This window comes from Caulobacter sp. DWR2-3-1b2, assembly GCF_049896345.1.
GTDB lineage: Bacteria > Pseudomonadota > Alphaproteobacteria > Caulobacterales > Caulobacteraceae > Caulobacter.
The window spans coordinates 1,160,634-1,216,573 of the sequence record NZ_JAFCUC010000001.1 but is presented as its reverse complement, the minus strand read 5'-3'; the positions used below and the strand labels follow the sequence as shown (position 1 = coordinate 1,216,573).

Sequence of the window (55,940 nt, the reverse complement as noted above, 5' to 3'; positions counted from 1 at the left end):
CCCTATCCGCCGCGTCCAAGCCGCGCGCCGGGCGTTGCCCGCGCCTCGCGACACCGACCGCCCCGAAGCGGACGGCGAGGACGTGACGTTCGTGCGTGACGAGGCGCCCGCTCCCCAGCCGCCCCCTCCCAAAAATACCAATAGGGGCCGAGGCGCCTTCGCCACCTTCGCCGCCCACGTGATGGGCCAGAGCGGCCAGAAGCGCGGGCTGCGCGGTGGGCAGGAAGTGCTCGACGCGGCGCGTTCGACCTATCTCGGCACGGAATATTCCGGCCCGGCCGACCGTCGCCCCCGGGCAGGCCTGATCAAGAAGACCGAGATCTAGGACTTTCGCCGAGCCAGTTCGGCTTCCAAAGCCGCGACCCGTTGCTCCAGCGACGCCACCTTTTGGTCCAGCGACAGCCCCGCCGGCGGCGAGGCCGCATGCGCGCCTACGCCCGCCCGGCGCGCCGCCTCGGCCAGCGAAACACCCAGAACCTCGGCGAAGGCGGCGATCTGGGCGGCGGTCAGCTCGCGCTGGTCCTTGTAGGCCAGGGCCAGCTCCTCGCCGCTCATGCCGGCCACGGCGGCCAGCACCGCGCGGGCGAGGCCGCGCTCGGCCAGCCGTTCATCATACCAGGCCTGATCGAAGAAGAGCGCCATGGGCGGAAGCTAGCGCGCCGGAACGGGTTGGCGCCAGTCTTGCTTAACTCGTGGGTAACCGTCTCGCGAGTTTCCCATGCTGCTCACCCTGGCCACCCGCTTCTTCGACATCGCCGTCGTGACGCTGATCTTCACGGCGCTGACCTAGAGCATTTCCCGACCTGACTGCGTCAGGCCGTGAGCTCTAATCTTTTGTTCTGACGCATTTTTCTTCACGCGAACCGGAACCACTTCGCTCGAAAAATGCTCGAGCTCAAATTCGAGGGCACGATTGGGGACATGCCCTTGGCGTGTCCCTACCGGCGGGTGTGTCGCTTGAACACGGGGACACGCCCAAGGGCATGTCCCCGGCCGTGAAACTAATGCGCGTCGCTGAAGTCGACGTCGCGGCGGGCCGAGACGATGGTGACGATGAAGCCGGCCAGCACGTCCAGCAGCACCATCACTGTCAGCAGGAAGAAGACCGAGGTTCCGAAGGCGGGCGCCAGCAGGAACTCGACCAGGCAGAGGATGAACAGCACCATCGACAGCGAGTGGTTGATGATCGCGATCTTGCGGCTGGTCGTCGACTTCAGCAGCTCGACGAACAGCACCACCAAGGATGCCGCCAGCAACAGGTCGCCCAGGCTGACCACCCAGTCGGCCTTGGAGGTCATGTGGATGGTGAACAGCTGCTCGGCCAGGCGGTATTGAGCGGCGTTCGAGCCGAAGCCGCCCGCGAAGGTCAGGACGATCAGGTTGTAGATCAACACCGGCAAGGCCAGCAGCGGAAACGCGGCGAACATGTTTGGCTCTCCCCCAGGATGGCGCGACTTCAAGGTTAACCGGTTTCGGGCGCGCGGTGAAGCTGCGACCGCTTGGAAGGCGAGCGCTAGGCGCGAAGCGCCTAGAGCATCGCGCGGAAAAGTGGCCACCGGTTTTCCGCAAAAGCGATGCGAAAACAGAAGTCTAGAGCAAGCCGTGCGATTCCTATATCGCGCGGCTTGCTCTAGACTTCGTCCACGCCCCGCGGGTTGCGCAGCCGCGTCTGCAGCCACATCACGCCCAGCAGGTCGGACACCGAGGCCTTGAGCCGGCCGAAATTGGTGTATTTCGACACCCCGCTCTCGCGATGGCGATGGTTCACGGGCTGGAAATCGACGCGGTAGCCCTCGCGCAGCATCAGGGCCGGGATGTAGCGGTGGATGTGGTCGAAATAGGGGAGCCGCAGGAAGGCCTCGCGGCGGAAGGCCTTGAGCCCGCAGCCGGTGTCGTTGGCAGTGTCCTTCAGCAGGCGCTTGCGCACCCCGTTGCCGAACTTCGAGGCGAAGCGCTTGGCCGAGCTGTCCTGGCGCTTGACCCGCTCGCCGCCGACCAGGGCCAGGTCGTCCGGCGCCGCCTTCAAGGCTTTCGCGAGACGAGGCGCGTCGGCGGGATCGTTCTGGCCGTCGCCGTCCAGGGTGACGATGATCGGCGCGCGGGCCGCCAGCACGCCGCTGCGCACGGCGCGGCTTTGGCCGGAATTCTTGCGGTGGCTCAGCACCCGCAACTGCGGGATCTCGGTCTTCAGGGCGACCAGCAGCGCGCGGGTGTCGTCGCGGCTGGCGTCGTCAATGAAGATGATCTCGTGGCTTTCTCCCGCGAAGGCCGCCGCGATCTCGCGGGCGAGGGCCGGCGCCGCGCCGCCCTCGTCGAAGACGGGGACGACGATGGAATAGTCGGGCGCTGCGGCGGCGGTCGAGGCGGTCATCGCCCTCTAATACCGCAAAAGTCGCCAGGATAAAGGATCGTGCTATTCCAGAACCATGACACTCGAATCTCGCCTGGATGACTGGAGCCGCGGGTGGCGGGGACCGCTGCTGGCGGCCCTGGTGGCGCTGATCGCCGGCCTGCCTGGCGTCTTCGCCATGCCGCCGCTCGACCGAGACGAATCACGCTTCGCCCAGGCCACCGCCCAGATGCTGGAAACCGACGACCTGGTGGTCATCAGGTTCCAGGACCAGCCGCGCTTCAAGAAGCCGGTGGGCATCCACTGGCTGCAGGCCGCCAGCGTCGCCGCCTTTTCCGCGCCCGAGGACCGGGGCGTCTGGGCCTATCGCCTTCCCTCGCTGCTGGGGGCCATGCTGGCGGCGGCGGCCTGCGCCTGGGGAGCGGCGGCGCTGCTGGGCCCCAAGACCGGCCTGCTGTCGGGCGCGATCCTCGGCGCGACGATCCTGCTGTCGACCGAGGCCTTCATCGCCAAGACCGACGCGGCCCTGTGCGGCTTCACCACCCTGGCCATGGCCGCCGTGGCGCAGATCTACGCCGCCCATCTGAACGGTGAGCGCGTCAACCGCTGGACCAAGCTGGCCTTCTGGATCGGCTTGGCGATGGGCGTTCTGATCAAGGGTCCGGTCGGGTTAATGGTGGTGATGCTGAGCATCGCGGCCCTGTGGGCCTGGGACCGCAAGGCCCCGTGGCTGAAGGACCTCGGCTGGGGCTGGGGAATGATCCTGCTGGCCGCCATCGTCCTGCCCTGGGCGACCATGATCACCATCGCCACCGACGGGGCGTTCTGGTCCACCGCGGTGGCCAGCGACCTGGCGCCCAAGCTGGCGGGCGGTCAGGAGAGCCACGGCGCGCCGTTCGGCAGCTACGCCCTGGCCGCCTTCCTGCTGATGTTCCCCGCCACCCTGCTGCTGCCCTCGGGCGTGGCCCTGGGCTGGACGGGGCGCAAGGAGGCCGGGGTGCGCTTCGCTTTGTGCTGGCTGATCCCGACCTGGCTGGTGTTCGAACTGCTGCCCACCAAGCTCGCCCATTACACCCTGCCCGCTGTACCGGCCCTGGCCATGCTGATGGCGGCGACCTTGCGCGCGCCCTCGGGGGGCATTTCGCGGCTGATCGGCGCGGTGTTGAGCGCGCTCGCTGGCCTGGTCTTCGCGGCGGGGGCGATCTATCTGCAGGCCGAATATGGCGACCGGTCCGACATCGCCTGGACGGCGGTCACCGCCCTGCTGTTCGCCGCCGCCGGGATCGTCGGGGGCGTGTTGCTGATGCGCAAGACCGCCGCCATCGCCCTGTTCACGGCCGGGGCCTTGGGCATTCTGGCCCATGCCGCCCTGGTCGCCGGGCTCGTGCCGCGCCTGGAGCCGCTGCTGCTGGCCCCGCGCCTCGAGGCGGCGCTGGAGAAGGCCGACATGGCCCCGCGCGCCGGCGCGCCCGGCCCGGTGGCTGTCACCGGCTATGCCGAGCCAAGCATGGTCTTTCTGCTGGGCACCACCACCGAACTGACCGACCCGGCCGGCGCCGCCAAGGCCGTGGCCCAGGGCCGTCCGGCCGTGGTCGAGGGCCGGCAGGAGGCCGCTTTCCGCGCAGCCCTGATGGCGCTGGGAGAGGTCGCGCGACCAGCGGGCGTGGTCGAGGGCTTCGACTATTCCGACGGCGACAAGGAGCGCTTGACCCTCTATCGCGGCGCGCCCCAGCCCGAGACCGAGATCGACGGCGGCGTCCCGCTTCCCGAACCGGAGAGCGCCCCATGAGCCGCTTCATTCAGATCGTCGAGGTCGGTCCGCGCGACGGGCTACAGAACGAGAAACTGTCGCTGACCGTCGATGACAAGCTGGCGATGATCCGTCGGCTTGAGGCGGCGGGCGCCAAGCGGATCGAGACGGTGTCCTTCGTCAATCCCAACCGCGTGCCGCAGATGGCCGGCGCGGAGGAGATCATGGCCGCCCTACCGGCCGACCTCGTCCATTCGCGCATCGGCCTGGTGCTGAACATGCGCGGCTGGGAGCGCTGCGTGGCCGCCCAGTGCGACGAGGCCAATGTGGTGGTCTGCGCCACCGACGGCTTCGGCGTCGCCAACCAGGGCGCCACCTGCGCCCAGCAGATGGACGCCCTGGCCGCCATCGTCGAGCGCCAGGCGGTCGAGGGCGGCCCGCCGATCACTGCGACCATCTCGGTGGCCTTCGGCTGCCCGTTCGACGGCGAGGTGCCTGAGGACCAGGTCGTGGCCATCGCCCGCGAGGCCGCGTCCCTGGGCGTGGCCGAGATCGCCATCGCCGACACCATCGGCGTCGCCGACCCCTGGACCGTCCGCGCCCGGATCGAGGCCGTGCGCGCCGCCGCGCCCGACGTGCGCCTGCGGATGCACTTCCACGACACCCGCAATACCGGCCTGGCCAACGCCTATGCCAGCGTCGAAGCCGGGATCGACGTGCTTGACGCCTCGGTCGGCGGCCTGGGCGGCTGCCCCTTCGCGCCCAACGCCACCGGCAATATCGGGACGGAGGATCTGGTCTACATGCTCGAGCGGGCCGGGTTCGAGACCGGGTACGACCTCTCGGCCCTGATCGGGATTGGCCGCGACATCAGCGAGCGCCTGGGCAAGGCCCCGGCGTCTTCGCTTGCGCGGGCGGGCGGATTTCCGAGCTAAGATCCTTCTCCCCTTGCGGGAGAAGGTGGCGGCCGAAGGGCGTCGGATGAGGGGTCTCTCAAACGATGACCAGCCAAACGATGACCAGCGCGACCGGCCTTCCGGCTGATCGCGGCGGACAGGTCTTTCGACCCCTCACCCGACCCCACTCCTTGGGGCCACCCTCTCCCGCAAGGGGAGAGGGAAGACCTCAGATCGGCCGGCCCGTCAGCTTCCAGATCAGCGGGCGCGAGACGCTCATCAGCAGGATGGCCGGGGCCAGGATCACCGCGATGATGTAGCGCTGCACCGTGTCGGCGCGCTTGATGAAGTAGCGCGACAGGCCCACGCCCTTGTGGAACTCGACCTTCATCGGGTGTTCCAGGCTGGTGTGGCCCAGATGGATGACCCTGGCGTTAGGCTGAAAAAGCACCTGGCCGCCGGCCTGGCGGGCGCGCCAGCACAGGTCGATGTCCTCGACGTGCAGGAAATAGCCCTCGTCGAAGCCGCCCAGCAGGTCAAAATCGCCGCGCCGCAGGGCGAAACAGGCGCCGGAGATGGTCGGCATCGGGATCGGCGCGTGCGGCACCGGCTCGTTTTCCCGATGGATCTCGAACTTGCTCAAGCCGGGGAAACGCCCGGTCAGGTGGCTAAAACTCAGCAGGGTGGTCACCGGGGTGACTTCGCCGCGACGTCCGCCGCGCTGCTCGGTGCCGTCGGTGTTCATCACCCGAGCGCCGACCAGGGTGGGCGCCGGCTGGCCCTCGAAGGCGGCGACCAGGGCCTCCACGCAATCGGCCTGCAGGTTGGCGTCGGGATTGAGGAAGATGATGTATTCGCCGCGCGCGGTCTCGGCGCCCATGTTGGCGCCCCGCGCGAAGCCGACATTGCCGTGGCCCTGCTGCAGCACGATGCGCGGTTCGGCCAGGCCCAGCGACCGCAGCATCTCGGCCTCGGACGGGGGCGAGCCGTTGTCGATGATGACGAACTCATCGACCAGCGGCTCCTCCAGAACGTACCGGATGCTGTCGGTCAGGGCCTCCCCCGTCTGGTAGACGACCATGACCACGGAGACACGCGGCCCGATCGGCCGCGCACCCGAGACAAAGGTCGACCGGGAAGCAAGAATGCTGTTCATCAGGCCTTAGCCAACTCCGCTGGGCGGGTCACGGCGGCGCGCTGGCGAGCCAGATCGGGCGGGGTGGCCTCTTCGGTCAGCACCGAGACAGCCTCGGCCAGCGACAGCACCCGCTGCCCCTCGCCGCCCAGGCGACGCAGGGCGACCTCTCCATTCTCAGCTTCCTTACGCCCGACCACAGCAATCACCGGAACCTTGGCGAGGCTGTGCTCGCGAATCTTGTAGTTGATCTTCTCGTTACGAAGATCGACCTCTGCGCGAATGCCCATTGAAGTCAACCGATCAGCGACGCCCTGGGCGTAGTCGTCAGCATCCGACGTAATGGTGGCCACGACAACCTGGACCGGCGCCAGCCACAGCGGCAGGTTGCCGGCGTAGTTTTCCAGCAGAATGCCGATAAAACGCTCAAACGAGCCCAGGATCGCTCGGTGCAGCATGACCGGTCGCTGCTTGGAGCCGTCCTCGGCCACGTATTCGGCGTCGAGCCGCTCCGGCAGCACGAAGTCCAGCTGCAGCGTGCCGCACTGCCAGACCCGGCCGATGGCGTCCTTCAGCGAGAACTCCAGCTTGGGGCCGTAGAAGGCGCCTTCGCCCTCTTGCAGCACCAGGGTTTCACCGGCGGCCTCGGCGGCGGCCGAGAGGGCGGCTTCGGCCTTGTCCCAGACCGCGTCGTCACCTGCGCGAAGCTCCGGGCGCGTCGAAAACTTGGTGTCGGCCAGATGCATGCCGAGGTCGCTATAGACGCTGCGCAACAGTTCGATGAAGCGCGCGCTTTCCTCCGTGACCTGCTCTTCGCGGCAGAAGATGTGGGCGTCGTCCTGGGTGAAGGCCCGCACCCGCATGATGCCGTGCATGGCGCCCGACGGCTCGTAGCGGTGGCAGGCCCCGAACTCGGCCATGCGCAGCGGCAGCTCGCGATAGCTCTTCTGGCCGACATTGAAGATCTGGATGTGGCCCGGGCAGTTCATCGGCTTGACGGCCAAGACCTCGCCCTCGGCGGTTTCGCACATGAACATGGCGTGGCCGAACTTCTCGGCGTGGCCCGAACGCTCCCACAGGCTCTTGTCGAGGATCTGCGGCGTCTTGACCTCGCGATAGCCCGCCGCGTCCAGCCGGCGGCGCATATAGGCCTCCAGCGCCAGGTACAGCGTCCAGCCCTTGGGGTGCCAGAACACCATGCCCTTGCCCTCTTCCTGGATGTGGAAAAGGTCCATGGTGCGGCCCAGCTTGCGGTGGTCGCGCCGCTCGGCTTCCTCGATGCGCAGCAGATAGGCCGCCAGATCGGCGTCGGAGGCCCACGAGGTGCCGTAGATGCGCTGCAGCTGGGCGTTGTTCTGATCGCCGCGCCAATAGGCGCCGGCCAGCTTGGTCAGTTTGAAGGCCTTGCCGACATGCTTGGTCGACGGCAGGTGGGGACCGCGGCACAGGTCTTTCCAGGTGGGGCCCTGGTGATAGACCGTGATCGTGTCGCTGGCCGGCAGGTCGCGGATGATCTGGGCCTTGTAGGTCTCGCCCTTGGACTCGAAGTCGGCGATGGCCACGTCGCGATCGACCTCCTCGCGGCGAATCTTCTCGTCGCGATCGACGATCTGGCGCATGCGGGCCTCGATCGTCGCCAGGTCGTCCAGGCTGAACGGCTCGTCGCGGGCAAAATCGTAGAAGAACCCGTCCTCGATATTGGGGCCGATCGTCACCTGGGTGCCGGGGAACAGCTCCTGCACGGCCTCGGCCATCACGTGGGCGGTGTCATGGCGGATGATCTCAAGCGCCTCGGGCGACTCGCGCGTGATGATCTCAAAGCGGTTTCCGCCGCCCAGCAGATCGGGCGTCAGCGGACGATCCAGGTCCAGCAGCACGCCGTCCAGCTTTATAACGAGAGCCTTCTTCTCCAGCGACTTGGAGATCGAGGCGGCCACGTCGCGGCCCGTCGATCCGTCAGCATATTGGCGGGCCGAGCCGTCGGGGAAAATCAGGTCGATCATTCTTCACATTTCCACTTGCGCGGCTGCGTCGGCGGAGGCGGCGGGTCGAACCCCGAGCCGCCAAACGGATTGCATCGGCAAATCCGTCCCACCGCGAGCCAGGACCCCTTGAAGGGTCCGTGATCCTTGAGCGCCTGGGCCGCGTATTCCGAGCAGGTCGGCAGATACCGGCACTGACGCCCGATGAAGGGCGAGAGCGTCGTCTTGTAGGCCTTCAGGCCCAGGTCGACGGTGCGTTCGTAGAAGGTCATGCCGGCGGTTTCGCGAACGGAGTCGGGTCCTTATCGACTAGCGAAAAGACCCGATCAAGCGGCGCCGGCGCGGCGAGTTCGGGTTTGGTCGGCGGCTGTGGCTGTACGGACAGCCTCGACTGCGGCTTCGAACGCCAAAAGCGTCGAGGCGTGACGGGCGGGATAGTCCTTGACCGGCTCCAGCACGGCGAGCTCCGAAAATCGGCCTGCGGGGGGCGAACCGTTCGACTTCAGCATAGCGCGCAAGGCGTCGCGGGCCAACTCGATCTCGGAAAGATCCGCGCCGACCACCTGGGCGCCCAGGATCGCTGCCGAGGCCTGGCCCAGGGCGCAGGCGGTGACATCCTGGGCGAAGTCGGACACGCGACCGTCTGCCACCGTCACATCGACGATGATTCGGCTGCCGCACAGCTTGGCGGTCTTTTCGCTGCTGGCGTCCGGCGCGGCCAGGCGGCCGGCGCGCGGCATGTTGGCCACCAGGCCCAGGATTCGCGCCGAATAGAGGTCGTCGATCATGACGCTGAGATGGGGGTCTTCTGGCGTTCCGACCAGAGGGCCTCGACATGATCGCGCAAGGCCTCGCCCATGATCGTGAACGCCGCCCGCAGCCGCCTGCGCTCGTCCCGGCTGACGAAGCGGACCAGCGGGCCGATGAACAGCTCGCCGTTGGAGAAGATGGCGTTTTCCTCGCCCTTCTTGTCGATCTCGATATAGCGGATCGCGGTGACGAAGCCCTTCAGCCGCTTGGTGCGCCAGTGGAGCTGCTCGTAGGGCACCCAGTCCTGGACGATCGGCGTCAGGATGTCGGTCCCGCTCTCGGTGACGAACGCCGTGGTCAGGGTCGTGCCGATCCGCATCTCGCCCTCGATGCGCGGATGGACGGGGTTCCAGGCGCCCCAGGTCGCGAAGTCGGAAATCACTTCCCAGACCAGGTCGGCGGGGGCTTGCACCCCGATGCGATGTTCTACGGCGCGTTGCATGGGTCGAAATCCGGCTCTCTGGTCATTCTCATTTTCCGCTCATCCCGGCGAATGCCGGGACCCAGATCCCAGAGCGGGGTGGATGATTGGAGGAGCTCAACGTTTTTGGCGTCAGCCCCAAAGCCATTCCATCTGGGTCCCGGCATTCGCCGGGATGAGCGGTTTATTATGAGTGTAATCTAGTCCCGCACCAGTCCCCCATCCACCACCAGGTTCTGGCCGGTGATCGCGCGGCTCCAGGGCGAGGCGAAGAACAGCACGGCGTCGGCGAACTCGGCGGGCGTGGTCACCCGGCGCAGCGGCGTGCTCTGGGCGATCAGGTCGAAGATCGCCTCGGGCGTGGCGGCGCTGGCGTCGGTGGTGCGCAGCAGGCCGCCCGACAGCATGTTGACGGTGATCCCGCCGGGGCCGAGGTCGGCGGCCGCCGTGCGGGTCAGCGACAGCAGGGCGGCCTTGGCGGCGGTGTAGTCGTGATAGGGCACCACCGGGTTCTGGAACAGGTTGGTGCCGATATTGATCACCCGGCCAAAGCCGGCGTTCTCCATGGCCGGGGCGGTGGCCTGGATGAGGTTCAGCGAGCCGCGCAGCGAGACGTTCAGCTGGCTCTGGAAATCCTCCCACGGGATCGTCTGCAGGGTGTGGCGGCCATCGCCATTGAAGCTGAAGTCGCCCAGGGCATTGTTGATCACCGTGGTGACGTGGCTTCCGAAGTGCTCGGCGGCGTCATTGACCAGGCGGCGAACCGCGTCGCGGTCGCTGACGTCGGCCTGGAGAGCCAAGGCCCCGTCGCCAAGTTCCTCGGCGAGCGCCAGGGCCGCAGCCTCGCTGCGGCGATAGTTGATGACCACCGAGGCGCCCTGATCCGCGAAGGCCCGGGCGATGGCGGCGCCCAGGCCCCGGCCGCCGCCGGAGACCAGGACGATCTGTTCGTCGATGTTCACGCCGATCAGTCCTTCATCCGCCACGTCGCCCCGGCCGGACCGTCCATGACCACCACGCCCAGGGCGTCGATCTCGGCGCGGATGGCGTCGGCGGCGGTCCAGTCCTTGGCGGTGCGGGCGGCGATGCGGCGGGCCAGCAGGTCCTCGACCTTGGCCTTGAGGTCATCGTCGGCGTCGCCCTCGAACCAGGCGTCGGGGTCGGCCTGCAGGAAGCCCAGCATGCCTCCAGCTTGGACTAACGTGTCGCGATGAATGCCGATCAATGTACGCTTGTCAAAATCATGATCGGCCATCAGTACCCCGCGCAGCTCAGAGCTTAGCCCGAACAGCCCTGAGATTGCTCCAGGGGTGTTGAGATCGTCGTAAAGAGACGCGTTGAACCGATCCAGCTTTGGCCGAACTTGCGGGTCTTGCCAGACGTCAGAAAGGTAATCGAAATCACCGATTGCCGCCTTGGCGTCCTGAAGCGTCTTGTACAGCCGGTCCAGGGCCTTGCGGCTCTGCTCGATCAACTCCGGCGTCCAGTCCAGCGGCTGGCGATAGTGGCCCGACAGCAGCGCCCAGCGGATCACCTCGCCCGGGGTGGTCTTCAGCAGTTCGTGCGGGATGATCACATTGCCCAGGCTCTTGGACATCTTCTCGCCGCTCATATCCAGGAAGCCGTTGTGCAGCCAGTAGTTCGCCAACACTGGCAGGTCGTGGGCGCAGCGGCTCTGGGCCAGCTCATTCTCGTGGTGCGGGAAGGCCAGGTCGATGCCGCCGCCATGGATGTCGATGGTCTGGCCCAGGGCCTTGTCGATCATCGCCGAGCATTCGATGTGCCAGCCGGGGCGACCGGGGCCGAAGACGCTGTCCCAGACCGGCTCGTTTTCCTTCGAGGGCTTCCACAGCACGAAGTCGGCCGGGTGGCGCTTGTAGGGCGCGACCTCGACCCGGGCGCCGGCGATCATGTCGTCCATGTTCCGGCCCGAAAGCTGGCCGTAGTCGGGGAAGGCCTGGGTGTCGAACAGCACGTGGTCCTCGGCGGCGTAGGCCGCTCCCTTGGCCACCAGCTGGCCGATCATCTCGAGGATTGCGGCCATGTGCTCGGTGGCCTTGGGCTCAAGCGTCGGCGGCAGGGTCAGCAGGCCGGCGGCGTCGGCGTGGTAGGAGGCCAGGTAGCGGTCGGTGATGACCTTGATATCCACGCCCTCGGCCGTGGCCTTGGCGTTGATCTTGTCGTCCACGTCGGTGACGTTGCGGGCATAGACCACCGCCTCGTCGCCATAGACATGGCGCAGCAGACGGAACAGCACATCGAACACCACGACGGGCCGGAAATTGCCGATATGGGCGTGGTTATAGACCGTGGGCCCGCAGACATACATCGTCACCCGGCTCGGATCGGCGGGGACGAAGTCGCGCTTTTCGCGCGTCATGGTGTCGTGGAGCTTGAGAGTCATGGGAAAGAAGGTCGCCTGACGTAACGGGAGGGTGTTGCCGGAGTTTGTGTGCGTCCCATATAGCTATCTGAGCGTTTTGGAACCACGCCCTTGATGGGCGCCGACACGCCTTCATACGGGTGGCACGCGTAATTCCGGGGCGAAGGGCGCTCCGGCGCAACTCAGCCCGTGGAAAGAAACCTTCCGAACATGGATGCCGTGACCCCCACAAAGACCCTCCTCGAACAGTGCAGCTGCGCTGCGGACGATCTCGCCCGGATAGAGGGGCGCCCCTCCCGCGAACAGGCCATGGCGGCCGTCCGCACCCTGCTGGCCTGGGCCGGCGACAATCCCGACCGCGAAGGCCTGCTTGATACGCCGCAACGCGTGGTCGACGCCTATGGCGAATGGTTCGCCGGCTATCAGGGCGATCCCGCCAAGGCGCTGAGCCGCACCTTCGAGGACGTGCAGGGCTATGACGACATGGTCATGCTGCGCGGCATCGAGGTGCAGAGCCATTGCGAACACCACATGGCCCCGTTCCTGGGCAAGGCCTGGGTGGCCTATATGCCGACTGGCAAGGTCGTGGGCCTGTCCAAGCTGGCCCGGCTGGTCGAGATCTTCGCCAAGCGCCTCCAGACTCAGGAGACCATGACCATGCAGATCACCGACGCCATCGAGGACCACCTGTCGGCCGCTGGCGTGGCCGTGCTGATCGACGCCGAGCACCAGTGCATGAGCACCCGCGGCGTCCACCACCACGACGTCTCGACCATCACCACCCAGTTTCGCGGCGTGTTCAAGACCGACAAGGTGTTGCAGCAGCGGTTCATGGACCTGGTGACGCGGAAATAGGGTTGGGGACATGCACTTGTGCGTGTCCCCATGAAGCCCTGCGTCGGTTGGGGACACGCACAAGTGCATGTCCCCGCATCGGCTCGGGCAGCGGCGCCCGAAGGGGGAATAATGTGGAAAACAGGTCTGGCGGCGGTCGCCGTCGCGATGACGGCGGGCGTGACGATGGCTGAAACTCCAAAAGCCCCCTGGGAGTCCGATATCCTCCCGCCCGCCCTAGCCTGGCATGGGGCCAGCGAGACGCTGATCGCCAAGCCGTCCGACCCGTGGATCACGCCCTCGGAGCTGACCGGCCTGACCGCCTCTCCCAACTATGCCGAGACCCGCGCCTGGCTGGAAAAGCTCGACACGGCCTCGCCGCTGATCCGCATGGAAAGCTTTGGCCAGTCGCCGGAAGGTCGTGACCTGCTGGTGGTGTTCGTCAGCAAGGACGGCGCGGCCTTCGATCCCGAGAAGCCGGTGCTGCTGGTCCAGGCTGGCATCCATCCGGGCGAGATCGACGGCAAGGACGCCGGCATGATGCTGCTGCGCGACATCGCCTTCGGAAGGGGGGCCTTCCCCGCCAAGGACGCCCTGCTCGATAAGGTCAACCTGGTCTTCGTGCCAATTTTCAGCGTCGATGGCCATGAGCGCGCGTCGCCCTACAGCCGTCCCAACCAGCGCGGCCCGGTGGTTCAGGGCTGGCGCCACACCGCCCAGAACCTCAATCTCAACCGCGACTACGGCAAGCTCGACTCGCCGGAGATGCGGGCGATGATCACGCTGATCGGCAAGGTGAAGCCCGATCTCTACATGGACATCCACGTCACCGACGGCGAGGACTACCAGTACGACATCACCTATGGCTGGGCCGGCTACAGGGGCGACTTCGCACGCTCGAAGGCGACCTCGGCCTGGCTCGACAACAGCTTCCTGCCGGCTACGGCGGCGGGTCTGAAGGCGGCGGGCCACATCCCCGGCCAACTGGTCTTCGCGCTCGATGAGCGGGATCCGAAGAAGGGCCTGGGCGCCTCGCCGGCGTCGCTTCGCTATTCCAACGGCTATGGCGACGCCGCCCACATCGCCACTGTGCTGGTCGAGAACCATTCGCTCAAGCCCTACCGCCAGCGGGTGCTGGGGACCTATGTGCTGCTGGAGGAGGCCCTGAAACTGCTGGCCCGCGACGGCGCCGCCTTGCGGGCCGCCGAGCTTGCGGACCGCGCCGCGCGCCCCGCCGTGGTCAAGGCCAATTTCGGGGCCGATTTTGGGGGCGGCGGCAAGCCGCTGCGCATCGAGAGCTTCCTGGGCGTGCAGTTCGAGACCTATGTCTCGCCCGCCTCGGGCCACCAGGAGGTGCGGTGGCTGGGCAAGCCCGATCCCGTACCCTGGTCATTGCCGCTCTACACCAGCCAGCCGGCCCTCGACCTGACCCCGGCCAAGGCCTACTGGATTTCCTCGGCCAAGCCCGAGATCATCGAACGCCTGCGCATCCACGGCGTGGCGATGGAGGCCCTGGCGGCGCCCCGGACGGTGTCGGTGGACATGATCCGCTTCACCGCCCCCAAGCTCGCGACCCGCGCCAATGAGGGCCATGTCGAGCTCACCGCCGGCCCGGTCACCCACGAGACTCGCACCGTCACCTTTCCGACCGGCTCGGTCCGCGTCTCGACCGACCAGCCGCTCGGCGAGATGGTCACCCTGCTGCTTGAGCCGGAAAGCGATGAGAGCTTCTTCGCCTGGGGCATGTTCCCCGAAGTGCTGCAGCGCGTCGAATATATCGAGGGCTACGCCATCGCCCCGCTCGCCGAGAAGATGCTGACCGCCGATCCGGCGCTGAAGGCGCAGTTCGAGGCCAAGCTGGCCGCCGACCCAAAGTTCGCCGCCGATCCCGACGCCCGGCTGGGGTGGTTCTACGCGCGGACGCCCTATTACGACGACCACTACCGGCTCTATCCAGTCGGGCGAGAACTCTAGCCGGGGACACGCCGCAAAGGCATGTCCCCGTCTTGGACGGCCCTCGGTCGCCCGCCCGACGATCCGGCTTGCCAGCTTCGTCGAACGCTGGGCCTTATGCGGCCACGCTAGACCAAGTCTCACGAGTACGCCCGATGGACACCGTCGCTTCCGGTCACGCCGCCGCCCTGTGGGTCGGCCTGCATGTCTTCCTGCTGCTGACCCTGTCGCTGCTGGTCGTGCGGCTGCGCCAGAAACACAAGGTGGCCCTGGGCGACGAGGGCATTCCGGAGCTGGCCCGCGCCATCCGCGCCTTTGGCAACGCCAGCGAATATGTCCCCGTTGGCCTGGCGGCGATCATCACCCTGGCCCTGGTCGGCGCCCCGCCCCTGGCCATCCACGTGGTGGGACTGATGCTGTTCGCCGGCCGGCTGATCCATGCCGTGGGCCTGTCCAACAGTGGCGGCGCCTCGGTTCCGCGCGCCCTGGGCATGATCTGCACCTGGGTGGCCTATATCTTCGCCGCCGTGGCCCTGCTGTTCTACGCCATCGGATGAGCTATCGCGGGCCAGGCGCCAGCGCCCGGCCCGCAGCGCGCCTAGGCCAAGTGCTTGAGCAGCGCCAAGGCGGCCGGCCCCGATGAGGCGGGGTTCTGGCCGGTGATCAGCAGGCCGTCTTCCACCACGTAGGGCGCCCAGTCGTCGCCCTTGGTGTAGAGGCCGCCGTTTTGCTTGAGGCTGTCCTCGACCAGGAACGGCACGATCTTCGTCAATTGCACGGCGTCTTCCTCGGTATTGGTGAAGCCGGTGACGGTCTTGCCCTCGACCAGCGGCTTGCCGTCCGGCGTCTTGACGTCGCGCAGCACGCCTGGGGCGTGGCAGACCAGGGCCACCGGCTTACCGGCCTGAATCGCGGCCTCGATCAAGTCGATCGACACCTTGTCATTGGCCAGGTCCCACAGCGGGCCGTGGCCGCCCGGATAGAACACCGCGTCATGATCGGCGACGACGACCGTCGACAGCTTGACAGTGGCGGCCAGGGCCGCCGTGGCCTCGGCGTCGGCCTTGAACCGGCGGGTGTCGTCGGTCTGGGCGTCGGGCTCGTCGCTCTTGGGGTCGAGCGGCGGCTGGCCGCCCAGCGGCGAGGCCAGGGTCAGCTGGGCCCCGGCGTCCTTGAAGACATAATAGGGGGCGGCCAGTTCCTCGAGCCAGAAGCCCGTCTTCTTGCCGGTGTCGCCCAGCGTGTCGTGCGAGGTCAGGACGATCAGGATCTTCATGGCGTTTATCCGGGGTGCAATCCGCGAGGATCTAGGGTTGGGCGGGTCGGGGCATAATGGTGGGCGCGAGGACAGGGCCGCTCCGCGTCAACCGTCATATAATGCTCGCTCCCGGCCATCGAACCGCCGAGAGGGCAAATAAATCGCCGTCCCGAGCCCGACCGCATGCCGCGCGACGCCAGGTCGCGCTGACCAGGCCGCCAATGCCTTGCCCCCGCCCCGCCGCCTCGTCCATAAGACCCCATGGACGAAAACCTGTTGCAAGACGTGCTCGCCGACGCCCGCAAAGCCGGCGCCGACGCCGCCGAGGCTGTGTTCGCGCAGCGCCAATCCCTTTCCGTCGGCGTTCGCCTGGGCGAACTGGAAGAGGTGGAGCGCGAGGAATCCCGCGACATCGGGCTGCGGGTCTTCATCGGCCAGCAGAGCGCGACGGTGTCGGGCTCCGACATCTCTGCCGAGGGCCGCGCCAAGCTGATCGACCGGGCCGTGGCGATGGCCCGCCTGGCCCCCGAGGATCAATATGCCGCCCTGGCCCCGGCCGAGCGCCTGGCACGCGGGCCGTTCCGCGACCTGGACCTCTACGACCCGACCGAGCCTACGGCCGAGACCCTGGAGACCCAGGCCCGCGAGGCCGAGGCCGCCGCCCGCGCCGTGGCGGGCGTGACCAATTCCGACGGCGGCTCGTCATCCTGGAGCGCCTCGACCTGGCGGCTGGTGACCACCGAGGGCTTTTCCGGCCTGCACCAGGCCAGCGGCTTTGGCGTCAGCGCCTCGGCCATCGCCGGCGAGGGCGCGCTTATGGAGCGCGGCGGCGAAGGCCGCTCGACCCGACACGCCAGTGACCTGCCGACCCCGGAAAGCATCGGGACCAAGGCTGGCGAGTCGGCCGTCGCCAAGCTGAACCCGCGCAAGATCGCCTCGACCACCGCCCCGGTGATCTTCGAGAACCGCCTGGCCATCTCGCTGCTCAGCCCGCTGATCGGCGCGATCTCCGGCCCGTCGATCGCCCGCGGCACATCGTTCCTGAAGGACAGGCTGGGAAAGGCGGTCTTCGCCAAGGGCGTCAATCTGCTCGACGATCCGTTCCGGATGCGCGGCCTGGGCTCGGCCCCGTTCGACGACGAGGGGGTGGCCTGCGAGGCGCGCGCCCTGATCGACGACGGCGTGCTGACCACCTGGATCCTGAACATTGGCTCGGCCAAGCAACTGGGCCTGCAGAGCACCGGCCACGCCTCGCGCGGCCTGGCCGGCCCCTCGGGCGTCTCGACCCATAACCTGACCCTGCAGCCGGGAACCCGCGACATGGCCGGGCTGATGGCCGACGCCGGCACGGGCCTGCTGGTCACCTCGATGTTCGGCCCCTCGCTGAACGGCAATACCGGCGACTGGTCGGTGGGCTGCTCCGGCTTCTGGTTCGAGAACGGGGTCTCGACCGGCCCGGTCACCGAGATCACCGTGGCCGGCAACCTGATCGACATCTATGCCCGCCTGGTCGTCGGTTCCGACCTGGAGCTGCGCGGGGCCAGCAACAGCCCGTCGCTGCTGGTCGACGGCCTGGCGATCGCCGGCAAATGACGGATCTGGATCTGATCCTCGAGGCCGCGCGCGAAGCCGGAGCCCTGGCGGTTTCGGCCCGCGAGAAGGGCCTTAAGGTCTGGTCCAAGGCGGGCGGCTCGCCGGTCACCGACGCCGACCTGGCGGTGGACGCCCTATTGAAGGAGCGCCTGATGACGGCTCGGCCCGGCTACGGCTGGCTGTCGGAGGAAACCGCCGACGATCCGGCCCGCCTGGCGACGACGCGACAGTTCGTGGTCGATCCGATCGACGGCACGGCGGCCTATCTGAAGGGCAAGCCGTGGTTCTCGGTGTCGATCGCTGTCGTGGAGGGCGGTAAGCCCGTGGCCAGCGTCGTCCTGGCTCCGGCCCTGGACGAGACCTACGCCGCCGCCGTCAGCGAAGGGGCCACCCTGAACGGCGCGCCCATCAAGCCTAGCGCCGCCACGCAGCTCGACGGCGCGGCCATGCTGGGCGACGCCAAGATGTTCGCCTATCCCGGCTGGCCCGAGCCCTGGCCGCCCATGCGGATCGAGAGCCGCAACTCGATCGCCTATCGCATCTGCCTGGTGGCCTGCGGCGACTTCGACGCCGCCATCGCCCTGTCGTCCAAGAACGAGTGGGACCTGGCGGCCGGCGACCTGATCTGCGCCGAGGCTGGGGCGGTGCTGGTCGATCATAAGGGCCGCGGCTTCACCTATAACCGCCCCAATCCGCTGCTTCCGAGCGTGGTTTGCGCCAATAAGCCGCTTGCCCCGTTGATCCTGTCTCGCGTCGGGCATATCGACCTGCAACAACGATAACCTCCGCGCAGGACATTCCACCCCATGAGCGACAAGCAGCTTCTTCACCTGGTCATCGGCGGTGAACTGAAAGACGTTTCGGGCGCCGAGTTTCGCGACCTGTCCAAGGTCGAGTTCGTCGGCGCCTATGCCAGCTATGCCGACGCGCACGCCGCCTGGAAGGCCAAGGCCCAGGCGACCGTCGACAACGCCCACGCCCGGTACTTCATCATCCACGCCCACAAGTTGCTGGACCCGAGCCTGGGCTGATAATTCCTCCCCCTGTGGGGAGGCGATCGCGAAGCGATCGGTGGGGGGAGTTTAGGGTCGATCGACCCGAATGCGGCAGAGGTCGTATCACTCTCCCCGCCGCCGGCTTCGCCGACACCTCCCCCACAGGGGGAGGACTTACCTACTCCCGCCGCAAGATCCTCTCCGTGACGATCCCGCCGATCATCCCCGACCGGAAGTCGGCCTTCATCGCCACCGGGTCATATTCCGGGCTCTCCACCCACTGGGTGAAGGTCAGACCCTTCGGCGCTGCGTCCGTCAGATAGCGCTCGAACACATAGTCCAGCACCCCCGTCTTGCCCTGCTTGATGTGCAGGTACTTCAAGGAGAGCTGCTCGCGCGCCTCTTCGATCGGCAGGCCGAGGCGATAGTGGGCATAGAGCACGCTCATGATCCCCGCCCGGTCCGCGCCCGACTTGCAGTGCATCAGGGCCGGATATTCGATACTCTGGAACAGGTCGCGGGCGCCCAGCACCCGCTCCTTGATCGGCACTTCGCGCGAGGTGATGACGAAATCGACCATCTTCAGCCCAAGCTGCTCGCAGGCATATTTTTCGAGCGCGTAGAAGCTGCCGTCGAACCCGCCGCGCAGGTTGATGACGGTCTTGATCCCCTTGGCCTTCCATTCCGCCAGTTGGTGCGGCCAGGGCTGGTTGGTGCGCACCAGCTCGGGGCTGATCCAGTGGTCGTTCTTGAAGCCGAGACGCAGATAGGCGTGGTCGTTCCACAGATAGTGGAGATAGGTGCGAAACCGCCCCCAGCGGGTGGTCGTGTCGTAGCCGGGCAAACGGGCGATCCTTCGGTGAAGGCCCCTCATTAGGAGCAACAGCCCTGTAATGCAAAAGCCACAGGGACGCACGCCCGCCGCACTGGCCCGCCATGGTCACGCTTGACACCATGGCCACGAAATCCGACCCCTGCCCCATGACCGACCCCGTCGCGCCGCAAGCCAGCAACCGCGCCCTCGCCGCGCGGATCTGGCGCGAGTATCTCAAGCCCCGCCGCAATCGGCTGACGGTGGCCCTGGTCAGCGCCGCGATCATCGCCGGCCTGAGCGCCGCCCTGGTCGAGGTGCTCAAGCCCGCCGTCGATCAGCTGATCACCCACCCACAGCCCGGCGCCCTGGTGCGCATTCCGCTGCTGATCGCCGCGATCGCCATCGCCCGCGGCCTGTTCCAGGTGCTGCAGACCACCTCGATCAACCGTATCGGCAACGGCGTGGTCGGCGATATGCAGGTGCGATTGTTCGGTAGGCTGGTCCGCTCGGACCTGGCCCGGCTGCGCGGCGCCCATTCGGGCTCCTATGTCTCGTCGATGCTGTATGACGCCACCCTGATCCGCGAGGCGGCGACCAGCGGCGTGGTCAATTACACCCGCGAATTCCTGACCGTGATCGGCACCCTGGTGGTGATGTTCCGGCTGGACTGGATGTTGGCGGCCGGCGTGCTGATCATCGCCCCCGTCGCCAGCCTGTTCATCCGGCGGTTCTCCAGAAAGACCACCAAGGCCGCCAAGGGCGCCATGGGCGAGACCTCCAACCTGTCGACGGCGATCATGGAAAGCCTGGACGGCGTCAAGATCGTCAAGATGGAGAACCGCGAGGCCTATGAGGAAGGCCGCGTGGCCGCCGTGGTCGAGCGCCGCCAGCGTCATCTGATCAAGGGCTCCAACGCCAAGGCCATGGCGGCCCCGGCTACCGAGACGTTCGGCGCCCTGATCACCGCGGCGGTGTTCGCCTATGCCGGTTGGCGAGCGGCCACGGGCGGCATGACCGCCGGGGTGTTCACCGCCTTCATCGCGGCCCTGGCCATGGCCCTGCAGTCGCTGCGCCAGGTCGCCAACCTGCAGACTGTGTTCAGCGAAGGTCTCACCGCCGCCCGCCGGCTTTTCGAGTCTCTGGACGTCGAGCCCGCCATCATTGATCCATCCGACGCCAAGGCCTTGCCGGCCGGCGACGCGACCATCGTCTTCGACCAGGTCAGCTTCGCCTATGGCGCCAACGCCCCGGCCCTGCACGACGTGTCGATCAGCGCCAAGCGCGGAGAAACCGTCGCCTTGGTCGGCCCGTCGGGCGGCGGCAAGAGCTCGCTGCTCAACCTGATCCCGCGGTTCTACGACGTCACCGCCGGGACGGTGACCATCGACGGCCATGACGTGCGCGACGTGACCCTGGAGTCTCTGCGCGACCGCATCGCCCTGGTCACCCAGGAGCCGTTCCTGTTCGACGACACCATCCGCGCCAATATCGCCTATGCCCGGCCCAGCGCCGCCGAGGACGAGATCGAGGCCGCAGCCCGCCAGGCGGCGGCGCACGACTTCATCCTGGAACTGCCGCTGGGCTACGACACGATCGTCGGCGAGGCCGGGGCGCGGTTGTCGGGCGGCCAGCGCCAGCGCATCGCCATCGCCCGCGCCTTCCTGAAAGACGCCCCGATCCTGCTGCTGGACGAGGCGACCAGCGCGCTCGACACCGAGAGCGAGGCCCAAGTCCAGGCGGCGCTGGAGCGGCTGATGGCTGGCCGCACCACCATGCTGATCGCCCACCGCCTGTCGACCGTGAAGGGCGCCGACCGCATCTATGTCATCGACCGGGGCCGGGTGGTCGAGACCGGCGCCCACGCAGAGCTGGTGCGCCACAAGGGCCTCTATGCGCGCCTGGCCAAGGCCCAGGACCTGGACCATCTGCCGCCCGGCCCGGCAGAGGAAGCCTCCGCTTGAGGCCGCTGCGCTCACGCTGGGTCATGACGGCCATGACCAATCTGATGGTCGGCTATCTGCGGCTGACCTACGCCACCCTGCGTTGGACCCATGAGAACCGGCCGCTGGCCGAAAAGGTCTGGGCCGACAGCCTGGTCTCGAACACCGGCGCGATCCTGGCCCTGTGGCACTCGCGGGTGCCAGTGGGGCCGACCGCCTGGCCGCAGGGACCCGACAAGCCGGAAATCCGGGTGCTGGTCTCGCAGTCGCGCGACGGCGAGTTCATCGCCCGGGTGATCGCCAAGCTGGGCTTGCCCGCGATTCGCGGCTCATCGCTGAAGAAGACCGACACCGCCAAGAACAAGGGCGGCGAGCAAGCTTTCCGCGACATGGTCAAGTGGGTGCGCGACGGCGGGGCCATGGCCATCACCCCCGACGGTCCGCGCGGTCCGGTCGAGGACCTGCAGAAAGGCGCCGTCGCCCTGGCCCGGGTGACCGGCGCGCCGGTGCTGTTCGTCGGCATCGCCATGAAGCCCTGCATCCGGCTCAACACCTGGGACCGCACCATCATCCCCCTGCCGTTCGCCAAGGCCGCCATGGTCTGGGACGGCCCCGCAACGGCCGGCCGAGACGACGATCCCGACGCCCAGGCCGCGGCATGGGGCGCGCGGCTGTCGGCGGTGTCGCGCCGGGCGGAGGTGTTGGTGGGCGAGACCCGGGCGGTCTAGGCGCCGCACGCCCAGCGACCGGTGAAGACGCGGCTGGCGCCGTCGGCCCGCTGGAAAGTCAAGGTTGCCGGGCGGGGCGGAGATTCGCCGCCGCCGGTGGGCGGTCCGGTCAGCGCGATCCGGATCGTCTTGCCAGCGCCGTTGAACACCGCGCCCTTCAGCATTCCGTCGAAGCCGCCGGGGGCGGCGATTCGCTCGACCGAGTCGCCAACCTTGACCAGACCCAGGGCGGCGTCCTTCGAGGCGACATTGCCCTTGGCCACCACCAGGGGCGAGCCCGTCTCCGTGTAAAAGCCGCAGGCCAGTTCGCCGTCCAGAGGCTCGGCCTCCAGGTCGGCGTCCGACAGGGCCGACAGCTGGATCGCCGATCCGTCGCCGCCGACCGTGGCGCTCTCCGGCGCGGCGGCGGGCGTGACGGGCGTCGGGGCCGCTGGGGTCTCGACGGCGCTGGGCGCCCCCTTAGGCGCGGGGGTCGCGCTGTCCGCCGGCCCCGGATCAGAGCAAGCGCTCAGCGCGCAGGCCGAAAGGATGGCCGCCCAAAGCGGGGGCCGTACGCGAAGTCCTGCCATGGTCGAAGTCTCCGATAGACATCACTACGTGCCGCGCCCGCCGCGGTTCCGTGTCGACGGCAGGACGGGCAAAGCGCCGAACTGCAAGGCTGGCCGTTGATCCGCCCCGCCCTTGGTGGGAGAAGACCCCATGCCGAACCCTCACGATCACGATCACACTCACGATCATCACGACCATGATCACCACGATCATGACCAGGCTCATTCGAATGACTCACACCACGGCCACAGCCATGGCCCTGGCCCTGGCGGGCACAGCCATGCGCCCAAGGACTTTGGCATGGCCTTCGCGGTCGGCGCGACCCTGAACATCGGCTTCGTGATCGCCGAGACCGTCGCCGGCCTGATGACCCATTCCCTGGCCCTGCTGGCCGACGCCGGCCACAATCTGTCGGACGTGCTGGGCCTGTTCATGGCCTGGGGCGCGGTGATCCTGGCCAAGCGCGCTCCGTCGGGGCGCCGCACCTATGGCCTGCGCAAGGGCACGATCCTGGCGTCTCTGACCAACGCCGTCTTCCTGCTGGTGGCGGTGGGGGCCATTGCCTGGGAGGCCGCCCGCCGCTTCGCCGATCCGCAGCCGATCCAGGCTGGCCCGGTGATGATCGTCGCCGCCATCGGCATCGTCATCAACACCGCCACGGCCCTGATGTTCATGCGCGGCTCCAAGGACGACCTCAACATCCGCGGGGCCTTCCTGCACATGGCCGCCGACGCCGGGGTCTCGGCCGGAGTGGTTGTCGCCGCCCTGGTCATGTGGAAGACCGGCTGGCTGTGGTTGGACCCGGTGGTCAGCCTGGGCATCGTGGTGGTGATCGTGCTGGGCACCTGGAGCCTGCTGCGCGACAGCCTGGACCTGGCCCTGGACGCCGCCCCGCGCGGGATTGACGTGAGGGCGGTCAAGACCTGGCTGGCCGGCCGGCCCGGCGTCAGCGAGGTGCACGACCTGCACATCTGGGCGATGAGCACCACCGAGACCGCCATGACCGCCCATCTGGTCCGGCCGGAAAACCCCGACAACGACCAGTTCCTGCACGATGTCTGCGGCGAGATGGCGAGCCGCTTCAAGATCGGCCATGTCACGATCCAGGTGGAACAGGGCGGTGTCGCCACCTGCCATCTGGCCAGCGCAGACGCGGTGTGAGCCTTCCCCTCTCCCTGACCCTCTACCGCGCGGCCACCACCGCGCTGGAACCGCTCGCGCCTCTGCTGCTGGAGCGCCGCGCCAAGGCCGGCAAGGAAGACCGCGCCCGGCTGAACGAGCGCCTGGGACGGCCGACCAAGCCGCGCCCGGCTGGTCCGCTGGTCTGGCTGCACGGCGCCAGCGTCGGCGAGAGCCTGTCGATCCTGCCGCTGGTCGAGCGTCTCCGCGCCGAGCGGCCGGACGTCGCGGTGCTGGTGACCTCGGGCACCGTGACCTCGGCCGAACTCCTGGCCCGCCGCCTGCCGGCCGGCGCGGTCCACCAATATCTGCCGGTCGACACCCCTGGCGGCGCGCGGCGCTTCCTCGACCATTGGCGGCCCGACCTGGCGGTGTTCGTCGAGAGCGAGCTGTGGCCCAACCTGCTGCTTGCCGCCAAGGCGCGCGGCGTGACGCTGGCCCTGGTCTCGGCCAAGCTTTCGGACAAGAGTTACAAGCGCTGGCAGGCGCGGCCGTTCGCGGCCGGGCGGCTGCTGGGCGGCTTTGACTTGATCCTCGCCCAAGACGGCCGGGCCGCCGAGCGCCTGACCAGCCTGGGTGGCATGGTCGGCGGCGAGGCCGATCTGAAATTTGGCGCCGCGCCGCTACCGGCGGACAAGACCGTGCTGGCCGACCTGCGCGCCCGGCTGGGCGACCGGCCCCTGCTGCTGGCCGCCAGCACCCATCCGGGCGAGGACGAGATCGTGCTGGCGGCCTGGCGCGCCCTGTCGCCCCGTCCCCGGCTGGTGATCGCCCCGCGCCATGTCGAGCGGGGGCCGGCCATCCTCGAGATCGCCCGCCCCACCGGGGCCTCGGCCGCCCTGCTCAGCGCCGAGCCCGAGGCGACCGCCGACATCATCGTCGCCGACACCTTGGGCGAGTTGGGCCTGTGGTACCGCCTGGCCGACCTGGCCTTGGTGGCCGGCAGCCTGGTCCCCGGGATCGGCGGCCACAACCCGCTGGAGCCGGCGCGGCTGGACTGCCCGATCGTCTCCGGCCCCCATGTCGAGAACTGGCTGACCGCCTATGCCGACCTGCGGGCGGTGGACGGCGCGGCCTTCGCCGACGCCCCGGTGCTGGGCGAACGCCTGGGTCGGATGCTGGCCGAACCCGAGATCGTCAAGCTGCGGGCGACCCGCGCCCAGGCCTTCGTGAATGGCCGCGACGCCGAGGCCCGCGCTGGCCTCGACCGTATCCTGGCGCTGCTGCCCACGCGGGCCTCGGCATGAAGCTCTCCACCCCCCGCTGGTGGTACCTCCGCGAGGGCGCGCCCAGTCCGGTCACTCGTCTGCTGCTGACGCCGCTGTCATGGATCTGGGCCGCCCAGACCGCCAAGCGGATCGCCCGCGCCACGCCGCGCAGCGCCGACTGCGCGGTGATCTGCGTCGGCAATTTCACGGTCGGCGGGGTAGGCAAGACGCCCGTGGTTCGCGAGCTGCTGCTGACCCTGACGAAGCGCGGCCGCCGCGCCCACGGGCTGTCGCGCGGCTATGGCGGCAAGCTGAAGGGACCGGTCCAGGTCGATCGCGCCCGCCACACCGCCGTCGAGGTCGGGGACGAGCCGCTGATGCTGGCCCAGGACTTTCCCATCTGGGTGTCGCGCGACCGGGTGGCTGGAGCGCGCAAGGCCGCGGCCTCGGGGGCCGAGGTGGTGGTGATGGACGACGGCCACCAGAACCCCGATCTGCGCAAGACCCTGTCGCTGGTGGTGGTCGACGGCGAGACCCGCGAGGACGAATGGCCGTTCGGCGACGGCAAGGTGTTTCCCGCCGGGCCGATGCGCGAGCCGCTGAAGGTCAGTTTGGCGCGCACCGACGCGGTGATCGTGCTGCTGCCCGACGACCTGCCGGCCGCTGATCCGGACCTGCTGGCGCTGTTTGGCGACACTCCGGTGCTGATCGCCCGGCTCGAGCCGGCCGCCCCGCCGCCCACGGGCCGGCAGGTCGGTTTCGCGGGGATCGGCAAGCCGTGGAAGGTCGAGCGAGCGCTGAAGGCCGCCGGCTGCCACCTGGTGGATTTCGCGCCCTATCCCGATCACGGCAACTACGACGAGGCGACGCTGCAGTTCCTGGCCGAACGCGCGGCGACCTACAGCGCCGGGCTGGTGACGACCGAGAAGGACTGGGTGCGGTTGCCTCAGGCCTGGCGGGACCGGGTGACGCCCTGGCCGGTGCGGGCGCGGTTCGAGGATGAGGCGGCGTTGGGGCGGTTGCTGGAGAAGGCGGGGCTCTAGGTCCTCCCCCTGTGGGGGAGGTGTCGGCGAAGCCGACGGCGGGGGGAGTGATCGGATGATGGCCACAACCCGGATCGAAGACCCTAAAAATCCCCCCACCGATCCTGTTTTTAGGCCCCCGCCTTCTGCGCGAACGCCCACGCGCCGCGCGCCAGCACCGGCACCCGGGCCTCCATCAGTTCCGCATGGGCGCTGGCCGCCGTGCCGTCGCGCACCCGCCCGACGATGCCCTGGCAGATCCCCGCCAGCCGGAACAGATTGTAGCTGAAATACCAATCGAGGTTCGGCAGGCCGTCGCGGCCCGTGGCCTTGCAGTATTGGGCGACGGCCTCGTCGATGGTCGGCACGCCATAGGCGGTCAGGTCCTGGATCTCGGCCAGGCCGCCCCGCTGGTCGGACGGCATCACCCAGTTCATCAGGAAATAGCTGAAATCGGCCAGCGGGTTGCCCAGGGTCGACAGCTCCCAGTCCAACACCGCGATCACTCGGGGCTGCGTGGGGTGCAGGATCATGTTGTCGAGGCGATAATCGCCATGGACGATCGAGGTCATGTCGTCGGCCGGGGCGCTGGTCGGCAGGAAGGCGATCAGCCGGTCCATGTCCTCGATCGAACGGGTTTCGCTGGCCTTGTACTGCTTGGTCCAGCGGTCGATCTGGCGGGTGAAGTAGTTTCCCGGCTTGCCGTAGTCGGCCAGGCCGACGGCTGCGTAGTCGATAGTGTGCAAGGCGGCCAGGGTCTCGATCTGCGCCTCATAGATCGCCCGGCGCTCGGCGGGCTGGTAGTCGGGCAGCGTGCCGTCCCACAGGATCCGGCCTTCCACATTGTCCATCACGTAGAAGATCGTGCCGATCACCGCCTCGTCCATGCAGAGGGCGTAGGCCTTGGCGACCGGGAACTTGGCCTTGCCCAGGCCCGAGATCACCTTGAACTCGCGGTCGACGGCGTGGGCGCTGGGCAAGAGCTTGCCGGGCGGCTTGCGGCGCAGGACGTACTTCTTCGCAGGCGTGATCAACTGATAGGTCGGGTTGGATTGGCCGCCCTTGAACTGGCGGACCTCCAGCGGACCCTGATAGCCCGCGACATTGGCCTCCAGCCAGGTCGCCAGCCGGACCTCGTCGATGGCGTGGCGCGGATCGACGGGCTTGGTCCCCGAGTTCAGGTCCTGGGCGGTCTGTTCGGCCACGGCCATGCGCTAACTCCCCAACGCTTGTTTGAACCGGAGTTTAGAGGGTGGCGCCGTGGGTGCAAGCTTGGATAAGCGGCGTCTAGAGCATTTTTCGAGCGAAGTGGTTCCGGTTCGCGTGAAGAAAAATGCGTCAAAACAAAAGATTAGAGCTCACGGCATGACGCAGTCAGGTCGGGAAATGCTCTAGAGACGGGGACAGGCGCATGCGCCTGTCCCCGTCTGCAGGCTCGGCGGTCAGGAATGCTGGCTCAGCGCCCGCCAGCCGATGTCGGTGCGATAGAAACCGCCCTCCAGCGACACCGTGCCCAGCGCTGCATAGGCCACATCCCGCGCCTCATGCAGCGTCGCGCCCAAGGCGCAGACATTCAGCACCCGGCCGCCGGACGCCACCAGCCGGCCGTCCGCGTCGCGCGTCGTGCCGGCGTGGAAGATCACGGCCTCGCCGCCAAATTCGCTGTCGGCGCCCTGGATCAGACCGCCGGACACTGGCGCTTCGGGATAGCCCTCGGCGGCCAGCACTACGCAGATTGCCGCCTCCTCGCGCCAGACCGGCGGGGCGGCGCCCGCCAGCTCGCCCTTAGCGGCGGCCAGCAACAGCGGCACGAGGTCGCTTTCCAGCCGCAGCATCAGGGTCTGGCATTCGGGGTCGCCGAAGCGGGCGTTGTATTCGACCAGCTTGGGGCCCGTCTCGGTGAGCATCAGCCCGGCATAGAGAACGCCGACATAGGGACAGCCCTCTGCGGCCATGCCCTCGACGGTCGGGACGACCAACTCACGCCAGGCTTGCTCGACCAGGGCGTTGGTCAGCACGGGCGGTGGGGAATAGGTCCCCATGCCGCCGGTATTGGGGCCCGTATCGCCGTCATAGGCCCGCTTATGGTCCTGGGCCGCGCCGAACAACAGGGCGGTCCTGCCGTCGCAGATGGCGAACAGCGAGGCCTCCTCGCCGTGCATGAATTCCTCGATCACCACCCGCGTCCCGGCCGAGCCGAAGCGGCCGCCCAGCATGTCGAGCACGGCGGCGTCGGCCTCGGTACGATCGGCGGCGATCACCACGCCCTTGCCGGCCGCCAGGCCGTCGGCCTTGATGACGAACGGCGCGGTCAGGGTGTCGAGAAACGTCCCGGCCGAGACCGCGTCGGTGAACACCCCATAGGCCGCCGTGGGCAAGCCGTAGCGGGCGCAGAAATCCTTGGTGAAGGCCTTGGACGTCTCCAGCCGCGCCGCCTGGGCGCTACCGCCGAAACAGGGGACACCAATCTCGGCCAGCTGGTCGGCCAAACCGACCTCCAGCGCCGATTCCGGGCCCACGACCACCAGGTCGGCGGCGATCTCCTGGGCCAGGGCGACCAGGCCCTCGACATCGGTGACCTTGAAGTTTCGCAGCTCGGCGACGGCCTCGATCCCCGGATTGCCCGGCGCGGCCACCAGCCGTCCGCACAGCGGCGACTGAGCGATCTTCCAGGCCAGGGCGTGCTCGCGCCCGCCCGACCCGACGAGCAGAATGGTCAGCTTTTCCATGAGGCCGGGGTGTGGAACCAGAGGGCCACGAGGTCAAGGCCGCGCTGACTGCAGAGCCTGGAGGCGCGCCGCCCCTCCCGGGTCTGGCGGCTGGTGATGGAGAGCGGCGGCGAGGTGGTGACCAGCCGAACCTATCGGGACGACCTGTTGCGGCGGTTGCGGCGGTTGCGGCGGTTGCGGCGTAAGGGCGTATTGAGAATTTGGCGCTTCATCGCAGCAGAATGGCTATGGCGGCGGAAGTCCACAACCGCGGCGCCTGGCTGCCACGCCCAGCCGCCGCGCCGTCTCCCTAGGCGAACACCACCGTCTTCACCCCGGCGATCAGCACGCGGTGCTCGACGTGCCAGGTCACGGCGCGGGCCAGGACGGCGCACTCTACGTCACGGCCCAGCGTGACCAGGTCGTCGGGCGCGTGGCTGTGGTCTACACGGTGGACGCCCTGTTCGATTATCGGGCCTTCGTCCAGGTCGGTGGTCACATAGTGGGCCGTGGCCCCGATGATCTTCACGCCGCGCTCGAAGGCTTGGTGGTAGGGCTTGGCGCCCTTGAAGCTGGGGAGGAACGAGTGGTGAATGTTGATGCACCGCCCCGACAGCCTCGCACAAAGGGCGGGCGACAGGATCTGCATGTAGCGGGCCAGCACCACCAGATCGACGGCCAGGTCGTCGACGAGCTGGAGGAAGGCGTCTTCCTGTTCGGCCTTGTTGGTCTTGGTGGTCGGGAGGTGGAAATAGGGCAGTCCGCTCCACTCGGTGAACGAGCGCATGTCCTCGTGGTTGGAGACCACGCCGACGATCTCGACCGGCAGCAGGCCCGCTCGCCAGCGGTGCAGCAGGTCGAACAGGCAGTGGCCGAACTTGGAGACTGCGATCAGCACCTTGGGCTTGGCGCCCGTGTCGTGCAGGGCCCAGATCATGCCGAAGCGTTTGGCGATCAGCTCAAAGCCCTGGCGCAGCGCGCCGATCCCCGGCATGTCGCCGTCGGGACGGAACACCGTGCGCATGTAGAACTGGTCGGCCAAGCTGTCGTTGAAGTGGCTGCTCTCGACGATAGAGGCGTCGTTATCGGCCAAGAAGCCGGACACGGCCGCCACGACGCCCTTACGATCAGGGCATTGCAGGATCAGTATATAGCGGTCGGCGGCGGTCTGGTCGTTCATGACACGGTCCTAGAGCATCGCGCGGAAAAGTGGCCACCGGTTTTCCGCAAAAGCGATGCGAAAACAAAAGTCTAGAGCAAGCCGTGCGATTCCTATATCGCGCGGCTCGCTCTAGTCGACCTGGGTCGCGCGCGGCAACAACCATTGTCCTCATGGATCATACACCAGGAAAACGCGTCGCGATCCAGACAATGGCCAGGCGGCGCTCGAGGCCATTGGCCAGGAGCCCTTCGACCTGGTGCCTGGCGGTCGAGTTTAACGCGGCGTCTCGGTCGAGGTGTGGATCGAGAACAGCGGGCCGGTCGAGGTGCTGCCGCCCGCCGTCGCGGCCGAATATCTAGGCTTCGCCGAGGCGGTCGCGCTGACGGCCGACCCCGATAGGCCGCCGGACGCCCACCAGCCGCAGATCAAGACACTGGAACACGCGTGATGTGGAGGGGCGGCTGTAGCGGCCGCCCTTTTCACGGCTTCGACAAGTTGGTCATGGGATCGTCACCGGCTGTCGCGTAGTCTTCACCGGATCGCGACGCCGCCGACCTCGGGAAATCCATGAAGCCCCCCATCAAACGCCTGGCCGACCTCAAGCCCGCCTCCGCCCCGGCCAAGGCCTATGCCCGGCCCACGCCGATGGTGACCCGGCGCAAGAGCGGCAAGGTCCTGACCGACGCCGAGCGCGCGGCCTTCCTGGCCTCGCGGCAGGATCTGGTTTCGAAATAGCGACACGATCGGGGGGCCGAGACTTGAACCGCCCAGCCCCTTCCCGAACCGCCCGCGTCGGCGAGGCCGCGCCTTAAAACCTTGATGGCGAGCTTGCTCTGGCGTCTGGCCGTGTCAAGGACCGGCCTCCGGCCGGCCGCGCCGCGGCGACGCTCCGCGTCGTCCTTGACACGGCCAGACGCCAGAGCCCCGATCCACCAAGGCTTTAAGGCGTGGTGGCTTGCGGCAACCGAACGTTGGTGATGGGTAGGAAGTCCACTGGATACCGAAACGCGGGAAGCCCTGCAGATCGCTGGTGTTGTCTGAGTTTCCATCCTCATATTTAATCGGCCGTTCAGGCGCCGGCGGTGGCAATCCTGAGCTTCTTTGGCTCTGCAATTTGAGACGGGGACGGCATGGATCTTCATGAAGGTGTCTCCGAGAGACTTGTTCAACGGCTCACAGACGTACTTGCGGCAGGCAGCCTGATGAGCCGAAAGTATCTTTCGTTCGAGACCATGAAGGCCGTTGATGCACTGAACCAAATCCTTGATCGGAACGTGCTGGCCAAGCTCAAGTCCTACACCAGCGACAACCCCCTGATGGATGTGACGAGCATCGTCTTAGAGCAAACGCTTGTTCACACCGAATACAACGAGGTGGCAGTAGAGCGCCTAATTGACGTCCTCGGTACTGCTGCGCCCTTAGATATAGCGGTACAGGTCGTTGCACTAATTGAGAGCTTGCCCTGGCACTACGTCTACGCCCTCCCGCTGCCGGATAGCCTAGACGCTGCCTTCCCTGCTCATGGGTTTTGGAAATTGGGGGAAGACGCGAAGATCGCAAAGGGAGTTGGGCTGACGGAGAAGTTCGAGGTTGCGACTTCGCCTTCCAGCTTCATGAATGCCTTATCTGGGCAACGCTCTTTCTTCACAAATCCCGGACCGACAAGCGCTCACCTCCTCATCGACGCATACGGCACTATCGATCAGTATTCGTCCACATATCCACAGCTTCAGGCCTTTGAGGATATGAAGTCGATCATCGGTTTAATGATGGCACTTGGGCTTCTGCGGTATCGCAGCACATGGAAGAGAAACCACCCGCTCGTCGAAGTGCATATCAATCGTGAGGCGGCCGACGCCACATACTCGTTCGTACAATCGACCTCGCTGGCGGGGTCCACGAGCGAAGCTCTAAGCATGCTGCGTTTCAACGAGCCGCATGGGGAGCGGATCGAGGACAATTGGGCGGGGCTCGTTGGGAGCCACCTTGTTTCGATCCAGCGCGTGCTCGCCGATGAAGCGAACCGAAAGCGACTGCTGTTAGCGGCAAAGTGGTACTTCGACAGCTTCACTGGAGACAGTGAGTTGCTGCGCTTTGTGCAGGCAATGGTTTCCTTGGAAATCCTTCTCGGGGAGGAGAACAAGGAGGCCTACAACAACATCGGCGTCGGCGAACTAATGAGGAACCGCGTCGCCTATCTGATTGGGCAGGACATGAATGAGCGCGCCGAAATCCTCGGCACGTTCAACAAACTCTACGACGTTCGCTCGCGTATTGTGCATCGTGGCCACAGTCATCTGTCGCAAGAGGAGAGGCGCCACCTTGCTACGCTCCGAGGATACTGCGCTCGGGTCATTCAGGCTGAAGTAAAAATGCTCGTCTCTGGCGACGCCCTCACTGACCCGAATTGGCCCGAAGCCATTCTGCCAACACCGAAAGGCGTGGCATTGAGCCCCCTTCTTGAAGCTCTCGCCGGGTTCGATCCGAATGCCTTAGACACTGAAATTCCGCTTATCTCCGAGGCGGAGACAGGCCGGGGATAGACTTGCTCGCCGCAGCACGATCCGCCGCCGCCCTACGCCGCGTCCAGATCCAGCGAATAGCCTGCCGAGCGCACGGTCCGGATCGGGTCCCCGTCCACGTCGCCGTTCAGCGCCTTGCGCAGGCGGCCGATGTGGACGTCCACGGTGCGGGCCTCGACATAGACGTCCGAGCCCCAGACGGCGTCCAGCAGCTGTTCGCGGCTGAACACCCGGCCGGGGTGCTGCATCAGGTAGTCGAGCAAGCGGAATTCGGTGGGGCCCAGGTGGACTTCCTTGCCCTGGCGTTTCACGCGGTGGGCGACGCGGTCGATGATGATGTCGCCGACCGTGATGCGGTCGTCGGCCAGGCCGGGGCGGATACGGCGCAGCACGGCGCGCACGCGGGCGGTCAGCTCGATCATCGAGAACGGCTTGACCACATAGTCGTCGGCCCCGGTGTCGAGGCCGCGAATGCGGTCGCTCTCCTCGCCGCGCGCCGTCAGCATGATGATCGGCACGTTGCGGGTTTCGGAGCGGCCGCGCAGGCGGCGGCAGACCTCGATGCCCGAGACTTTGGGCAGCATCCAGTCGAGGATCACCAGGTCGGGGGCGCGCTCGGAGGCCATGGTCAGGGCCTCCTCGCCGTCGCAGGCCACGCCGACGAGATAGCCTTCCTTGTCGAGATTGTAGTGCAGCAGGGTGGCCAGGGCGTCTTCGTCTTCGACCACCAGAACGTACGGAGTCACTGGGCCTACCTCGACTTACTTCGACAGCTCGAGCTTGGGCCGCTGGGAGATGATCTCCTCGCCGGTCAGCTCGAAATGGATGATCTCGGCGATGTTGGTGGCGTGGTCGCCGATGCGCTCGAGGTTCTTGGCGACGAACAGCAGGTGAGCGCACGGATTGATCGTCCTGGGATCGCCCATCATGTAGGTCAGCAGTTCGCGGAAGATGGCGTTGTAGTGCTCGTCGACCTCTTCGTCGCGGCCCCAGACGCCGATGGCGCGCGGCAGGTCCGACGAGGTGTAGGCGTCCAGCACGTCCTTCAGCCGGCCCTGGACCAGGTGGCCCATGCGCTCGATCGAGCGGGTCAGGGCGGTCATCGGGTCGGCTTCGGTGAGGATCAGGGCGCGCTTGCCGATGTTCTTGGCCATGTCGCCGCAGCGTTCCAGGCTCATCGAGATCTTCAGGGCGGCGACGGCGTGGCGCAGATCGACCGCCATCGGCTGGCGCAGGGCGATCAGCTTGAAGGCCTTGCGCTCGATCTCGGCCTGCAGGATGTCGAGCCGCTCGTCGCGGGCCACCACCTGCTGGGCCAGGGGGCCGTCGCGGCGGGCGATGCAGTCGATGGCGTCGGCCACCTGGGCCTCGGCCAGGCCGCCCATGCGGGTGACCTCGGCCGTGAGGTGGTTCAGCTCTTCGCCGTAGGACTTGACGGTATGTTCGGTCATGGGATGCGTCCTCCGGTCAGCCGAAGCGGCCGGTGATGTAATCTTGCGTGCGGGTGTCACGAGGATTGGTGAACATCTCCTCGGTCGGACCGCTCTCGACCAGCTTGCCCAGGTGGAAGAAGGCCGTCTTCTGCGACACGCGAGCGGCCTGGGCCATCGAGTGGGTGACGATGACGATGCAGAACTGGTTGCGCAGGTCGTCGATCAGTTCCTCGATGCGGGCGGTGGCGATCGGGTCCAGGGCCGAGCAGGGCTCGTCCATCAGGATCACTTCCGGCGACACGGCGATGGCCCGGGCGATGACCAGGCGCTGCTGCTGACCGCCCGACAGGCCGGTGCCGGCCTGGTGCAGGCGGTCGGAGACCTCGGCCCACAGACCCGCCTTCTTCAGGCTGGCCTCGACGATGGCTTCCAGCTCGGCCTTGCTCGTGGCCAGGCCGTGAATCCTGGGACCGTAGGCGACGTTCTCGAAGATCGTCTTGGGGAAGGGGTTGGGCTTCTGGAAGACCATGCCGACCCGCGAGCGCAGCACCACCGGATCGACGCTCTTGGCGTTGACGTCATTGCCGTCGATCTCGATCGAGCCGGTGACCCTGGCCGACGGGATGGTGTCGTTCATCCGGTTGATGCAGCGCAGGAAGGTCGACTTACCGCAGCCCGACGGGCCGATGAAGGCGGTGACCGACTTGGCCGGCACGTCGAGGCTGACGTCGAACAGCGCCTGCTTGTCGCCGTAGAAGACATTGACGTCGCGGGCCCGGATCTTGAAGTCGCTGCTCATCGCATTGCCGGGGCCGGTGGGGATCACCGAGGCCAAGCTCGACGCCCCGCCTTGAGCCTGGGAAGCGGCAAGGGTGTCGTCGCGGTTTTCGGTCGGCATGGCGTGGCCCTTGGAAAGGGGAAAGGCGAGAGGGTTCAAGGTCATGGAAGCTACCACCGGCGTTCGAAGCGGCGACGCAGGATCACGGCGGCGGCGTTCATGACGATCATGAACACCAGCAGCACGATGATCGCCGCAGCGGTGCGTTCGTGGAAGGCGCGCTCCGAAGCGTTCTCCCAGATATAGACCTGCACTGGCAGGACTGTGGCCGAGCTGGTGAAGTTCTCCGGCGCGCCGGGCACGAAGGCGACCATGCCGATCATCAGCAGCGGCGCGGTCTCGCCCAGGGCATGGGCCAGCGACAGAATGGCGCCGGTCATCACGCCGGGCATGGCCAGCGGCAGCACATGGTGGAAGACGGTCTGGGCCTTGGAGGCGCCGACGCCAAGGGCGGCTTCGCGGATCGAGGGCGGCACAGCCTTCAGCGAGGAGCGGGTGGCGATGATCACGGTCGGCAGGGCCATCAGGGCCATCACCAGGCCGCCGACCAGCGGCGAACCCCGCGGCACGTGCAGCCAGTTGATGAACAGGGCCAGGCCCAGCAGGCCGTAGACGATCGACGGCACGGCGGCCAGGTTGTTGATGTTGACCTCGATGACGTCGGTCCAACGGTTTTTGGGCGCGAATTCCTCGAGATAGACCGCCGCCATCACGCCCACCGGGATGGCGATCATCGCGGTGATCACCAGCATCATGGCCGAGCCAATCACCGCCCCCCAGACCCCGGCCTGTTCAGGCTCGGTGGAGTCGGAATTGGTGAAGAACTTGGTGTTGAAGCCGGTCTTGACCGTGCCGTCGTTCTTCAGGCGGTCCAGCCAGTCCAGCTGTTGGTTGTCGAGCTTGCGGTCGCCTTCGGCGGTCGAACGCTTGATCTCGCCCTTGTAGTAGAGGTCGGCGTCGGCCTTGACCGAGCCGGTCACATTGACCGTCTTGCCGATCAGCGAATGATCCTTCCTGACCATCTGCAGCAGCTGGTTGCCGAAGTCGCGCGAGGTCAGGGCCATGATCTTGCCCGACGTCATGCCCAGGTCGTCGTCCTGCACGCCCAGCTTCTTCATCATCGCCTCGGCGACGATGTAGTCGTAGTTGACGCCTTCCAGCGCGTTCACGTCGATGCGCTCGGCGTTCAGATAGATCGGCACCGTCAGGGTGTGGGTCTCGAAGGTAGAATAGCCCTGGGCCACGATCCGGCCGACCAGCACCACCAGGAAGATCATGGCGATGACGATCGCCGCGATGCCCTGGACGCGGAAGATGGTTTCCGAGCGGTGGCGTTTCTTCAGCAGCGCGTCGCGCGCCGAGAGTGAGACCGCCCGGGGGGCTGGCGCGCCGGGGGAGATAACTGCGTCAGTCATATTGTTCCCGGTACTTCTGGACGATGCGCAGGGCGATGATGTTCAGGCACAGGGTGACCACGAACAGGGTCAGACCCAGGCCGAAGGCCGACAGGGTTTTCGGACTGTCGAACTCCTGGTCGCCGGTCAGCAAGGTGACGATCTGAACGGTCACGGTGGTGACGGTGTCCAGCGGATTGGCGGTCAGCTTGGCCTGCAGGCCGGCGGCCATGGTGACGATCATGGTTTCGCCGACAGCGCGCGACACGGCCAGCAGCATGGCGGCCATGATCCCCGGCAGGGCGGCGGGCAGGACCACCCGCTTGACGGTCTCGGACTTGGTCGCGCCCATGGCGTAGCTGCCGTCGCGAAGCGACTGGGGCACCGAATTGATGATGTCGTCCGAGAGAGAGGAGACAAAGGGGATCAGCATGATGCCCATCACCACCCCGGCCACCAGGGCCATCTGGTTCTGAACCTGCATCAGGTACTGGGCCAGGCCATCCATCGGACCGCCGGCGATGCTGGCGCCGATGCCGTTGAAGAAGGCGCGGAACAGCGGACCCACGGTCAGGGCGGCGAAGAAGCCGTAAACCACGGTCGGCACGCCGGCCAGGATCTCCAGCAGCGGCTTGATCGTCGAGCGCAGGCCGCGATTGGCGTATTCCGACAGGTAGATCGCCGAGTAGAGGCCGATCGGCGCGGCCACCAGCATGGCGATCATCATCACGAGGAAGGTGCCGGCGAACAGCGGGACGGCTCCGAAGGCGCCGGACGAGGCCACCTGGTCGGCGCGCATGGCGATCTGCGGGGCCCATTCGGTGCCGAACAGGAAGCTCAGCGGCGACACGCTCTCGAAGAACCGCCAGCTTTCGTAGATCAGCGACATGACGATGCCGAGCGTGGTCAGCACGGCGGCGACCGAGCAGGCGATCAGCACGCCGGAGATCCAGCCCTCGACCCGGTTTCGGGCGCGGAATTCGCTGTTGATCCGGGGGTGGGCCAGCAGGAAGCCGGCCAGGGCCAGCAGGCCGGCCAGGCCCAGGACCGAGTAGCTGACGATGCCGGTGATCCGCTTGGCCTCGACGATCTTGGCGTCCAGCGCAACCTTCAGCGGGCCCTCATAGGTCACTTCACTGGGCGTTATGCCGGCGGCGATGGCCGTGACATCGCTGAAGAACACGTCTTGACGATCGGGTGTGAGGGCCTGGACGACCGCGGGCCGCTGGGCCTGCAGCATGCTGTCCTCGACCCGGCCCCCGAAGGCGGCGCCCAGCAGCAGCAGCAGGGCGGCCGGCGCGCCGGCCCAGAGGGCGGCGTACATTCCGTAATAGTTGGGCAGCGAATGGAGACGGGCGGGCGAGCCGCCGGCGGACTTCAGCGCCCGGCTGCGGCCGGCCATGAAGGCCGCGCTGGAGAACAGGGCGAGGAAAAAGAGCGAGAGCCAGGTCAGCATGCGTGAAGAGGTCTTGCGCGAGGGTTGCGGTGCGGCGCCCAACGCGCCGTACCGCCCGGGGCGATCTATGCCGCGCGGGCACTGACCTTATGCGACGGTTGCGTGACGGTTTTGCGACAGCGCGGGGCCTTCAGGTTCAGTCCCCGAATCAAGACTTAGCCAGGCAGTCTTCGCGCGACCGCCCCGTCCCCGTTCAGTTCAATCCGCAACAGGCTTGGCGCCTTTCTTTTTGGCCCTTCGAAGGTCAACCACGCCTTCGGCCCGTCCACGAAGAACCGGTCCGTTGAGGAAACCGCCCAGAGCTCCACCATATAGGCGGCTTCCGCCCCGGTCTCGGCCGGCGCGTTGCGAATGAACGACAAACTGAACGGTCGGATCGCCGCGATGCAGCGCGCCCTTTCCCTCCGACACCACGCTGAGTGAAGGCGCAGGCTCCGCTGGTCAACCGCGACGACGAGACAGGGGCGTCGCATCCCGCCTCCGCCTCCGCGTCACATGCCGAGCGCGCTTCAAGCCGCCACTAAGCGCGACCAGCCCCCTTGGCCACCGGGAAATAGACCCCGAACGTCGCCCCCGCGCCATGGACGCTTTCGACGATCATCCCCCCGCGGTGGCGGTTCATGATGTGCTTGACGATGGCCAGGCCCAGGCCGGTGCCCGAGCGGTCGCCGCTCTTCTGGCCCTCGACGCGGTAGAAGCGCTCGGTCAGGCGCGGCAGGTGCTCGCGCAGCATGCCCGGCCCCTTGTCAGTGACCCTCAGCGAGGCGTAGCGCTCGCCTTCTGCGTGGTCGGGGGTCAGCAGCGACATCCGGGCGCCGGCCGGGTCGCGCGCCGCCGCCGCCATGTCGGCGGTCAGGCCCGAGTGGATCTCGACCCGCACCACGCCATCGCGCGGGGTATATTTGATGGCGTTGTCGACCAGGTTTTGGATCACCTGGACGATCTGGTCGCGGTCGCCCTCGACCACCGCCGCGCCGCGCGGCGGCAGAACGGGGTCAAAGCCCACGGCCTTGACCTTGGCCTGCGGACCCAGGGCGTCGAGCACGTCGATGGTGGCCATGGCCAGGTCGACCTGGCCATGCGGGGCGATGTGCTCGTTCAGCTCGATCCGCGACAGGCTCATCAGGTCGTCGATCAGCCGGGCCATCCGCTCGGCCTGGGCCTGCATGATGCCCAGGAACTTGTCGCGCGCCCCCACATCGTCCTTGGCGTGGCCGCGCAGGGTCTCGATGAAGCCCGACAGTGAGGCCAGGGGCGTGCGCAACTCGTGGCTGGCATTGGCCAGGAAGTCGGCGCGGGTGCGCTCGCTGCGGCGGGTGTCGGTCTCGTCGCTGAGCACCAGCAGGGCCAGGCGCGAGCCGCGTTCGTCCAGGCCCAGCGGCGCGCTATGGGCCACCCATTCGCGGCCCTGGGCTCCGCCGCCCACATAGTCGACCGAGCGCCGCAACCCGCCGAACAGGCTCTCGTCCACCGCCTCCAGCACCTGGGGATTTCGCACCGCCGAGACCAGCAGCCCGCCGCGCGGCTGCAGCTTGAAAAGCTCGCGGGCGGCGGCGTTGGCGAACACGAAGCGCCTGCCGGTCAGATCGTCGGCCTCCTCGGCGGCGATGACCATCAGCGGATCGGGCAAGGTTTCGAGAATCAGGGCGAAGGGCGGCGGGCGATCGACGACCGCCGGCGCCGGGGCGGGCGCGATCGGATCGGCGGCGTATCGGCGGGCTCGACGCGCCAGCAGAAGGCCGGCCCCACCGCTGGCCAGCCCGGCGACGATCGCGCCCGTGGCATTGGCGCCGCCGGTCAAGCCCAAGCCCAGCAAGGCCCCGGGACCGATCAGCACCGCCGCCCACAAACCCAGTGGCATAGGGGTGGACCCGCCCGAACGGGTCGGCGGTCGCGGCGAGGCCATCGGCATGCGGCAGTCTCGATTTCTGTGGAAAGACGGATTCGTCGAACCAGATATGGCGCCCTGGGGTGGCTTGCGATAGACCGTCAAACGCTCAAGAAGCACGACGTTGGCGGAAGCACCGCAATTTCGCCGCAACGTGCCGCAATCTGGGGTCTGGTTTCTCTCCGAGGTGTCGTTCGTAATGCAGCGCAAGGTCCTGGTCGCGACAGTCGCAACCGCTCCTCTCCTGGCCATGGCGTTCGGCGCTTATGCTGAGACCGTCGTCAACACGGCCCGTACGACGCCGATCGCCACGGCGACGGCGACGACGGCGGGCGCCCCCGACGACGTCAAGATCGACGCCGCCGGCTCGATCAAGACGACCGCCGGGACCGGCCCGCTCATCCTGCTGAACAGCAACAACAAGGTCACCAACGCCGGCACGCTGGCGACGGTCAATCTGGACGACACCACCGGGATCGAGATCCGCGGCGGCAATACCGGCACGGTGACCAACTCGCTGGCGATCAGCCTGACCGAGGACTACACCCCCACAGACGACGACAAGACGGCGGCCGGCGTCGCCGCGCCCGACGGCGACCTCGACGGCCCGTTCGCCAACGTCAAGCGCCACTACGGCATCCGCTTGATGGGTCCGGGCGTCTTTACCGGCAATATCGTCCAGGACGGCACCGGCTCGATCATCGTCGAGGGTAACAATTCGGCGGGCGTCTCGCTGGAGACCGGCCTGGTCGGCAACCTGAAGCTCGGCGGTTCCGTCGCGCTCACGGGCGATAACAGCTATGGCGTTCACGTCGCGGCGCCGGTGACGGGCAACGTCACGCTGAGCGGCTCGACCACCGTGTTGGGCGAAAACAGCACGGCGGTGGCGCTCGACGGCGCCGTCAGCGGCGCCTTCGTCGTGCAGGGCTCGATCAGCGCGACCGGCTATCGCTACACAAACCGCCCGACTGAAGCCGTCATCAGCAAGCTCGACACCGAAGACCTGCTTCAAGGCGGCTCCGCTGTTCGCGTCGCCGGCAACGTGACCGGCGGCGTGTTGTTGAACGGCCCAACCGGTTCGACCGTCGTCGACGGCACGACAACCACAACGAGCGTGATCTCGTCATCGACCGCGAGCACGGCCGCGCTCAACGTCTTCGGGCGCGCGCCGGCCCTGCTGATCGGCTCGGACACTCAGGCCATCACCCTCGGCGCGGTCGGCGCGGCCGACAACGCCTATGGCCTGGTCTCGAAGGGCTCGATCGCCGCCAGCGGCGTCTATGACAAGATCGCCGCCACCGGCGTCCAGATCGGCGGCGGAACCGGCCAGGCCACGACCCTGACCGGCGGCGCGCGTTTTGACGGCAGCGTCACCGTCGCCGCGCGCGAAGCCAACGCCACGGGCGTCAGCCTGACCGCCGGCGCCGCGGTCCCCTCGCTCTGGAACCGGGGTTCGATCACCGCCGCCAGTTCGTCCTATGCGGGCTCGGGAGTGACCGGTGACGCGCGGGGCCTGGTCATCGGCGCCGGGGCCAATCTGGCCAACCTGACCAACAACGGCGGCATCTCGGCGGTCCGCATCGGCGACGCCGGCGACACCGGCGACGCCATCGCTGTGCTCGACACCTCGGGCACGTTGAAGACCATCACCAATACCGGCTCGATCTCCGCCCAGGTTTCCGCCTCGACCGCGAAGAAGGACGGCACGACGGTGACGACGGTCGTCACGCCGACGGGCAAGGCGATCGCCTTTGACCTCAGCGCGTCCAACGGCGTCACCCTGACCCAGACCGCGCCGACGTCCTCCGCCACGACCACCACCTATGCCAGCACCGACACCGTCACCACGGCGAGCACCACCTCGACGACCACGACGCCCTCGATCGCCGGCGCGATCCGCTTCGGTTCGGGCGCGGACGTCCTCAACATCCAGAACGGCACGGTGTTCGGCGACATCTCGTTCGGCGCCGGCGCCGACGCTCTGAACATCAACGGCGGCGGCGTCGTGCTGGGCGCGCTCTCCGACACCGACGGCAATCTGGCGATCAAGATAACCAATGGCAGCCTGGGCCTGACCAATACCGGCCCGATCAGCGCCTCTAACCTGACTCTGGAAAAGGACAGCAAGGTTGTCTTTACCGTCGACCCCACCGCCAATGGCGGCCTTGGCGCCAACACCCACATCAACGTCTCGGGCGCGGTCAAAATCGACTCGGGCGCACAACTGGGCCTGCGGCTGACCAGCCTCCTGACGACGAAGAAGACCTATACAGTGATCACCGGCGGCTTGCTGACCGTCGGGGATATCGGGCTAGAATTGCTGGACAATACGCCCTATCTGTACGTTGCCACGCCCTCGAAGGATGGCAATAACGTCTATCTCACCGTTGACCGTAAGAGCGCCACAGACATCGGCATGAACAAGGCCCAGGCCTCGGCCTATGATGCGGTGTTCGCCGCCGTGGGCAAGGATACCGGCATCTCCGGCTCCTTCCTGGGCAAGGACACCAAGGACGGCTTCCTGAGCCTGTACAACCAGATGCTGCCCGACCAGGGCGAGGGCTTCTTCGCCGCGCTGCAGAACGCCAACCAATCGATCGCAGCCGCCACCGGCTACCGTCCCGATCCCGGCGACCGCTACGGTCCTGACAGCATCTGGATGCAGGAAATCAACACCCTGATCCGCCGCGACACCGGCGACACCCAGGGCTCCGACACCCAGGCCTTCGGCTTCGTTGGCGGCTATGAGGCCATGGGCGACGCCGGCGGCGCGCTGGGTCTGACCCTGGCCTATATCAGCGTCGAGGAACACGACATCACCGCCCAGGTCGGCGAGCAGACCACGGGCAACTTCGTGCAGCTCGGCTCCTACTGGCGCCGGTCGATCGGCGGCTGGCGGATGAATGTCGGCGGCGGCGGGGGCTATGGCTGGTACGATGGCGACCGGGTGTTCAACTCGGGCGACGCCAACGGCGACGGCGTCGCCGACGTGGTGCGGAAGAATACGGCCAAGTGGAACGGCGCGACGTTCAGCGCCTTTGCCGGCGCGGGTTACGAAACCAAGTTCGGGCGCTATTTCGTGCGTCCCGAGGCCCGCTTGGACTACCTGTACCTGCGAGAAGGCAAGCGAACGGAAAAGCTGGTCAGCGCCCAGAACGCGGGCGTGGCCACCACCGACAACGGCGATGGTTTCAACCTGACCGTCGAGCAGCGTAACTCCAGCAGCCTGTCCGCCGACGCCGGCCTGGCCTTTGGCGCCGATTTCGGCCGCGACGTCTGGTGGCGTCCGGAAGTGCGGGTCGGCTATCGCCAGACGCTGGCTGGCAGCGTCGGCGACACGGTCGCCCGCTTCAATGGCGGGAACCCTTTCCACATGGCCGCCATGGACGAAAAGCAGGGCGCCGTGACCGTGGGCTTGGCTCTGCGGGCCGGAACGCCGATGTCCTACTTGGCGCTCGAAGCCAACGCCGAATCCGCCAAGAAGCAGAAGCGCTACAATGTGAAGCTTACGGGCCGGGCGATGTTCTAGAGCATTTCCCGACCTGACTGCGTCAGGCCGTGAGCTGTAATCTTCTGTTTTGACGCATTTTTCTTCACGCGAACCGGAACCACTTCGCTCGAAAAATGCTCTAGCCCGTCCGGCGCCGGTTTCAAGCGCCTCCAGGGGCGGTTCGAAACGGCCTGAGCGAACACTGATCGAAAAGGCTCGCGCCCCGGCGCGGGCCTTTTTCGTTTGGATTTCAGCGGCTTGTGCGATGATCCGTACAAGGCCTGAAGGAAAACTCACAGCCCTCCGGCCTAATCTCTATTCAATGAATAGGAATATTCGTCTTTTGTGCTGATCAACAGCGGCGCCGGCCAAGGCGCCGAGAGGGGAAGACCATGACCAAAGCCCAGACCGCCTGGCGCGCCGCCCTGATCGCCGGCGCTTCGCTGGTCGCCATGACCGGCGCGGCCCACGCCCAGACCGCCACCCAGACACCCGAGCAGCAGCAGGCCCGCATCGAGGCCCTGGAAGCCCAGCTTCAGGCCCTGTCCGGCCAGATCGCCGACCTCAAGGCCGCGACCGCCGCCAGCCTCAAAGATGTCCGCACGATCCAATCGGCGACCGTCGTCAGCGTCGCCAACGGCAAGCCGACCATCGCCTCGGGCGACGGGGCCTTCAGCGCCAATATCCACGCCGTCATGCAGCTGGACGCGGCCTGGTACAACCAGGACAGCGGCCTGGGGGCCGGCGTCGTGGGCCGCGACCTGAACAGCGGCACCAACTTCCGCCGCGCCCGGCTGGGCGTCGATGGCAAGGCCTTCAAGAACTTCGACTACAGCGTCCTGCTGGACTTCGGCGGCGCCGGTACGGACGGCGCGGGCACGCTGCAAGAGCTGTGGCTGCAGTACAATTATGCGCCCTTCAAGGTGAAGGTCGGGGCCTTCGCCCCCAATGTCGGCCTGGAAGATGTCGCCTCGACCAACGGCTCGCTGTTCCCGGAACGTCCGACGGGCTCGGAACTGTCTCGCGGCCTGGCCGGCGCCGACAAGCGCATCGCCCTGCAGGCCCAGGCCCTGGGCGAGCGCTGGCTGATCTCGGGCGCCGTCACCGGCGCCAAGGCCGGCGATGGCGCCACCTTCGACGAGCAACTGGGCTATGTGGCCCGCGTCGTCTATGTGCCGCTCAAGGGCTATGACTGGCTAATCCACACCGGCGTCAACGCCAGCCTGGTGGCCCAGCCAGCCCAGACCACCGCAGGCGGCGCCTATCCCATCAATGTCACCGACCGCCCGGAACTGCGGGTGGACGGCACGCAGCTGATCAGTTCGGGCGCCATCGATTCCTCCGGCGCGCGCCACTACGGCTTCGAACTGGCCGCCCAGAAGCAGAACTTCCTGATCCAGGGCGAATATTTCGACATCGCCTTGGACCGTCGCAACCGCGCGGCCAATGTCAGCGATCCCAAGTTCCATGCCTGGTACGTCGAAGGCTCCTGGGTGCTGACCGGCGAGGCGCGCAAATATAACGCTGGAAACTTTGCCTTCGACGCCCCGGCCGTGACCAATCCGTTCGACCCCAAGGCCGGCAAGTGGGGCACCTGGGAACTGGCGGCCCGCTATTCGACCGCCGACCTCAACTATCATGAATACGCCACCGTGGCGGCCGACCGGGTTCGGGGCGGCAACCAGGATATCGTCAGCCTGGGCGTGAACTGGTTCCCCAACACGGTGACCAAGTTCTCGCTGGACTATCTGGATGTCGACGTCGATCGCCGCGACGCGGCCGGCGCGCAGATCGGCCAAGGCTACAAGGCCATCAACGTTCGCAGCCAGTACGCGTTCTAAGACTAGCGGACCCGCGTTCCCTCGATGGGGACGCGGGTCCGCGCCATCACGGCACCGCCAGCCTGGGCCGGGCTGGTCGATCAGCGTTCAAGATCCACCTTCTCAAGCGAGCCACATCGCCATGACCCACGATCCGAAGACCCCCACGCGTCGCGGCCTGCTCGGCACGGCCACGGCTGGCGCCGCGGCCCTGGCGGTTCCCGCCGCCTTCGTCGGCGCGGCCCAGGCGGCCGGCGTCAAGCCGTTGACCCTGCTGAACGTCAGCTACGACCCGACCCGCGAGCTCTACAAGGACATCAACGCCGCCTACGCCAAATACTGGAAGGACAAGGTCGGCCAGGACCTGACCATCAACCAGTCGCACGGCGGTTCGGGCAAACAGGCCCGCTCGGTGATCGACGGCCTGCAGGCCGATGTCGTCACCCTGGCCCTGGCCTATGACATCGACGAAATCGCCGCCAAGGCCAAGCTGCTACCGGCCAACTGGCAGTCGCGCCTGCCCAACAACTCGACCCCCTACACCTCGACGATCGTGTTCCTGGTCCGCAAGGGCAATCCCTGGAGGATCCGGGACTGGGGCGACCTGATCAAGCCGGGCATCGACGTGATCACCCCCAATCCCAAGACCTCGGGCGGGGCGCGCTGGAACTATCTGGCCGCCTGGGCCTGGGCCCTGAAGCAGCCGGGCGGTAGCCCCGCCAAGGCCGAAGCCTTCCTCAAGACCTTGTTCGAGCACGTGCCGGTGCTCGACACCGGCGCGCGCGGCGCGACCACCAGCTTCACCCAGCGCGGCCTGGGCGACGTGCTGCTGTCGTGGGAGAACGAAGCCTATCTGGCGCAGGAAGAACTGCCGGGCAAGTTCGACATCGTCTATCCGTCGATCTCGATCCTGGCCGAGCCCCCGGTGGCGATCATCGACAAGAACGTCGACCGTCACAAGACCCGCCTGGCGGCCGAGGGCTATCTGAACTTCCTGTACAGCCCGATCGCCCAGGACCTGATCGGCAAGAACCACTACCGTCCGCGCAACGCGGCCGCCGCGGCCAAGTACGCCGGCAAGTTCAAGAACATCCCCCTGGTCACCATCGACGACACTTTCGGCGGCTGGAAGAAGGCCCAGGCCACCCACTTCGCCGACGGCGGTTTCTTCGACAAGATCTTCAAGCCCAAATAGGGCGACCTTCGCACCTGCGGTCATGGCGGCGGGGACCTCAAGGGGTTTCCGCCGCCCTATATTTTGGTCCACTGTCGAGCGCCCGGCGCCCCGGAACCCGGCGCCACAGGGGACGTTTCGGGACACGGGGCGTCAAGACAGGTCGGGCACAGTGCGAATGACGGACTTTCTGCAGTCGGAACGCGCGGCGGACCTGCTCGCCGCCGAGCACGGCCCGGACGATCCCTTCGCCGCCGCGATCCGCGCCACGCCGATGGCAATGATCGTCACGGACGCCCGCCAGGCCGACAATCCGATCATCTTCGCCAACGACGCCTTCCTGGCCCTGACCGGCTATCGCCGCGACGAGGTGATCGGCCGCAACTGCCGCCTTCTGCAGGGCCCCGACTCCGATCCGGCCGCTGTCGCGCGCCTGCGCGACGCCGTCGCCGCCAGCGAGGCCATCGCCCTCGACATCCTCAACTATCGCAAGGATGGGTCGATGTTCTGGAACGCTCTCTATTTGTCGCCCGTGCGCGACAAGGCTAGCGAAGTCGCCTTCTTCTGCGCCTCGCTGGTGGATGTCAGCGACAAGAAGCAGGTCGAGTTCGAGCTGGGCGACACCCGTGAGCGGCTTGAGGCGGCGGTGGCCGATCGCACGCGCGAGCTGAGCCTGGCCCTCGAGCAAAAGACCGCCCTGCTCCACGAGGTCGATCACCGGGTCAAGAACAACCTCCAGCTCATCTCCTCGCTGCTGCTGCTGCAGAATCGCCGCGTCACCGACCCGGCGGTGAAAACCTCGTTGCGCGGCATGCTGGAGCGAGTCAGCGCCATCGCCACCGTCCACCGCCGCCTGTTCCAGAGCGACGACGTCGAGCGCTTCGATGTCTCAGCCTTCGTGCGTGATCTGGTCAGCGACATGATGGGCTCGGCGCGGCGCGATGACATCACGGTCCGGCTGGACCTGGAGCGGGTCGATGTCGCCGCCGCCAAGGCCGCCCCCCTGGCCCTGGTGATCAGCGAGCTGTTCTCCAACACCTTGCGCCACGCCTTCCCGGAAGCCCGCGGCGGCGAAATCTTTGTCGGAATCTCGCAGGCCGACGGCGAGTTCCGGATCGAAATTGCCGACAACGGCGTTGGGATGGAGAATTCCGCCGCGTCGGGCGGGTTCGGCCTGACCATCATCCAGTTGCTTTGCCAACAATTGAAGGCTCGATCCGAAACCACCTCCGCCGATCCCGGAACCCGTGTGGTGGTGCATTTGCCGGTCAACGGCCTGCATCACTGAAAAAGGTTGAAGCTGGTGATGACCGAGCGCCCGCTCGATGTCTTGATCGTGGAAGACGAGGTCCTGCTGGCCGCCGAGCTGGAATTCCTGCTCGACGAAGTCGGCTACAAGGCGGTCGGCCACGCCATGAGCTCCGGCGAGGCCGTCGCCATGGCCAACGCCCTGCACCCCGACCTCGCCTTGGTGGACGTTCATCTGCAGGACGGGCCGACCGGCGTCGACGTGGCGCGCACCATTCATGACAAGTGCGGCGGCGTGGCGCTGTTCATGACCGCCAACGTCAAGCGCCTGCCCGACGATTTCGCCGGGGCCTGCGGGGTGATTGGCAAGCCCTATTCCTCGCACGGCGTGAAATCGGCCCTCGCCTATCTGGCGGTCTGTCTGCGCAACGGCCAAGCGCCGGGGCCGCCGCCGATCGGGCTAGATCTGGCGCCGGCCTATGCCGAGCACTGGGGCCTGAACGACCTGCCCCGCGCCAGCTAGGTGAGCGCTCCCCTCATCGCCTCCGTCGTCGGCACGGCCGCCGCCCTGCTGTCGATCACCAGCTTCGCGCCGCAGATCTTCAAGATCTGGAAGGAGAGGGACGCCTCCTCGGTGTCGCTCCGCACCTACGCCATCACGGTCACCGGATTTGCCTGCTGGATCATCTACGCCGTGATGATCAAGGCCTGGCCGGTGATCGCGTCCAACACCGCCTGCCTGCTGATGTCCGGCGCCGTGCTGGCGCTGAAGTGGAAGTTCAGTCGGAAAGGGCGGTAAAAATCGCCCTCCCTTCATCCCTTCATCCCTTCATCCCGACGAAAGTCGGGATGAAGGGAGTTTGAGGGTGGACGCTAGCATGATCGCCGCGTTGAACGCGTGACAGCACCCACCGCGTCCGCTATCGAGGCGCGCCTTTCGCTTACAGGACCGCCGCCCTTGACCGACGTCGCCGAGGAAGCGGGCTGGGCCACCGCCAAGACCCTGGCCGAAGCCCTGCCCTATATCCAGATCTACGACCGCGAGACGGTGGTGATCAAATACGGCGGTCACGCCATGGGCCAGGAGCAGGTGGCCAAGCTGTTCGCGGCCGACGCCGTGCTGCTGAAGCTGCTGGGCGTCCACCCCGTGGTGGTGCACGGCGGCGGCCCGCAGATCAGCCGCATGCTCGAGCGAGCCGGGGTGAAGTCCACCTTCGTGGACGGCCTGCGTGTCACCGACGAGGCCACCATGGAAGTGGCCGAAATGGTGCTGTCGGGCGCCATCAACAAGGAAATCGCCAACTGGATCACGCTGGCCGGCGCCGAAGCCGACGTGCGCGGCGTGGGTCTTTCGGGAAAGGACGCCCGGATGATCACCGCCGAGAAGGTGACCCGCACCCGCAAGGACCCCGGCAGCAACATCGAGCAGGTCGTCGATCTGGGCTTCGTGGGCGAGCCGACCAAGGTCGATCCGCACATCATCCAGGCCCTGCTGACCTCCGAGACCGACTACATCCCCGTGATCGCCCCGATCGGCGTGTCGGAATCGGGCCAGACCTTCAACATCAACGCCGACACCGTGGCCGGCGCCCTGGCTGGGGCGTTGAAGGCCAAGCGGATGCTGATGCTGACCGACATCGCCGGCGTACTCGACGCCGACGGCCAACTGATCCGCCAGATGACCGTCGCCGAGGCCCGCGCCCTGATCGAGAGCGGCGTGGCCAGCGGCGGTATGATCCCCAAGCTGGAGAACGCCATCTCTGCCGTCGAAGCCGGCGTCGAGGCCGTGGTGATTCTCGATGGCCGCCGCCCCCACGCCATGCTGGTCGAACTGTTCAGCGAGCACGGCGCGGGTACGCTGATCTCGAAATGAGCGTACCCGACCTCACCGTCATCGACACCTGGCTGTTCGACCTCGACAACACCCTCTACCCGGCCGAGTCCGAATACATGGCCCTGATCGAGGGCAAGATGACCGACTTCATGGCCCGCGAGACCGGCCTGCCCCGTGAAGAGGCCCGAGCGATCCAGAAGCGCTATTACCACGAACACGGCACCACCCTGGCCGGGCTGATGGCCCATCACGGCGTCGAGCCCAAGGCCTTCCTCGACGAGGTGCACGATGTGGCCATGGACCGCCTGACGCCCGACCCTGTGCTGCGCGACGCCATCGACGCCCTGCCTGGTCGCCGCCTGGTCTTCACCAACGGCTCGCTGGGCCACGCCGCGCGGGTGCTCAAGCATCTGGGCCTCGACCATCTGTTCGAGGACACCTTCGCCATCGAGACGGCCGACTATCTGCCCAAGCCGGCCATGGCGACCTTCGAGAAGATCATCGCCCATCACGTCTTCGATCCCAAGACCACGGCCTTCTTCGAGGACAGCGAGAAGAACCTCGCTCCCGCCGCCCTGCTGGGCATGACCACCGTCCTGGTCGGCGGCCACGCGGCCGCCTCGACCGCCGACTTCGTCCAACACCGCACGAACGACCTCGCCGGGTTCCTGACCTCGGCGCGCCTGAAGGAAGCCTTGAGATGAGCGACACCCCCCCCTCTTCCATAAGCATGGCCGACTTGCGGACCGAAGTCGAAGCCGCCTGGGAGGCCCGCGACAGCGTCTCCACCGCCACCACCGGTCCGGTGCGCACGGCGGTCGAGGAGACGTTGGCGCTGATTGACGCCGGCAAGGCCCGGGTGTCAGAGAAGATCGACGGCGAATGGACCACCCATCAGTGGCTGAAGAAGGCCGTGCTGCTGTCGTTCCGCCTCAACCCCAACAAGGTGATGCACGCCGGCGCCCTTACTGGCTTGATTGGGGGCGGCGCGGTCGGACCCTGGTGGGACAAGGCGCCCAACAAGTTCGACGGCTGGGACGCCCCTCAGTTCGAAGCCGCTGGCTTCCGCGCCGTGCCCGGCTCGATCGTCCGCCGCGGGGCCTTCATCGGCCGGAATGTCATCCTGATGCCGTCGTTCGTCAACATCGGCGCCTATGTCGACGACAGCACCATGGTCGACACCTGGGTGACGGTCGGCTCCTGCGCCCAGATCGGCAAGCGCGTCCACCTGTCGGGCGGCGTCGGCATCGGCGGCGTGCTGGAGCCCCTGCAAGCCAATCCGACCATTATCGAGGACGACTGCTTCATCGGCGCCCGATCCGAAGTGGTCGAGGGCGTGGTGATCGGCGAAGGCTCCGTCCTGTCGATGGGCGTGTTCATCTCGATGTCGACCAAGATCGTCGACCGCAAGACGGGCCAGGTCCATATCGGCAAGGTGCCGCCCTACAGCGTCGTCGTGCCCGGCAGCCTGCCCGATCCCAAGGGCGGACCCAGCCTGTCCTGCGCGGTGATCGTCAAGACGGTCGACGCCCAGACCCGGTCGAAGACGAGCATCAACGACTTGCTGCGGGACTAGGCGCTCCTGGCCGCGGGGAATCCGATGACCGCGACCTTGACGGCGCTGCGCGACGGATCCCTGGCCGGCGCGCGCACGCTGACGCTGCGCTGTGGACTAACGGAATTTCCTCCGGAAATCTTTGGCCTGGCCGACACGCTCGAGGTGCTGGACCTTGGCGGCAACGCCTTGACGGCCCTGCCCGACGACATCGGGCGGCTGAAGGCGTTGCGGGTGTTGTTCTGCTCGGGCAATCATTTCGACCGCCTGCCGCCCGGGCTGGGCGACTGCCCGGCGCTCAGCCAGCTGGGCTTTCGCGCGACGGGCCTGCGCGACATCCCCGCCGAGTCGCTCCCCGCCAGCCTCCGTTGGCTGACCCTAACCGACAACCGGATCGAGGTCCTGCCCGCAACGCTGGGCGAACGTCCCGCCCTGCAGAAACTGATGCTGTCCGGCAATCGGTTGCGGGGGCTTCCCGCTAGCCTGGAGGGCGCGGACAAGCTGGAGCTCCTTCGCCTGTCGGCCAACCGCCTCGACGCCCTGCCGGCCTGGCTGACGGCCTTGCCGCGCCTGGCGTGGTTGGCCTGGGCGGGTAATCCATTGGATCGACACGCGGCGGGCGCCGCGCCCCTGGCCGACTGGGCGACGCTGCGGGCCGGCCGCCTGCTGGGCGAGGGCGCTTCCGGACAGGTTCACGAAGCGGTCTGGACCCCACCGGGCCACCAAGCCCGATCCGTCGCCCTCAAGCTCTTCAAGGGCGCCATGACCAGCGACGGCCTGCCCGAGCGCGAGATGGCCGCTTGCCTGACGGCCGGGGAGCATCCCCACCTGACGGGCGCCCTCGCTGGGTTGGTTGGACATCCCGACGGAGTCCAAGGCCTGCTGATGGACTTGCTGCCCGCGCAATGGCGCGTGCTGGCCGGACCGCCCAGCGCGGAAAGCTGCAGCCGGGACGTCTATGACCCGACCCTGGGCCTCGACCTCGATGTCGCCCTGCGCATCGCCCGCGGCATCGCCGCCGGGGCGACGCACCTGCACGACAAAGGCCTGACGCACGGCGATCTTTACGCGCACAACATCCTTTGGGACGGCTTGACCGGCCAAGCCGTGCTTAGCGATTTCGGCGCGGCGTCGTTCCTTCCGGTGAACGCCGACGGCGGGTTCAAGCGCCTGGAAGTCCGGGCCTGGGGCCTGCTGCTCGGCGAGCTGTTGGAGCGCTGCGATCTGGAAGCCTCGCCCCAGGACGCGCTGTGGACCCTCCAACGCGCCTGCGTGCAGCCCGACGTCGCCGCGCGGCCGTCCATGGCCACCCTCTTGGACGCGCTCAACACCCTTTAGAGCATTTCCCGACCTGACTGCGTCAGGCCGTGAGCTCTAATCTTTTGTTTTGAGGCATTTTTCTTCACGCGAACCGGAACCACTTCGCTCGAAAAATGCTCTAGGCCGCCCGCTGCACCTTGGCGTTCCGCGCCCAGTCCGGGCGCGTCATGCCGACAAAGGCCGGGCCGGGATCGGCGCCGTTGCGGACCAGCAGGTCGCGCATCGAGCCGGTCGCGGCGATGGCCTCCAGCCCCAGGTCGGTGAAAGCGGCGCGGCGGTTGGCCTCGTCGCCCCAGATATGGGCCGACAGCAGCGGATTGGTCAGGGCCTGGGAGAAGGCGTCCACCGCCACCATGCGCAGGATCAGCGACGGCAGCGGCGAGTTGTCGACCACATCCTCGGCGAACATGCCGACATAGAACTCCACGCTCTCGACGCCGGCGGGATAGGTCGCCTCAAGCCGCTCGGCGATGTCGGTCTTCGTGGTGATGTCGGCGAAGGTCTTGACCGGGGCCATGCCCATGGTCCGGCGATAGGCGTTGTAGGGCGCGATCTGGTTGACACGGGCCTGGTCGATGGCGTGGGCCTCAACGTCCTGCAGGAAGTCGGCGGTGTTGCCCATGCCCAGGCGCGCGGCGGGCTGGGCGCTCATCCAGGAAAAGGCCTGGGCCAGGCCGACCGAGGTGAACAGCGGGTTGGCGAAGCGCAGATTGCCGGTCGAGGTCTCGACCCCGTTCCAGTTCAGCCGGTCGGGCACCAGCGAGTGCCAGCGATAGAGCAGGCTGAACTCGGCAGTGATCCAGTTGGGCTTGTTCCAGGGCTTGTCCCAGCAGCCGCTGGGATCGGCCAGCAGCCGGATCCGCGACGGCGAGATGTGGTTGATGTATTCTTCGACCACCAGCTTGATGAACAGCACGATCATCACGTTGCGGGCGGTTTCGAACACCCGGTCGTCGTCCCAGTCGGTATGGTTGGCGGCGATCAGCCCGGCCAGGCGATTGTGCTCGCGCAGCAGCAGGGTGTTGATCATCGACACCCCGACCGTCGCATTGGCCCGGTCGCCGCCCACCGCGAACAGGGTCGGGCGCAACTGCGCCGGCACCTTGTCGATGCCTAAGGGCGGGTCGAGCACCGCGAACTCGTCCAGCACCACGCCGTTCAGGTCATACAGCGCGGGCGGATATTCCTCGTCCTGGATGCGCTGTGACTTCAGCCGGCCCCGCTCGGCGGAATTGGGCGAGCGCAGGCGCAGGGCGTGGGTCTGGGCCTCGGTCCGGCCATACAGCGGGCACAGATCGATCTCGTGGTTGGAGGTGTTGCGCCGCCGATCGGTCAGGGCGTCGTCATTCGACACCTTGGTGCGGATGAAGCCGTCGGTCAGATATTGGGCGAAGGCCGGAAACAGCATGGTCGACTTGGGGCACAGCACCTGCTCGCCCGTCGGCCGGGCAAACAGGGCGGTGGAGCGTTCGAGCGGCGGGTGCGGGCCGAAATCCGTCGCGGGCAAATGCCGGGCGCTATAGGTGCGATCCGTAAGCCCGATCCAGCTGATATAGTCGGTGCGGGTGCTCCACGGATGGGGCCGGCTGCGGGTCTGCTTGACGATGCCGTCGATCAGCACCCCGTTGACCAGCCTGGCGAAGGCCGGCCAGCGGTTGGCGAGCCAGGCCACGATCGGCTCGATGACAGCGATGATCCAGCCCCACATGTCTTTCCGCCCCAACCAAGTTGTGGTCGAATCATACCACAGCCTGGGCGCGATCGCGCGCGGGGAGAACACCGTTATGCGTCGGGATAGGGCGTCCCGTCCCGATGCCGGTAGAGATCCTCGCCGGCTCGCGCCACCAGGTCGATGTCAGGGTAGTCGCAACCGTCGATCTCCGGCCGTCGCGAGCCCATTTCCAGCAGCACGGCCACCCTGTCCGAGCGGTTCCGCAGGTGGTGGCCGTTGGCGACACCGGCCTTGAAGCCCGCGCAGTCGCCGGCCCGCAGGACAGTCTCGCCCTCGTTCTCGACCAGCACCACCTCGCCCTCGACCACCCAGACGAATTCATCCTCGGCCGAGTGCCAGTGGCGTTGGCTGGTCCACTGGCCGGGGGGCAGACGCATCAGATTGACGCCGAACTGGGTCAATCCGGCGGCGTCGCCCAGCGTCCAGCGTTGGCGGCCCTGGCAAGGAGCGTCATGCGGCGGCGGATAGGTCGTGCCGAAGCGGGTGGGCGCCGTGTCGATGTCGATCTTGGGCATGGGTGTCCGTGGAAGAAGCTTGCTTGGTTTGCGTCGCGCCAGAGGGAAGCCTAAAGGCAGGATGATGACCAGCCCCACACCCGATCCTGTCAGCATCGACCTCGACCCGGTCGCCCTGGCGCAGGCCCTGATCCGTCGTCCCTCGGTGACCCCGGCCGACGAGGGCGCGATGGACGTTCTGCAACGGCAATTGGAGGCCCTGGGTTTCGCCTGCCGTCGCATGCGGTTCGGCGAGATCGAGAACCTCTACGCCCGGCGCGGGACGGCGCGGCCCAACCTGTGCTTCGCCGGCCATACCGACGTGGTGCCGGTCGGCGACGACGCAGCCTGGACGCTGGGTCCCTTCGAGGCGCAGATCAAGGACGGCGTGCTCTATGGCCGCGGCGCGGTCGACATGAAGAGCGCCATCGCCGCCTTCGTCGCCGCCGTGGCCAACATGCCCCGGCAGGCCGGTTCGCTCAGCTTCCTGATCACCGGCGACGAGGAGGGCGTCGCCGAGGACGGCACCGTCCGCGTCGTCCAGGCCCTGGCGGCCGAGGGCGAGGTCATCGACCACTGCATCGTCGGCGAGCCCACCAGCGCCAGCCTGCTGGGCGACATGGTCAAGATCGGGCGACGCGGCAGTATCAACGCCTGGATCGCTGTCGACGGCAAGCAGGGCCATGTGGCCTATCCACAGCGCGCCGCCAACCCGATCCCGGTGCTGGTCGATATCCTCAGCCGCCTGCAGAGCCGGGTGCTGGACGAGGGCTATACCGGCTTTCAGCCGTCGAACCTGGAGGTGACCACGGTCGATGTCGGCAACACCGCCACCAATGTCATCCCCGCCAGCGCCAAGGCCCGGATCAATATCCGCTTCAATCCCGCCCACCAGGGTAAGGACCTGCAGGCCTGGATCGAGGCCGAATGCCGCGAGGCAGCCGAAGGTTTCTCCGGCCGCGTCGAGGCCCTGTGCAAGATCAGCGGCGAGGCCTTCCTGACCGAGCCGGGCCCCTTCACCGACGTGATCGTCGCCGCCGTCGGCGAGGCCACGGGCCGGACGCCCGAACTGTCCACGACCGGCGGCACCAGCGACGCGCGGTTCATCCGGTCAATTTGCCCGGTCGTCGAGTTCGGCCTGGTCGGCGCCACCATGCACGCCGTCGACGAGCGCGTGCCGGTGCAAGAGATCCGCGACCTGGCCGGCGCCTACACCGCCCTGATCCGCCGCTATTTCGAGACCTTCGCCTGATGCTCAAGGCCGCCGCCTCCAGCTGGCCGTTCTGGGCCCTGGCGTCGGCGGTGTTCGCGGCCCTGACGGCGATCCTGGCCAAGGTCGGGATCGACGGCGTCGGCTCCAACCTGGCCACCTTCATCCGCACCGTGGTGATCCTCGGTTTCGCGGGCCTGATCCTGACCGTGGCCGGCGAGTGGCGCGCGCCGGGCTCGATCAGTCCGCGCTCCTGGCTGTTCCTGGTGCTGTCGGGCCTGGCCACCGGCGCCTCGTGGCTGTGCTATTTCCGCGCCCTGAAGATCGGGGAAGCGGCCAAGGTGGCGCCGGTCGACAAGCTGTCGGTAGTGTTCGTGGCGATCCTCGCGGCCGTGTTCCTGGGCGAGAAGCTGTCACCGGTCAACTGGTTGGGCGTGGCGCTGATCGCCTGCGGCGCCGTGCTGGTCGCGGTGCGGATCTAGCCATGGACGACTTCTCGATCGCCGATGTCTTGGCCGAGGTGGCCGTGCTGGTGAAGCCGCACTTCGGCAAGGGCCAGCCCGCCGACTATATTCCGCAACTGGCCTGCGTGCCTCCCAGCAAGTTCGGCATGGCCGTGCGCACCGTGGCCGGCCAGGAGGCGGTGATCGGCGACGCCGACGAGGGCTTCTCGGTCCAGAGCATCACCAAGGTGTTCTCACTAGGGCTCGCCTTGAACCGCTTCGGCGACGAGGTCTGGACACGGGTCGGCAAGGAGCCGTCGGGCACGCCGTTCAACTATCTCTCACAGCTCGAATCCGAAGAGGGCGTGCCGCGCAATCCCTTCATCAACGCCGGCGCCATGGCGATCACCGACCTGCTG

54 protein-coding genes (2 of these 54 cut by a window edge) are annotated in these 55,940 nt (G+C 67.2%); 30 read left to right on the top strand and 24 right to left on the bottom strand.

The annotated features are described in order from the left end of the window. Positions 1-325, top strand: partial view of a hypothetical protein gene (locus ACP694_RS05950; protein WP_426011173.1) — the 3' portion only. It extends 17 nt beyond the left edge of the window; the window shows 325 of its 342 coding nt (coding positions 18-342); its start codon lies beyond the left edge, outside the window; it ends in the stop codon at positions 323-325. Here ACP694_RS05950 and ACP694_RS05945 read toward each other — a convergent pair. The 3 genes from ACP694_RS05945 to ACP694_RS05935 form a co-directional block, all read right to left on the bottom strand. Then, entirely contained in the window at positions 322-642 is a 321-nt protein-coding gene (locus ACP694_RS05945) for a DNA-binding protein (RefSeq protein ID WP_426011172.1), read from the bottom strand. The two genes, ACP694_RS05950 and ACP694_RS05945, sit on opposite strands and share 4 nt — an antisense overlap. Positions 643-1,001: 359 nt before the next feature. Next, positions 1,002-1,427: a hypothetical protein gene (locus ACP694_RS05940; RefSeq protein WP_426011171.1), complete on the bottom strand. Its 426-nt coding sequence runs from the start codon at positions 1,425-1,427 to the stop codon at positions 1,002-1,004. A 203-nt stretch (positions 1,428-1,630) separates the two neighbouring features. Further along, positions 1,631-2,371: a glycosyltransferase family 2 protein gene (locus ACP694_RS05935; protein WP_426011170.1), complete on the bottom strand. Its 741-nt coding sequence runs from the start codon at positions 2,369-2,371 to the stop codon at positions 1,631-1,633. 55 nt (positions 2,372-2,426) lie between these two features. On the opposite strand from ACP694_RS05935, the gene ACP694_RS05930 reads away from it, so the two are divergent. Together ACP694_RS05930 and ACP694_RS05925 are read left to right on the top strand one after the other, a co-directional pair. After that, complete coding sequence (locus ACP694_RS05930; protein WP_426011169.1) at positions 2,427-4,139, top strand: phospholipid carrier-dependent glycosyltransferase; 1,713 nt, start codon at positions 2,427-2,429, stop codon at positions 4,137-4,139. Beyond that, the gene (locus tag ACP694_RS05925) at positions 4,136-5,035 is read left to right on the top strand and encodes a hydroxymethylglutaryl-CoA lyase (protein WP_426011168.1); all 900 of its coding nucleotides are present in this window, start codon (positions 4,136-4,138) and stop codon (positions 5,033-5,035) included. The genes ACP694_RS05930 and ACP694_RS05925 overlap by 4 nt, the downstream gene beginning before the upstream one ends. 190 nt (positions 5,036-5,225) lie before the next feature. On the opposite strand, the gene ACP694_RS05920 is transcribed toward ACP694_RS05925, so the two are convergent. The 7 genes from ACP694_RS05920 to cysS all read right to left on the bottom strand — a co-directional run bounded on the left by ACP694_RS05920 (position 5,226) and on the right by cysS (position 11,748). Beyond that, positions 5,226-6,152 carry a glycosyltransferase family 2 protein gene (locus ACP694_RS05920; RefSeq protein WP_426011167.1) on the bottom strand — a complete coding sequence of 309 codons (927 nt, stop codon included), beginning with the start codon at positions 6,150-6,152 and terminating at the stop codon, positions 5,226-5,228. Continuing rightward, a complete protein-coding gene (thrS, locus tag ACP694_RS05915; protein ID WP_426011166.1) occupies positions 6,152-8,134 on the bottom strand; it encodes a threonine--tRNA ligase in 1,983 nt (660 codons plus the stop codon). Before thrS ends, ACP694_RS05920 begins: the two co-directional genes overlap by 1 nt. Next, on the bottom strand, positions 8,131-8,385 hold the full coding sequence (gene yidD / locus ACP694_RS05910; RefSeq protein WP_426011165.1) for a membrane protein insertion efficiency factor YidD: 255 nt from the start codon (positions 8,383-8,385) through the stop codon (positions 8,131-8,133). The genes thrS and yidD overlap by 4 nt, the downstream gene beginning before the upstream one ends. A gap of 54 nt (positions 8,386-8,439) precedes the next feature. Further along, the gene (locus ACP694_RS05905; protein ID WP_426011164.1) at positions 8,440-8,901 is read right to left on the bottom strand and encodes an iron-sulfur cluster assembly scaffold protein; all 462 of its coding nucleotides are present in this window, start codon (positions 8,899-8,901) and stop codon (positions 8,440-8,442) included. Further along, the gene (locus ACP694_RS05900) at positions 8,898-9,365 is read right to left on the bottom strand and encodes an SRPBCC family protein (protein WP_426011163.1); all 468 of its coding nucleotides are present in this window, start codon (positions 9,363-9,365) and stop codon (positions 8,898-8,900) included. The genes ACP694_RS05905 and ACP694_RS05900 overlap by 4 nt, the downstream gene beginning before the upstream one ends. A 179-nt stretch (positions 9,366-9,544) precedes the next feature. Continuing rightward, complete coding sequence (locus ACP694_RS05895) at positions 9,545-10,306, bottom strand: 3-oxoacyl-ACP reductase (protein WP_426011162.1); 762 nt, start codon at positions 10,304-10,306, stop codon at positions 9,545-9,547. A 5-nt stretch (positions 10,307-10,311) separates the two neighbouring features. After that, entirely contained in the window at positions 10,312-11,748 is a 1,437-nt protein-coding gene (cysS, locus tag ACP694_RS05890) for a cysteine--tRNA ligase (RefSeq protein WP_426011161.1), read from the bottom strand. A gap of 189 nt (positions 11,749-11,937) precedes the next feature. Between cysS and folE the strand changes: the two genes are divergently transcribed. The 3 genes from folE (at position 11,938) to ACP694_RS05875 (ending at position 15,071) form a co-directional block, all read left to right on the top strand. Further along, entirely contained in the window at positions 11,938-12,582 is a 645-nt protein-coding gene (gene folE, locus ACP694_RS05885) for a GTP cyclohydrolase I FolE (protein WP_426011160.1), read from the top strand. A 111-nt stretch (positions 12,583-12,693) separates the two neighbouring features. Then, on the top strand, positions 12,694-14,535 hold the full coding sequence (locus ACP694_RS05880; protein ID WP_426011159.1) for a M14 family metallopeptidase: 1,842 nt from the start codon (positions 12,694-12,696) through the stop codon (positions 14,533-14,535). 134 nt (positions 14,536-14,669) lie between these two features. After that, positions 14,670-15,071, top strand: a complete 402-nt coding sequence (locus tag ACP694_RS05875; RefSeq protein ID WP_426011158.1) for an MAPEG family protein — start codon at positions 14,670-14,672, stop codon at positions 15,069-15,071. A gap of 41 nt (positions 15,072-15,112) precedes the next feature. Here the strand turns inward: ACP694_RS05875 and ACP694_RS05870 are convergent, their stop codons facing one another. Continuing rightward, entirely contained in the window at positions 15,113-15,790 is a 678-nt protein-coding gene (locus ACP694_RS05870; RefSeq protein WP_426011157.1) for a type 1 glutamine amidotransferase domain-containing protein, read from the bottom strand. A 243-nt stretch (positions 15,791-16,033) separates the two neighbouring features. Between ACP694_RS05870 and ACP694_RS05865 the strand changes: the two genes are divergently transcribed. The 3 genes from ACP694_RS05865 to ACP694_RS05855 are packed head-to-tail and all read left to right on the top strand — an operon-like array spanning position 16,034 to position 18,396. Beyond that, positions 16,034-17,365 carry a TldD/PmbA family protein gene (locus ACP694_RS05865; RefSeq protein ID WP_426011156.1) on the top strand — a complete coding sequence of 444 codons (1,332 nt, stop codon included), beginning with the start codon at positions 16,034-16,036 and terminating at the stop codon, positions 17,363-17,365. Further along, on the top strand, positions 17,362-18,147 hold the full coding sequence (locus tag ACP694_RS05860) for a 3'(2'),5'-bisphosphate nucleotidase CysQ (RefSeq protein WP_426011155.1): 786 nt from the start codon (positions 17,362-17,364) through the stop codon (positions 18,145-18,147). The genes ACP694_RS05865 and ACP694_RS05860 overlap by 4 nt, the downstream gene beginning before the upstream one ends. A gap of 24 nt (positions 18,148-18,171) precedes the next feature. Next, the gene (locus ACP694_RS05855) at positions 18,172-18,396 is read left to right on the top strand and encodes a DUF4170 domain-containing protein (protein ID WP_426011154.1); all 225 of its coding nucleotides are present in this window, start codon (positions 18,172-18,174) and stop codon (positions 18,394-18,396) included. 142 nt (positions 18,397-18,538) lie between these two features. Here the strand turns inward: ACP694_RS05855 and ACP694_RS05850 are convergent, their stop codons facing one another. Continuing rightward, positions 18,539-19,234 carry a protein tyrosine phosphatase gene (locus ACP694_RS05850; protein WP_426011153.1) on the bottom strand — a complete coding sequence of 232 codons (696 nt, stop codon included), beginning with the start codon at positions 19,232-19,234 and terminating at the stop codon, positions 18,539-18,541. A 107-nt stretch (positions 19,235-19,341) separates the two neighbouring features. Between ACP694_RS05850 and ACP694_RS05845 the strand changes: the two genes are divergently transcribed. Both ACP694_RS05845 and ACP694_RS05840 read left to right on the top strand, forming a co-directional pair. Further along, positions 19,342-21,135, top strand: a complete 1,794-nt coding sequence (locus tag ACP694_RS05845; RefSeq protein ID WP_426011152.1) for an ABC transporter ATP-binding protein — start codon at positions 19,342-19,344, stop codon at positions 21,133-21,135. After that, positions 21,132-21,842 carry a lysophospholipid acyltransferase family protein gene (locus tag ACP694_RS05840; RefSeq protein WP_426011151.1) on the top strand — a complete coding sequence of 237 codons (711 nt, stop codon included), beginning with the start codon at positions 21,132-21,134 and terminating at the stop codon, positions 21,840-21,842. Before ACP694_RS05845 ends, ACP694_RS05840 begins: the two co-directional genes overlap by 4 nt. Here ACP694_RS05840 and ACP694_RS05835 read toward each other — a convergent pair. After that, positions 21,839-22,411 (bottom strand): hypothetical protein, encoded by a 573-nt coding sequence (locus ACP694_RS05835; RefSeq protein ID WP_426011149.1) that lies wholly within the window; start codon positions 22,409-22,411, stop codon positions 21,839-21,841. The two genes, ACP694_RS05840 and ACP694_RS05835, sit on opposite strands and share 4 nt — an antisense overlap. Before the next feature lie 130 nt (positions 22,412-22,541). Here ACP694_RS05835 and ACP694_RS05830 point away from each other — a divergent pair, with 130 nt between their 5' ends. The 3 genes from ACP694_RS05830 to lpxK are packed head-to-tail and all read left to right on the top strand — an operon-like array spanning position 22,542 to position 25,821. After that, the gene (locus tag ACP694_RS05830; protein WP_426011147.1) at positions 22,542-23,552 is read left to right on the top strand and encodes a cation diffusion facilitator family transporter; all 1,011 of its coding nucleotides are present in this window, start codon (positions 22,542-22,544) and stop codon (positions 23,550-23,552) included. Next, on the top strand, positions 23,549-24,817 hold the full coding sequence (locus ACP694_RS05825; protein ID WP_426011145.1) for a 3-deoxy-D-manno-octulosonic acid transferase: 1,269 nt from the start codon (positions 23,549-23,551) through the stop codon (positions 24,815-24,817). The genes ACP694_RS05830 and ACP694_RS05825 overlap by 4 nt, the downstream gene beginning before the upstream one ends. Then, complete coding sequence (gene lpxK, locus ACP694_RS05820; RefSeq protein ID WP_426011143.1) at positions 24,814-25,821, top strand: tetraacyldisaccharide 4'-kinase; 1,008 nt, start codon at positions 24,814-24,816, stop codon at positions 25,819-25,821. The genes ACP694_RS05825 and lpxK overlap by 4 nt, the downstream gene beginning before the upstream one ends. Positions 25,822-25,931: 110 nt before the next feature. Here lpxK and ACP694_RS05815 read toward each other — a convergent pair whose 3' ends face one another. From ACP694_RS05815 to purU, 3 genes are all read right to left on the bottom strand, one after another. After that, on the bottom strand, positions 25,932-27,011 hold the full coding sequence (locus tag ACP694_RS05815; protein WP_426011141.1) for a phosphotransferase: 1,080 nt from the start codon (positions 27,009-27,011) through the stop codon (positions 25,932-25,934). A 231-nt stretch (positions 27,012-27,242) separates the two neighbouring features. Further along, positions 27,243-28,529 (bottom strand): phosphoribosylamine--glycine ligase, encoded by a 1,287-nt coding sequence (gene purD / locus ACP694_RS05810; RefSeq protein ID WP_426011140.1) that lies wholly within the window; start codon positions 28,527-28,529, stop codon positions 27,243-27,245. 289 nt (positions 28,530-28,818) lie between these two features. Beyond that, positions 28,819-29,688 (bottom strand): formyltetrahydrofolate deformylase, encoded by an 870-nt coding sequence (gene purU, locus ACP694_RS05805; protein WP_426011138.1) that lies wholly within the window; start codon positions 29,686-29,688, stop codon positions 28,819-28,821. 277 nt (positions 29,689-29,965) lie between these two features. On the opposite strand from purU, the gene ACP694_RS05800 reads away from it, so the two are divergent. The 3 genes from ACP694_RS05800 to ACP694_RS05790 all read left to right on the top strand — a co-directional run bounded on the left by ACP694_RS05800 (position 29,966) and on the right by ACP694_RS05790 (position 32,213). Next, positions 29,966-30,118: a hypothetical protein gene (locus ACP694_RS05800; RefSeq protein WP_426011137.1), complete on the top strand. Its 153-nt coding sequence runs from the start codon at positions 29,966-29,968 to the stop codon at positions 30,116-30,118. Positions 30,119-30,237: 119 nt separating this feature from the next. After that, entirely contained in the window at positions 30,238-30,405 is a 168-nt protein-coding gene (locus ACP694_RS05795) for a hypothetical protein (RefSeq protein WP_426011135.1), read from the top strand. Positions 30,406-30,800: 395 nt separating this feature from the next. Beyond that, complete coding sequence (locus ACP694_RS05790) at positions 30,801-32,213, top strand: hypothetical protein (protein ID WP_426011133.1); 1,413 nt, start codon at positions 30,801-30,803, stop codon at positions 32,211-32,213. 32 nt (positions 32,214-32,245) lie between these two features. Here ACP694_RS05790 and phoB read toward each other — a convergent pair whose 3' ends face one another. From phoB to ACP694_RS05760, 6 genes are all read right to left on the bottom strand, one after another. Further along, positions 32,246-32,938 carry a phosphate regulon transcriptional regulator PhoB gene (phoB, locus tag ACP694_RS05785; protein ID WP_426011131.1) on the bottom strand — a complete coding sequence of 231 codons (693 nt, stop codon included), beginning with the start codon at positions 32,936-32,938 and terminating at the stop codon, positions 32,246-32,248. A 15-nt stretch (positions 32,939-32,953) separates the two neighbouring features. Further along, complete coding sequence (gene phoU / locus ACP694_RS05780) at positions 32,954-33,643, bottom strand: phosphate signaling complex protein PhoU (protein ID WP_426011129.1); 690 nt, start codon at positions 33,641-33,643, stop codon at positions 32,954-32,956. Positions 33,644-33,659: 16 nt separating this feature from the next. Continuing rightward, positions 33,660-34,424, bottom strand: coding sequence for a phosphate ABC transporter ATP-binding protein PstB (pstB, locus tag ACP694_RS05775; RefSeq protein WP_426011304.1), 765 nt, complete (start codon positions 34,422-34,424; stop codon positions 33,660-33,662). Positions 34,425-34,573: 149 nt separating this feature from the next. Beyond that, complete coding sequence (pstA, locus tag ACP694_RS05770) at positions 34,574-35,878, bottom strand: phosphate ABC transporter permease PstA (protein ID WP_426011127.1); 1,305 nt, start codon at positions 35,876-35,878, stop codon at positions 34,574-34,576. Beyond that, the gene (gene pstC / locus ACP694_RS05765; protein WP_426011125.1) at positions 35,871-37,313 is read right to left on the bottom strand and encodes a phosphate ABC transporter permease subunit PstC; all 1,443 of its coding nucleotides are present in this window, start codon (positions 37,311-37,313) and stop codon (positions 35,871-35,873) included. The genes pstA and pstC overlap by 8 nt, the downstream gene beginning before the upstream one ends. Before the next feature lie 520 nt (positions 37,314-37,833). Next, a complete protein-coding gene (locus tag ACP694_RS05760) occupies positions 37,834-39,225 on the bottom strand; it encodes an ATP-binding protein (RefSeq protein WP_426011123.1) in 1,392 nt (463 codons plus the stop codon). Positions 39,226-39,400: 175 nt separating this feature from the next. Here ACP694_RS05760 and ACP694_RS05755 point away from each other — a divergent pair, with 175 nt between their 5' ends. From ACP694_RS05755 to ACP694_RS05710, 10 genes are all read left to right on the top strand, one after another. Further along, entirely contained in the window at positions 39,401-42,730 is a 3,330-nt protein-coding gene (locus tag ACP694_RS05755; RefSeq protein ID WP_426011121.1) for an autotransporter outer membrane beta-barrel domain-containing protein, read from the top strand. Positions 42,731-43,083: 353 nt separating this feature from the next. After that, the gene (locus ACP694_RS05750) at positions 43,084-44,532 is read left to right on the top strand and encodes a porin (protein WP_426011119.1); all 1,449 of its coding nucleotides are present in this window, start codon (positions 43,084-43,086) and stop codon (positions 44,530-44,532) included. 121 nt (positions 44,533-44,653) lie between these two features. Beyond that, positions 44,654-45,706: a sulfate ABC transporter substrate-binding protein gene (locus ACP694_RS05745; RefSeq protein WP_426011118.1), complete on the top strand. Its 1,053-nt coding sequence runs from the start codon at positions 44,654-44,656 to the stop codon at positions 45,704-45,706. 157 nt (positions 45,707-45,863) lie between these two features. Continuing rightward, positions 45,864-46,973 (top strand): histidine kinase dimerization/phosphoacceptor domain -containing protein, encoded by a 1,110-nt coding sequence (locus ACP694_RS05740; protein WP_426011116.1) that lies wholly within the window; start codon positions 45,864-45,866, stop codon positions 46,971-46,973. A gap of 18 nt (positions 46,974-46,991) precedes the next feature. After that, the gene (locus ACP694_RS05735; protein WP_426011114.1) at positions 46,992-47,456 is read left to right on the top strand and encodes a response regulator; all 465 of its coding nucleotides are present in this window, start codon (positions 46,992-46,994) and stop codon (positions 47,454-47,456) included. Beyond that, on the top strand, positions 47,457-47,732 hold the full coding sequence (locus ACP694_RS05730; protein WP_426011113.1) for a SemiSWEET family sugar transporter: 276 nt from the start codon (positions 47,457-47,459) through the stop codon (positions 47,730-47,732). It begins immediately after the preceding gene. A gap of 159 nt (positions 47,733-47,891) precedes the next feature. After that, on the top strand, positions 47,892-48,806 hold the full coding sequence (gene argB / locus ACP694_RS05725; protein WP_426011111.1) for an acetylglutamate kinase: 915 nt from the start codon (positions 47,892-47,894) through the stop codon (positions 48,804-48,806). Then, positions 48,803-49,471 (top strand): pyrimidine 5'-nucleotidase, encoded by a 669-nt coding sequence (locus ACP694_RS05720; protein WP_426011109.1) that lies wholly within the window; start codon positions 48,803-48,805, stop codon positions 49,469-49,471. The genes argB and ACP694_RS05720 overlap by 4 nt, the downstream gene beginning before the upstream one ends. Beyond that, positions 49,468-50,343, top strand: coding sequence for a 2,3,4,5-tetrahydropyridine-2,6-dicarboxylate N-succinyltransferase (dapD, locus tag ACP694_RS05715; RefSeq protein WP_426011107.1), 876 nt, complete (start codon positions 49,468-49,470; stop codon positions 50,341-50,343). Before ACP694_RS05720 ends, dapD begins: the two co-directional genes overlap by 4 nt. A 24-nt stretch (positions 50,344-50,367) precedes the next feature. Next, positions 50,368-51,660: a leucine-rich repeat-containing protein kinase family protein gene (locus ACP694_RS05710; RefSeq protein WP_426011105.1), complete on the top strand. Its 1,293-nt coding sequence runs from the start codon at positions 50,368-50,370 to the stop codon at positions 51,658-51,660. A gap of 100 nt (positions 51,661-51,760) precedes the next feature. On the opposite strand, the gene ACP694_RS05705 is transcribed toward ACP694_RS05710, so the two are convergent. Beyond that, positions 51,761-53,350: a peroxidase family protein gene (locus tag ACP694_RS05705; RefSeq protein ID WP_426011103.1), complete on the bottom strand. Its 1,590-nt coding sequence runs from the start codon at positions 53,348-53,350 to the stop codon at positions 51,761-51,763. Between the two features lie 74 nt (positions 53,351-53,424). Beyond that, positions 53,425-53,889, bottom strand: a complete 465-nt coding sequence (locus ACP694_RS05700) for a cupin domain-containing protein (RefSeq protein ID WP_426011101.1) — start codon at positions 53,887-53,889, stop codon at positions 53,425-53,427. Between the two features lie 64 nt (positions 53,890-53,953). Between ACP694_RS05700 and dapE the strand changes: the two genes are divergently transcribed. The 3 genes in view from dapE to ACP694_RS05685 are tightly spaced (at most 2 nt apart) and all read left to right on the top strand, a layout consistent with a single transcriptional unit that may run on beyond the window. Further along, entirely contained in the window at positions 53,954-55,120 is a 1,167-nt protein-coding gene (dapE, locus tag ACP694_RS05695; RefSeq protein ID WP_426011303.1) for a succinyl-diaminopimelate desuccinylase, read from the top strand. Next, complete coding sequence (locus ACP694_RS05690; protein ID WP_426011100.1) at positions 55,120-55,560, top strand: EamA family transporter; 441 nt, start codon at positions 55,120-55,122, stop codon at positions 55,558-55,560. Before dapE ends, ACP694_RS05690 begins: the two co-directional genes overlap by 1 nt. A 2-nt stretch (positions 55,561-55,562) precedes the next feature. Beyond that, positions 55,563-55,940: the 5' end (the start) of a glutaminase gene (locus ACP694_RS05685; protein ID WP_426011098.1), read on the top strand. Its footprint extends 543 nt past the window's final position; only the first 378 of its 921 coding nucleotides appear in the window; it begins with the start codon at positions 55,563-55,565; its stop codon lies beyond the right edge, outside the window.

Coding starts and splice junctions, on each gene's coding strand:
- folE (WP_426011160.1), top strand. CDS start 11,938: ATGGATGCCGTGACCCCCACAAAGACCCTCCTCGAACAGTGCAGCTGC.
- pstB (WP_426011304.1), bottom strand. CDS start 34,424: ATGAGCAGCGACTTCAAGATCCGGGCCCGCGACGTCAATGTCTTCTAC.
- ACP694_RS05935 (WP_426011170.1), bottom strand. CDS start 2,371: ATGACCGCCTCGACCGCCGCCGCAGCGCCCGACTATTCCATCGTCGTC.
- ACP694_RS05740 (WP_426011116.1), top strand. CDS start 45,864: ATGACGGACTTTCTGCAGTCGGAACGCGCGGCGGACCTGCTCGCCGCC.
- ACP694_RS05875 (WP_426011158.1), top strand. CDS start 14,670: ATGGACACCGTCGCTTCCGGTCACGCCGCCGCCCTGTGGGTCGGCCTG.
- ACP694_RS05830 (WP_426011147.1), top strand. CDS start 22,542: ATGCCGAACCCTCACGATCACGATCACACTCACGATCATCACGACCAT.
- ACP694_RS05705 (WP_426011103.1), bottom strand. CDS start 53,350: ATGTGGGGCTGGATCATCGCTGTCATCGAGCCGATCGTGGCCTGGCTC.
- cysS (WP_426011161.1), bottom strand. CDS start 11,748: ATGACTCTCAAGCTCCACGACACCATGACGCGCGAAAAGCGCGACTTC.
- ACP694_RS05835 (WP_426011149.1), bottom strand. CDS start 22,411: ATGGCAGGACTTCGCGTACGGCCCCCGCTTTGGGCGGCCATCCTTTCG.
- ACP694_RS05925 (WP_426011168.1), top strand. CDS start 4,136: ATGAGCCGCTTCATTCAGATCGTCGAGGTCGGTCCGCGCGACGGGCTA.
- ACP694_RS05710 (WP_426011105.1), top strand. CDS start 50,368: ATGACCGCGACCTTGACGGCGCTGCGCGACGGATCCCTGGCCGGCGCG.
- ACP694_RS05880 (WP_426011159.1), top strand. CDS start 12,694: ATGTGGAAAACAGGTCTGGCGGCGGTCGCCGTCGCGATGACGGCGGGC.
- ACP694_RS05815 (WP_426011141.1), bottom strand. CDS start 27,011: ATGGCCGTGGCCGAACAGACCGCCCAGGACCTGAACTCGGGGACCAAG.
- ACP694_RS05735 (WP_426011114.1), top strand. CDS start 46,992: ATGACCGAGCGCCCGCTCGATGTCTTGATCGTGGAAGACGAGGTCCTG.
- dapE (WP_426011303.1), top strand. CDS start 53,954: ATGACCAGCCCCACACCCGATCCTGTCAGCATCGACCTCGACCCGGTC.
- ACP694_RS05900 (WP_426011163.1), bottom strand. CDS start 9,365: ATGCAACGCGCCGTAGAACATCGCATCGGGGTGCAAGCCCCCGCCGAC.
- lpxK (WP_426011143.1), top strand. CDS start 24,814: ATGAAGCTCTCCACCCCCCGCTGGTGGTACCTCCGCGAGGGCGCGCCC.
- ACP694_RS05905 (WP_426011164.1), bottom strand. CDS start 8,901: ATGATCGACGACCTCTATTCGGCGCGAATCCTGGGCCTGGTGGCCAAC.
- ACP694_RS05845 (WP_426011152.1), top strand. CDS start 19,342: ATGACCGACCCCGTCGCGCCGCAAGCCAGCAACCGCGCCCTCGCCGCG.
- ACP694_RS05860 (WP_426011155.1), top strand. CDS start 17,362: ATGACGGATCTGGATCTGATCCTCGAGGCCGCGCGCGAAGCCGGAGCC.
- purD (WP_426011140.1), bottom strand. CDS start 28,529: ATGGAAAAGCTGACCATTCTGCTCGTCGGGTCGGGCGGGCGCGAGCAC.
- ACP694_RS05920 (WP_426011167.1), bottom strand. CDS start 6,152: ATGAACAGCATTCTTGCTTCCCGGTCGACCTTTGTCTCGGGTGCGCGG.
- ACP694_RS05790 (WP_426011133.1), top strand. CDS start 30,801: ATGGATCTTCATGAAGGTGTCTCCGAGAGACTTGTTCAACGGCTCACA.
- ACP694_RS05945 (WP_426011172.1), bottom strand. CDS start 642: ATGGCGCTCTTCTTCGATCAGGCCTGGTATGATGAACGGCTGGCCGAG.
- ACP694_RS05870 (WP_426011157.1), bottom strand. CDS start 15,790: ATGAAGATCCTGATCGTCCTGACCTCGCACGACACGCTGGGCGACACC.
- pstC (WP_426011125.1), bottom strand. CDS start 37,313: ATGCTGACCTGGCTCTCGCTCTTTTTCCTCGCCCTGTTCTCCAGCGCG.
- ACP694_RS05745 (WP_426011118.1), top strand. CDS start 44,654: ATGACCCACGATCCGAAGACCCCCACGCGTCGCGGCCTGCTCGGCACG.
- yidD (WP_426011165.1), bottom strand. CDS start 8,385: ATGACCTTCTACGAACGCACCGTCGACCTGGGCCTGAAGGCCTACAAG.
- purU (WP_426011138.1), bottom strand. CDS start 29,688: ATGAACGACCAGACCGCCGCCGACCGCTATATACTGATCCTGCAATGC.
- phoU (WP_426011129.1), bottom strand. CDS start 33,643: ATGACCGAACATACCGTCAAGTCCTACGGCGAAGAGCTGAACCACCTC.
- ACP694_RS05720 (WP_426011109.1), top strand. CDS start 48,803: ATGAGCGTACCCGACCTCACCGTCATCGACACCTGGCTGTTCGACCTC.
- ACP694_RS05795 (WP_426011135.1), top strand. CDS start 30,238: ATGAAGCCCCCCATCAAACGCCTGGCCGACCTCAAGCCCGCCTCCGCC.
- ACP694_RS05700 (WP_426011101.1), bottom strand. CDS start 53,889: ATGCCCAAGATCGACATCGACACGGCGCCCACCCGCTTCGGCACGACC.
- ACP694_RS05750 (WP_426011119.1), top strand. CDS start 43,084: ATGACCAAAGCCCAGACCGCCTGGCGCGCCGCCCTGATCGCCGGCGCT.
- ACP694_RS05865 (WP_426011156.1), top strand. CDS start 16,034: ATGGACGAAAACCTGTTGCAAGACGTGCTCGCCGACGCCCGCAAAGCC.
- ACP694_RS05940 (WP_426011171.1), bottom strand. CDS start 1,427: ATGTTCGCCGCGTTTCCGCTGCTGGCCTTGCCGGTGTTGATCTACAAC.
- ACP694_RS05760 (WP_426011123.1), bottom strand. CDS start 39,225: ATGCCGATGGCCTCGCCGCGACCGCCGACCCGTTCGGGCGGGTCCACC.
- pstA (WP_426011127.1), bottom strand. CDS start 35,878: ATGACTGACGCAGTTATCTCCCCCGGCGCGCCAGCCCCCCGGGCGGTC.
- ACP694_RS05930 (WP_426011169.1), top strand. CDS start 2,427: ATGACACTCGAATCTCGCCTGGATGACTGGAGCCGCGGGTGGCGGGGA.
- ACP694_RS05690 (WP_426011100.1), top strand. CDS start 55,120: ATGCTCAAGGCCGCCGCCTCCAGCTGGCCGTTCTGGGCCCTGGCGTCG.
- thrS (WP_426011166.1), bottom strand. CDS start 8,134: ATGATCGACCTGATTTTCCCCGACGGCTCGGCCCGCCAATATGCTGAC.
- ACP694_RS05850 (WP_426011153.1), bottom strand. CDS start 19,234: ATGAGGGGCCTTCACCGAAGGATCGCCCGTTTGCCCGGCTACGACACG.
- dapD (WP_426011107.1), top strand. CDS start 49,468: ATGAGCGACACCCCCCCCTCTTCCATAAGCATGGCCGACTTGCGGACC.
- ACP694_RS05855 (WP_426011154.1), top strand. CDS start 18,172: ATGAGCGACAAGCAGCTTCTTCACCTGGTCATCGGCGGTGAACTGAAA.
- ACP694_RS05755 (WP_426011121.1), top strand. CDS start 39,401: ATGCAGCGCAAGGTCCTGGTCGCGACAGTCGCAACCGCTCCTCTCCTG.